The following is a 56,944-nucleotide window of genomic DNA, read 5'->3' as shown; positions in this document are numbered from 1 at the left end:
CTCAGGACTGGGACCGCATCAAGGAGTGGTCCGACAACATCTACATGCCCTATACGGTGACGCCGATCGGAAGTCGGTTGAAGCCGGCTTCGGACATGTACTCGGCGGCAGTCGGCAAGATCGACGTCACCAGATTCTGTTACGGGATTCCGGTCTCCGTCGGTGAATGTTCGCCTGAAGCCGGAAACATTCTGGTCTTGACGACGATCAGGGGCAACGGTCGACATGCTCTTGGCCGGGGCGTTGCGGCGAATACCGGAGTGGGGGAGACCTTTGTCGCAGACTGTAGCCGGACCGACTACTTCGTCGAATTCGATGAGGATCATCTGCAGCTGAATCTCACTGTGCCGCATCAGCTTGTCGCCGATCACGCCCAGCAGTGGTACGGGGTAGTTCCCGACGACCGCCTGTGGCGGCACAAGTGCACCATCGGCGGGCGGGGTTCGAGTTGGCTCGCATTGATGGACTACGTCGTTCGCGCAATTGCAGAGTCGCCCGACGCGATGTCGGGGGAAAGGCTGGGCGTCAGGGTTCAAGAACTGGTCACGGCTCAGCTTCTCGACGAGTGGGCGACGCAGGCCGGGTTGCAACTCGGCGTCGACGTCGCCTCCGCCGAACCGGCCTACGTGCGATCGGCAGAGGAGTACATCGATACCTTTGCGCGCTCGGTGCCGACGGCGTCGGAGATCGCGGCTGCGGTGGGCGTCAGCGTCCGAGCGCTCACTGCGGGATTTCGACGGTACCGAGACACCACGCCGGGGCAACGACTGCGCACTCGTCGACTGGAGGGAGTACGCAGCGAACTGTTGCGTTCCGATGGGAGAACCGTCTCCGAAATCGCCAACGCCTGGGGTTACGTCAATCTGGGTATGTTTGCGGCGGCATACCGGAAACGGTTCGGCGAGCTACCTTCCGAGACTCGGAACCGACTCTGAGGACAGCTGTTTGAACGGTCATGACGATCGGTTTACGCAGTGGATGAACTGCCTTGATCCGTTGTTTCGTGTCGGAGCGTTCTGCAAGGATTGAATTCGAACGTGACAGCAATCCCACGAGCTAGGAGTACGTCATGGCAACTCGACTCAATCCGTACATCAGCTTCAACGGCAATGCCCGTGAGGCGTTGGAGTTCTACAAAGAAATCTTCGGTGGCACACTGGCGCTGAGCACGTTCGGTGAATTCGGCAATCCCGGTGAAGGCGGCGACAAGATCATGCACGGAATGCTCGAAACCGACCAGGGATACACACTGATGGGTGCCGATACTCCGCCTGGCATGCCGTACAACCCAGGCGACAACATCACGGTCAGCCTCAGCGGCGACGACGGTGACGTGCTGCGCGGGTACTGGGAGCAGTTGTCGGGAACAGGAACGGTGAGCGTTCCACTCGAGAAGCAGATGTGGGGCGACGAATTCGGTTCCTGTACAGACAGATTCGGTATCTCCTGGCTGGTGAACATCGGAGCGCCTCAGAGCTGAAGCGAAGTTTTGCCCGGTTCTGCCGAAAAGAGACAGATCTTCTGCCGTTTCGAGGCAGAACCGGGTGTGTGATCGCCGTTACATTCTGTTCGACAAGACAAGTTGCGAGTCGGATGGAGAAATGCAGTGACGATCGAAGATATTGCGCGGAAACCTCTTTCGAAGGAGCGCCTCGACGACGTGCTGGCGCGAGCAACTCAGGGGGCTGACCGTGTCCCGGGTGTCGTCGCGATGATCACGGATCGAGAAGGCAACATCTACGAGGGTGCAGCCGGTGAGCGGACTCTCGGTCACGCCGAACCGATGACCCTTGATACAACTTTTGCGCTCTTCTCCACGACCAAGGCGATCACCGGTACCGCTGTCCTGCAGTGTGTGGAGGAGGGGTTGCTCGATCTCGATGCGCCCGCTGCGACCTATATTCCCGAAGTCGGTGAGCTGAAGGTCCTGGACGGTTTCGACGCCGGCGGAAACCCCGTTCTTCGGGAACCCAAGCGAGACATCACCACTCGCATGCTTCTTCTTCATACCGCGGGGTTCGGGTACGACTTCTTCAACGAGTCCTACAATCGGCTCTCGCAGGAGCACGGGCAGCCCAGCGTGATCACGTGTAGCAAAGCCGCGCTCACGACGCCGTTGCTCTTCGATCCGGGTGAGAAGTGGGAGTACGGCACCAATATCGACTGGGCAGGTCAGGTCGTCGAGTCGATTCGAGGTCAGCGGCTCGGCGATGTCATGCGCGAGCGCATCTTCGAACCTCTCGAGATGACGGATACGGCATTCACGATGAGCCCGTCGATGAAGGGTCGCCTTGCACCGATCCATCAGCGTGAGAGCGACGGAAGCCTCACTCCGCTCATAGGATTCGAGCTTCCGGCTGAGCCCGAGGTGCACATGGGTGGTCACGGTTTGCACGGCACTGTCGGCGACTACATGAAGTTCATCCGTATGTGGCTGAACGACGGCGCGGGTACTGCGGGCCGCGTGTTGGCGCCTGAGACGGTCGCTGCAGCCGTACGGAACGGACTCGAAGGCCAGCACGTCGGGTTGTTGCCCGGAGTACTTCCAACGCTGTCCAACGATGCGGAATTCTTCCCCGGCTTGCCAAAGGGATGGGCATACTCCTTCATGACAAATGAAGAGGTGGCACCCACCGGCCGGCCGGCCGGATCACTGGCTTGGGCGGGTCTTGCAAACCTCTACTACTGGATCGACCGGCAGACCGGCGTCGGCGGGTTCTGGGCAACACAGATTCTGCCGTTCGCGGACGCTGGATCCATCAACGGATACCTGGAATTCGAGACCTCCGTCTACCAGTGATCGGCTAGATTCCCGCTGTCCGGGATCGACTGTTTCTTTCGGGCGGGTTCGGAGTACGCATGCAGTACAGCGCATGCTGGCATACGACGAACTAGGAGACGGCATGAACAGCCTCGAAGGCAGCTTCGAAGGAAAAGTTGCACTGATCACCGGCGCCGCACGCGGTCAGGGGCGCGCCCACGCTGTCGCATTCGCGGAGCGTGGCGCGGACATCGTGATCTGCGATCGGTGCGAGAACAGTGATGTCGTCGCCTACCCCCTCGCAACTGAAGAAGACCTGAAGGAAACCGTTCGGTTGGTGGAAGCCGCGGGCCGCCGGTGTATTGCAGTCAAGGCTGACACAGCCGATCGGGAGGCGATGGATGCGCTGGTTGCCCACGCTGAAGCCGAGTTCGGCCGCGTCGACATCGCCGTCGCGAACGCCGGTGTGTCCGTGCCCGCTCCGATCACGTCGATGACGTCGGCACAGTGGAACGAGGTCATCTCGTCGAACCTGACCGGGGTGTTCAACACCGTGGCGGCCGTGTCAGGTGGAATGGCGGAACGTGGTTACGGTCGCATCATCACGATTTCCTCGATGATGGGTCGATCCGGTGGTACCCAGATGGCGGCGTACGGCGCCTCCAAGTGGGGCGTCATCGGTTTGACGAAGAGTGTGTCGCTCGAACTGGCCAACTCGGGTGTGACTGTGAATGCTATTGCACCGGGAAATATCTCGACGCCGATGATTCACAACGACATGATGTACGCAATGATGCGGCCGGACCTCGAATCGCCTACGGCAGACGACGTCGAACCTGTGTACGCGACCTTGCACGCGCAGCCGATCGGTTGGCTGGATCCCTTCGAGGTCACGCGAGTCGTCCTGTTCCTCGCCGCCGACGCTAGTGCCCACATGAGTGGCATCGTGGTTCCTGTCGACGCCGGAGTAGCCGCTCGCTCGAACGCTTGACGGACAAGACTGTTCGCGCGAAAGCGCGGACCGGGTGGGTCGTCGGCGTCCTGAGTCTGAGCGGTGTGGTGGTCGCGCTGCAACAGACCTTGGTGGTGCCGGTGTTGCCCGAGTTCGCGACGGCATCGGGAGTATCGTCGGCCACGGCTTCCTGGCTGGTGACCTCGACACTGCTGACCGGTGCCGTCGCGACCCCTCTCATCGGCCGACTTGCCGACATGTTCGGCAAGCGCGCGATGATGCTCGTCTGCCTCGCGGTGATGATCGTCGGCTGCGTGGTTGCTGCGCTCAGTCAGAGTTTCTGGCTACTGATCCTCGGTCGCTCGTTGCAGGGCTTCGCGACGGCGCTTCTGCCCGTCGGAATCAGCATCATGCGCGATGTCCTTCCCCCGGAAAAGCTCAGTGGTGCAGTTGCTCTCATGAGCGCAACGCTGGGTATCGGCGGAATGTTCGGTATGCCGATGGCGGGGGTGATCTCGGCGCATTGGGGATTACCCGCGCTTTTCTGGGTCACCGGCGGGTTCGGGGTTGTACTGGTAGTCATCTTGCCGCTGGTGGTGCCGGAATCGGCTGTGAAAAGTCGAGGACGCTTCGACTTTCTGGGAGCCGCAGTCCTCACTCTCGCCATGACTGGACTGCTGCTGGCCGTTTCGAAGGGAACCGAATGGGGTTGGGGAAGCCTCCCGGTTCTCGTTCTGGTCGCGTCCGGAGTGGTCTTGCTCTGTGGATGGATTCCGTGGGAACTGCACACGCCGGCACCGTTGGTGGATCTGCGGACTACCCTTCGCGCCCCGATTCTCGTCTCGAACGTCTGCGCGGTGTTACTCGGATTTGCCATGTTCATCAGCGCGTTGGCGGCAACGCAGGAACTTCAGTTGCCCCTCGCGTCGGTGAACGGTCTCGGACTCTCAGCCGCCGAAGCCGGATTGGCGATGATGCCGGGCGGAGTTCTGATGATCGGATTGGCGCCGGTTTCGTCGAAAGTGACGAGACGATGGGGAGCGAAGGCCACGTTGGCGTCAGGTGCGATCGTCATTGCAATCGGATACGTCTTGCGTGTGCTGTTGACGCCGACGTTGGTCAATATCGTGATCGGCGCCGCCGTGGTATCGGCCGGTGTGGCATTTGCTCTTGCTGCCATGCCGACGCTGATCACTGAATCTGCACCCATCCATCAGACTGCGTCGGCCAACGGATTCAACAGTTTGCTCCGCTCGATCGGTACCTCCACCGGAAGCGCTGTTGCGGCAGCGGTATTGGCCAGTTCGACGGTTGTGGTCGGTGCGACCGCTGTACCGACTCTGCATTCGTTTGCGGTTTTGTACTGGATCGGAGCGGGCGTATCGGCGCTGGCCGCAGCCGTGACATTGGCAGTGAGGGTGGATCGGGCGGGTGCGGTATCACTGCCCGAGTCACCAACTGCAGCTGAAATCGACGGCGCAACGAAGATCGGGTGAGTCGACGGACTCACTCGATCTTCGTTCCGTCATCGCCTGGAATCGCAGACACAGCAACTGGGGGAGTTCGTCGGCGATTCTGCGAGGTGAAGATTCTTGCAATCAGGGGCGGTGGGCCTGTTTTGCGGTGCAGGTTTCCGACTGCTGCGTGAAATTTCCTGGAATGTGTCGGCGCTCTAGGTCACACTGGGGAACGGACTACCGACGGATTACCGATGCGGGAGGGCTCATGACCGAAGCGATTATGGCCGAGGGGCTGGTCAAGAAGTACGGCGACGTCACGGCATTGGACGGCATCGACCTGGAAGTGCGCGAGGGTTCAGTGATGGCTCTGTTGGGTCCCAACGGTGCCGGAAAAACCACTGCGGTAAGGATATTCACGACGCTGCTCATTCCGGACGGTGGTCGCGCCGAGGTTGCCGGGCTGGACGTGGTCAAGGATGCGCGGGCGTTGCGATCCAAGATCGGAGCTTCGGGTCAGTACGCTGCGGTCGACGAGTACCTGACGGGCTACGAGAATCTGGACATGGTCGGGAGGCTTTATCACCTCGGCGCCCGAAGCAGTAAGGCCAGGGCACGAGAATTGCTCGAGCAGTTCGACCTGGTGGAGGCCGGCGATCGGCCGGTCAAGGGCTACTCCGGTGGAATGCGCCGCCGTCTCGATCTCGCCGGCGCATTGGTTGCTCGCCCGCAGGTGTTGTTTCTCGACGAGCCGACCACCGGCCTCGATCCTCGGGCGCGACTCGGTCTCTGGGATGTCATCGAAGGGTTGGTGGCGCAGGGAACCACGCTGTTGCTCACGACGCAATACATGGAAGAAGCAGAGAGGTTGGCCGACCAGATCGCGGTCATCGACCGCGGCTCGGTCATCGCGCGCGGTACTGCAGATCAGTTGAAAGCGCGGGTCGGGGGTGAGCGCATCGAACTGAGTGTGCACGAGGTCGAACATCTCGACATCGTCCGAGAGGAATTGCGCTCGCTTGCAGTGGGGGACATTCAGGTTCAAGAGAATGTCCGTCGCGTCACCGTTCCTGTCGACGACGGCACCGATGCGTTGGTCGCAGCGCTGAATCTCCTGTCGGCACGAGGCATCCGGGTGTTCGACGTCGGTCTGCGCCGGCCCACTCTCGACGATGTCTTTCTCACACTGACCGGGCACCAGGCTGAACTGGAGGATCAGAAATGACCGTGCAGATGGCGCTCGAAGACGGTTTGACCATCGCCAGGCGAAACTTGATCAAGATCAAGCGCGTTCCGGATCTGCTGGTGTTCACCACGTTGTCGCCGATCATGTTCGTGCTGTTGTTCGCCTACGTGTTCGGCAGCGCGATCTCCGTCCCGGGTACGTCGTATCGAGAGTTCCTGATCGCCGGAATTTTCACGCAGACAGTCATATTCGGTGCTACGTGGACTGGCTTGGGAATGGTCGAAGACATCCAGAAAGGAATCATCGACAGATTTCGATCGCTCCCTATGGCTCCGTCCGCCGTGCTGACCGGCCGAACGTCGAGTGACGTGCTGATCAACGTCATCAGTTTGGTCGTCATGTCGTTGACCGGTCTTCTGGTGGGGTGGCGCATTCATTCCAGCTTCCTCGAAGCGGTGGCGGGTTATGCGCTGCTTCTGTTCTTCGCGTACGCGTTGTCCTGGGTCATGGCTGTTGTCGGACTCTGGATCCGGACGCCGGAGGTCTTCAACAACGCGAGCTTCATCGTCATCTTTCCGCTGTCGTTCATCGCGAACACTTTTGTCGAGACCACTAATCTTCCCGGGCCGCTCAAAGTGATCGCCGAATGGAACCCGGTGTCGGCGGTGACTCAGGCGGTGCGTGAATTGTTCGGAAATACCAATCCTGCGATGACGGTTCCGGATGCGTGGCCACTGCAGAACCCGGTCATCGCGTCGTTGTTGTGGACTTTCGGTTTGCTGATCGTCTTCGTGCCGTTCGCTATTCGTCGGTATCAGAAGGCAGTCAGCCGCTGAACCGGCGGTTCCGGTCGGTAGGGTGAGTATGTGCCGGAGCCCGAACGCATCGACAAACGCAGCCTGAGATACGCCGGGCGACGTGAGGAGTTGCTCGACGCGCTGACCCGGTACGTCATCGACAACGGTGTCGGGGAAGTGACGGTGAGGCAGCTGGCCAAGGCTGTAGGTGTGTCGCATGCGTCGTTGCTCAACCATTTCGAGAGCAAGGAGAATCTGCTCTCCGAGGTAATCGAGAACATGCGTAGCGAGTCCATTCCGATTGCGGTCCCGATGGAACCGGGGATCGATCCGGCGACAGTGCTGACCGCGTGGTGGACCGAACGTACGACACCGGAGGTCCTGCCCCGATTCCGAGTGATGGTCGAGATCTACGCCCTCGCACTCGGCGATCGCAAACGCTACGGACGGTTCCTGGACCGTTTCGTGGGCGATTGGATCGAAGCTCTGGAAACCGGACTTCGGCATGCGGGCTGTCCCGAGGAGGATGTTTCGTCGGTCGCTACCTTACTGCTTTCGCAAATGCGGGGTTTGTCGATGGATCTTCTGGCCACTGGGGACCGGGCTCGCGTCGATCGCGCGTTCGGGCTTTTTGTCGACGACTTTGCCGCCCACGCTCGGAAATGGTCCGAGCCTTCATGATCCGATCGCCGTCAATACTGACCGATCACCACGGTTGACGCGGTCTCACTGTAGGTTGCCACACGAGTGAGAAACCCTCCCCGAGTAAATGTTTCGACGGTCATCTCGACCTGCTCCGTGCTCGTCTCGACGAGTAGATGGCCGCCCGGTCGTAGCCACGGCGCAGCATCCGCGATGATTCGACGCTGCAGGTCCAGGCCGTCGGCGCCGCCGTCCAACGAGACTCGCGGTTCGTGAAGTCGCGCTTCGGGCGGCATGAGTCGGATTGAATCGGTGGGGACGTAGGGCGCATTGGCGACGACGACGTCAACACGACCTCGTAACTTCGTCGGCAGTGGGCCGTACAGATCGCCTTCGAGTACACGCTCGGGCGGTGCGACGTTCTGACGAGCGCACCGAACCGCGGCCGGTTCGATGTCCACCGCGTAGAGATCGACAGTATCGGTCTTCGCCTGCACAACAGCCCCGACAGCTCCTGAACCACAACACATGTCGATGACGATGCTTCCCGAGTCGACGAGTGTGCAGGCCTGTCGAGCGAGGAGTTCGGTGCGTCGGCGGGGGACGAATACTCCAGGGTCGATGTGGATGCGCAATCCGCAAAATTCTGCCCACCCGATGACAGGCTCGAGTGGCTCGCCGGCAACTCGTCGATCGATCATCGCGTCGAGTTCGTCGCGCGAGCGTGCGGCATGAAGGAGCAAGCGAGCCTCGTCTTCGGCGAATACACAACCGGCTGCTCGGAGGATCGCGGCCACTGAATTCTGCTGCGACGGGGGGAACGTCGGGAGATCAGGCGCTGACATGAGAGAGCCCTACGGCCTCCTGATCTCGCGGGGGACCTGCATGTATAGAACACCGCCACCTTACCGGAGCAGGCGCGTGACGACGGGGAATGTGCAGCGGGAATCTAGGTTGGCCAATTGGTAAGGCTGTTCTAGGGTCTGAACTCGATCGGCTGATCACCACATACGGCACTGTCAACGCAATCGGTAGGAGAAGGCGCGTGAGCAAGCGGCTGTGTAAGACGCTCGTCGGATTGGGCGCGAGCGCATTGGTGGCGTTGACCGTCACAGCGCCGGCTGCGGCGGAAGATAACGATCTTCCGGGCTCCGTGGTGAGCCACGAGTCGCTCGGCCCCGATCGGGTGATCCCCAGCGCTGTGAGCGCAACAAAGGTGACGTACTGGTCGACGGGCCCGAAGGATGTGCCGATGACGAGTACCGGTGTGGTGTACCGCCCTGAGGGGGCTCCGCCCGAGGGTGGTTGGCCAGTCATTTCCTACGCGCACGGAACGGTGGGTGTCGCGGATCAGTGTGCGCCGAGCAGTAGCGTTCCGCTCGAGCGGAACGCGACGCATCTCGGGCATTGGCTGGAGCAGGGCTATGCGGTGGTGACCACCGACTACGTGGGGCTCGGAACGCCCGGTGTTCACCCGTATCTCGACGGTCGTTCCGCTGCGCACAGCGTTGTCGACATGGTGCGTGCCGTTCGTGCGGTCGACGACGACCTGTCGAGCGCTTGGGTAGCGATGGGGCAGTCGCAGGGTGGACAGGCGACTATGTTCACCGCTTCTCTTGCTGCCGATTACGCGCCGGAGTTGGACTACCGCTCGGTGGCCCCGCTTTCCTGGCTCTTCCACTCAAGGGTACGACGGTCTACATTGCGAACGTTCTTGACGGATTGCGTGCTTCGCGGCCGGACATCGACATCGACTCGTATCTGACCCCGCTCGGAATGACCATCCTCGACGACGTCGAGAACAACATGTGTTACACCGAGGCGCGCACCAAATACGGAACCGTCACGCTCGGTCAGGTGCTGTCGAAGTCGCTGGACAACCCAACGTTCATGGACGCTGCGCGCGAACTGCTCACGGTACCGACCTCGGGATACAACCGCCCGTTCTTCATCGGTCAGGGACTCTCGGACATCGATGTTCCGGCACCACTGACTTTGAAGTTTGCTGCTGACCTCGCTGTCAACGGCGTGGACTTTGCATTCCATACCTATCCCACGGATCACCTGGGAACCGTTCCGGCTTCGGTTCCGGACAGCGCCCCGTTTGTCGCGGCACTGTTCTCTGGTCGACAGCCCTACACCGGAAGCCTCTGCTGACCAGGGTCTTTCAGGTGGCGCCAACGCCGCGCAGGTAGATGTCGATCGGGATCCGAAGTTGCCGAACGGTTTCGGAGGAGCGAGGATCTCGGCTACGCGCTCCGAGGCAATAGTCGAAGATCAAGCCCTCCAGAAGGCTCAGGAAATTTGCGGCAGCGGCGTCAGGGTCGTCTACGCCAACGGTTTCGAAGACGGCTCTTGCCTTCTTCAGCGAAAACAGACTGCCTTCGAGGAGTTGGCGCAATGTCGAATCTCGAGGTATTTCCAGGAGCAGTGCATATCGCGCGATCAATTCGTGTCTGCGGTGCGAAAGAAGATCGTCGAGGTACTCGGCCGTCAGGGCGGCAGGATCGGTGGGCCTCTTGTGGAGTTCGTCGAAAGTCGAACGTGACCGATGCATGATGTGCAATGCGGTTGCTTCGAGAAGTGCCTTGCGAGTTCGGAAATAGTACGACGTCGAACCGGCAGGAAGTTCCAGGGACTGATCAACCGCCCGATGGGTGAGTGCACGCGGGCCCTGCTCGGCGATGATCGTGACGGAGGATGCCGCGATGAGGGCTCTGCGATCAGGCTTCATGTCGTTCCTTGCTGTCGATGTTGCATGCTGCTGATGGTGCGTCGTGAGGGTCACATTGACTCGATTTGCCTTCGATCTCTAGCCTCGACTCTACAGACGTAGAGGAGTCTCATGTTACTGGACGAAGAGCAGTTGGCGGCACGTGAAGCTCTCGATGGCCTGCGAACCCGGATCTCCGGCTGTGAGGTCAGCGGAGGGATCTACCTCTGGGGAAGCGTCGGTCGCGGTAAGACGATGCTCATGGACGAGTTCTACGGCAGCATCCCAGTCGGCAAGCGGCGCATTCACTTTCATCGGTTCTTTGCAGATCTGCACTCCCGGGCGCACGAACTCGGGTCGATGGGCGCGGCACTGGACCACGTGGTGGACGGAATCCGCGTGCTCTGTTTCGACGAGTTTCATATCGACGACGTCGCCGACGCGATGTTCATGGCAAGGGTTCTCGATACAATCGTCGCGAAAGGTGTGACTGTTGTTGTCACGTCCAACGTCCCGCCGACCGAGCTTCTTCCGAATCCGCTCTTTCACGAACAGTTCGTGCCGTCCATCGAGTTGATCGAGCAGACTCTCGAGGTGATCGAGTTGGGTGGCTCCGTCGACTATCGGACAACTGGACAACCAAGTGCCGGGGACTACCGGTTTGCGACAGGGGAATTCCTCGTCGACTCGGAAATCGTCAGGCCCTCGGGTGAGGGTGTCGAATTGACGATCGGCACACGCACATTGGCATGCTCGGCGATTCGAGACGATGTCGTCTGGTTCGACTTCGAGGTGCTGTGCGGCGGTCCGACCTCGGCTTCCGACTACCTCGAACTCGCCTCCCGCTTCGACGACTGGGTGATCTTCGGGGTGCTGGCGCTAGCCGAAGCTTCGGAATTTGCCGTCCGCCGCTTCGGTAACGTCGTCGATGTTCTGTACGACGCCGATGCACGACTGACCGTGTATGCCGCTGCCGGTGTGGAGGAAGTGGCGGGCAGTCTTCGGGACATTCCCGGATTGGCGCGCCTCTACAGCCGACTGTCGCTACTGGCGCGGTCGGAGCTGGACAGCGTCAGTTGAGGCGCAGCGTCAATTCCAGGTGAGATCACCGGTCGCGGCGCTGGGCGTGAGCCCGAACATACTGTGGCAGATACGGTTTAGATGGGCACTGTCGGTGAATCCGGCCTCGTGTGCGCTGGTTGTCAGGCTTGCGCCGCTGCTCAACACTTCCATGGCGCGTCGTAGCCGTAGCCAACGAATGTAGGTCGAAAAGCTCATCCGCAGTTGATCGTTGAAGATTCTCCCCAGCCTGCCGGGCGACATGGAGACCAGCGCAGCGGTGTCCGTCAGCGTTATCGGGCCCGAGATTCGCTCGGGCAGTAGCGTCAGAGCAAGCTCGAGAGCAGGGTGAAGCGTGTCGGTGTTCGACGGCTGTCTGCCCTCGGAGAGTGAATCGAGGAGCCTCGCTGCGTATTCCAGGTCCGAATCAACGCCACGGTCTGTTCTCGCTACTGCTGTCTGCCCGCGAGTCGACCATTCGGCCACGCCGCCGTGGTCGGATTCAGGCGGCCTGATGCGCCGGCCCATTCCGGTGGTGGAATCGACATAGATCGCCCGCCCTCGCGCGCGCTCGGAGGCGGACAACGAGTGCACCGCTCCGGAGGGAACGATCACGGCTCCCACGATTGCACTGTGACCTGTTCCGTCGGTGACCGTGACGGACCCGGCATCGACGATCATGATCTGAACAGCGGCGTGAGCATGCGTGTGCGCCGATCCGACGGCGCCGGAGAACATGAGAATTCCGGGCTGCATGTGGACGTCGCCGGACCAGGTCATGTCAGCGATGATAGTGACGACCCTGACAGACCTCGGGGTCCGGTCATCCTCCGGTAGGACCGAGGTGAGTTCGAAGATCGTGCGCTGGGCCGATGTGTATGTGACGGGTTCGCGAGAGGCTGTACCCATGAACAACGCACAATCACCCGCAGTCCTGTCGGTCCACTCGCTGGGCAAGTCGTACGGCGACGTTCCGGTGCTCCGCGGTGTGTCTCTGGAAGTTCGTGCGGGCACTGCCACGGCGATCATGGGTCCTTCAGGGTCGGGCAAGTCGACTCTGCTGCACTGCATGTCGGGAATCGTGAAGCCTGATTCGGGCGCGATCCTGTTGAGCGGTAGGCATATCGAGAACCTCGGTGAGAACGATCGGAGTCGTCTTCGGCGAGAATCCTACGGTTTCGTCTTTCAATCGGGTCAGCTGTTGCCGGAGCTTCCGGCGATCGAGAACGTTGCTTTGCCCTTGGTACTCAACGGGTTGTCCATCGCGGAAGCCAAGCGGACGGCGCACGGTTTCTTCGCGCCTTTGGGGCTGGAGGGATTGCAGGACCGTCGCCCGGGTCAGATGTCGGGTGGGCAGTCGCAACGTGTCGCGATTGCGCGAGCGTTGGTGACCAAACCCGCCGTTCTCTTCGCAGACGAGCCGACCGGTGCCCTCGACGCGCAGACGAGTTGGGAAGTGATGAGGGTGTTGCGTGATTCGGCTCAACAGATCGGTTCTGCGTTGGTCGTCGTCACTCACGATGCCGAAGTCGCTCGCTGGTGTGATCGCACGATGATGATGCAGGCAGGCTCGCTCGTCGGGACACAGGTGGCGGCATGAAAGCCACAGCGCGTGTCGCCCTGATGACGGTGCGAGGTGAAGGCAGAAAGGCGTTGAGTACCTTCGCGCTCCCCGTATCAGCCTTCGCCGCGTCAACCACCCTGTTGCTCACGGTTCTCGGTGGCTACGGTGCCTTTGCGGGCCGATCGAGCGAACCTGAGTCAGAGGCATATCTCGCGCTCGCCGGGGTTGCCTCAGTGTTGATGATCGTCCCGGCAATCACTCTCGGTCTGGCGGCGGCCCGCTTGGGTGCCCGTCGTCGAGATGAACGTCTGGCAGCGCTGCGACTCATCGGATCCACGCCCCGTCAGATTGTTGCGCTGTGCGCTGCCGAATCGGGTGTCCAGGGCTTGGTCGGTGCGTTGATCGGCGCACTGGGGTACTTCCTCGCGTTGCCGCTCGTGGCGCTCTTGCGATTTCAAGGTCGCACTTTCGACTGGGGTGAGCTGTGGGTCGGTGCACTTCCTCTGGTGGGCATCGTATTCGGAATGACCGTACTGGCGGCTTTGACGTCGATGCTCGGGATGCGTCAGGTGTTCGTGAGTCCGTTGGGGGTCACGGCGGGCAATCCGAGTGCCGCGCCGAAGATGATCTTCGCTGTTGCGGGCGTCGGGGTTCTGTTGGGATGGAGTGCATTCGGTGGTGCCGCGGCGAGCATCGCGGCAATTCTGGTGGGACTTGGCCTCTGCTTCGGCGTGGTTGCGCTGCTCGGTCCGTTCGTCATCTCGTTGCTCGGACGGATCATGCTCCGATTCGCGAGGGACGGTGCTTCGTTGATTGCGGCACGTCGGGTCTTGGACAACCCGAAGGCCGTGTGGCGCACGGTCAGCGGTGTGACGATGGCAAGTTTTGTTGCCGCCGGCACGTCTTTGCTCGCCGCAATCGGCAACGGAGAGGGTCAGGAACTGCAACCGGGACAGGAATTCTTGTTCGCCGACATGAGAACCGGTGTGTTGTTCACGCTCGGAGCAACGTTCACGTTGGCAGCTGTCTCGTCTGCACTCACCCAGGTATCCGGGATCCTCGACAACCGCGAGCTCTATCGGAGTCTGGCTCTGGCCGGTACACCTGTCGAGGTGATGGACAGTGCCCGCATGCGCCACGTTCGCACTCCCGTGATCGTAATGGCGCTGGCCGGCGCCGGCGCCGCACTGCTGTTCCTCTTCCCGCTGGCAGGGGCAGTCGTACTGACCACCCCGATGGCACTCGTTCAGTTAGGCCTCACCCTGGCAGCGGGGATTGCGTTGGTGTTGGCCAGTGCATTCGCAGCCAGGCCCGTCATGCGTCGGGTACTCGCCGGCTGAATCTCAACCCGTCGTCCGTCAGGTCTGTCTCCGGAACGGTTCCGCCAACTGGCCGAGATAGCCGTCCGGGTAGTCGGGCTTGGCCGCCATACCGAGATCGTCACTGCTGAATCGCTTTTCCGGATCGAAGGAATAGGTACGGAACAGGTGGTCCCAGATGAGAGTGAACAATCCGAAGTTGACGTCACCGATTCCAGCCCACTTCAGGTGATGGAATCGGTGACCGGCGTTGAGCGCGAGGATCGGACGCAGAGGACCGATTCGGTAGTCGGCATTCGAATGCTGAAGCAAGAGTTGGACAGCGACACAAACGGCGAGTGCCGACGCAACCGGGACGGGCATCCCGAGAAGGATCAGCGGCAGGACGCCGCCTGCGGTTTCGAAAGTCTGATGCACGGGATGTTTCATGAGTCCGTTCATGCCGTAGAACCGCTCGAGGCTGTGATGGACCGCGTGAAAACGCCACAACCATCCAACCTTGTGGCTGATCAGATGCACGACGGTGATACCGAAATCCGCAATCAGTACTGCGAACACAACCTGAACGACAAACGGAAGTCTGCTCGGCCACAACCCGTCGAACGGAATCACCGCTGCCATCAACGGAATGACGGCGACACTCACCAGGATGAGTGATTCGTTGACAAACGCGTGGATTGCGTCGCGAAACCTGTCCGTTCCCGGGGCATTCCACGAAGATTCGTAAGGAAGTGCGCGTTCGGCCGCGAAAGAGCAGACCACGGCGAAGAGAATCAGAGTCACCAGCGACCATTTCGGTGCACCGGATGCCGCGAGCGCAATTGCCGCCCCGTTGATTCCCAAGAGCATGAACGGGACGTACCCGTATCTGACGATGAACGTGAGCATGTATTCGATGGTGCACGGCGCGGGTGGTCCTCGACTTGTACGAATCGGTCGACTTTCAGTCAGTCGAAAACTGCCAGACGTACGTTTGACATGGACATCTGCTGCAGTGCGATCTTCGCGGTGAGCGCACACGCACCGTGGTTCCGGTCGATCCGTACAAACGGCGTGCACTGACGGGGCTGGCAGGCGGAGTCGATCTTTGCCTGTTGCAAAGTGTTCGTTGGTGCAGCTGGTCGTCCAGAATTAGAAGCTTGTTGAGGGGAAGCGGTTCTGAGGCTGCCCCTCAACAGCAGCTAGTGGGCGAAAGCAGTCCTTTGGGGTCGATCGGCGGTGCTCTTACGAAGTTGCTCGACGACTTCGTTGATGGCGGTGGCGAGTTTGTACGCGAGATCCTGGCTGAAACCTTCTCGTAGCACGATCCGCAGGACCGCGACATCTTCGGCGTCGGCGGGCATGGTGTACGCGGGCACTTGGAATCCGCGTGCCCGGAGTTCGTGGGAGATGTCGAAGACCGTGAAGCCTGGGTCGTCGACGACTTCGAAGGACAAGACCGGTATAGCGGTGCCGTCGGTGATGATCGCCATGTTGTCGATCTTGGAGATTGCGGCGGAGAGCATAAGCGCGGTGTCGCGCAGCGATTCCATGATCTGGGTGTATCCGGCGACGCCGAGGCGGATGAAGTTGTAATACTGCCCGACGACCTGGTTGCCAGATCGAGAGAAGTTGAGGGTGAAGGTCGGCATGTCGCCGCCGAGGTAGTTGACCCGGAACACCAAGTCTTCCGGTAGGTGTTCTTTCGAGCGCCAGACGACGAAACCGATGCCAGGATATGTCATGCCGTACTTGTGGCCACTGACGTTGATCGAGACCACACGCGGAACCTTGAAGTCCCACATCAGCTCCGGGTGCAGGAACGGGACGACGAAACCTCCACTGGCAGCGTCGACGTGGAGGGGGACGTCGGGACCACCGTTTGCGGCGATATCGTCGAGGGCTTCGGCGATCTCGGCGACGGGTTCGAGCTCGCCGGTGAATGTAGTGCCCAGGATGGCGACCACGCCGATGGTGTTCTCGTCGACGGCGTCACGGACCTGTTCGGGAGTGATGACGTAGCGGCCCTTTTCCATGGGGAGGTATTTCGGTTCGACGTCGAAGTAGCGGCAAAACTTTTCCCAGACGACCTGGACGTTGCTGCCGAGGATGAGATTGGGCTTCGTGGTGTCTTTACCTTCTTGTTCGCGGCGCTGGCGCCAGCGCCATTTGAGTGCGAGTCCGCCGAGCATCACAGCTTCGGAGGACCCTACCGTCGAGACCCCCGTTGCGGACGCAGGGTCGGAGGTCAGCCCTTCTGCGTGGAAGAGGTCGGCAACCATGTTGACGCAACGAGTTTCGATCTCCGCTGTCGCGGGATACTCGTCTTTGTCGATCATGTTCTTGTCGAATGTCTCGGCCATCAGCTTGTCGGCCTGAGGATCCATCCAGGTGGTGACGAAGGTTGCCAGGTTCAGTCGGGAACTGCCGTCGAGCATCAGTTCGTCGTGGATGAATCGGTACGCCGCTTCGGGATCCGACTCGGCCTTGGGCATTTTGAGAGCTGGAATCGGATCGGTGCCGAGCCGTCCTGTGTACGCCGGTGCGAGGGTTTCGGTGGGAGCTGCGAAGCTGTCTGACATTTTTTTCTCCTCCAGTATGCGAGCGTGCGGGGTACGACTCGGACAGTGATTCAAATGTGGTCGACTGTGAAGATGTTGCTGTGCAGTGCTTTACACCTCGATGGACGGGTACAGGCGTTCCATGGTGTAACGCCGGTTGCGGCGTACGGAGAGTGCGCTGATAGTCATCGAGACGAGCAGAATGCCGGTCAGGACGGCGATTGCTGTCCAGAGTCGAGAGTCGACGTGTTCGGCGGTGATGAGTTGCCGGAGGCCATTGACGGTGTATGTCATCGGGTCGAACGGATGAATGTATTGGAAGGGCGTCGCTGTCGTGGGCACTGGGTAGATGCCGCCGGCGGAGACCAGTTGCAGCATCAGGAAGGCCAATGTCACCACTCGGCCGACTGCGACGCCGAAGAGAGCATTGAACATCTGGATCATCGCCAAATACGTCGCCGAGACCAGCATCAGGAACAGGATCGTTCCGGGAACGTGTTTGACGTCCAGGCCGACCCCGATGTGTACCACGGCGTACATCGTGATCACTTGGAGGATGCCGATGAGCAGTGCCGGCCAGTAGGAAGCCAGAACTGTTCGATAGAGGCCGAGGTTACTGACAGTTGCGCGGGATTGTAGCGGGGTCAGCAGCATCCAGGTGATGATGCAGCCGACGAACAGGGCCAAGGAGAGGAAGAACGGCGCGAATCCGGTACCGAAGGTGGGTGCCTCGTTGGTGTAGTCCTGCTTGAGTGCGACTGGGGTGGACAGGGTGTCTGCGGTAGCGGTGCGTTGCGCGTCGGTCCAGCTGGGTACTTGCCCAGCGCCCTGTGCGAGTGCGTCTGCCAGTTCGCCCGAGCCTGATTGCAGCTCGACCATCCCCGAAGCTAACTGATCGGCTCCGCTCGCGAGCTGGGTGCTGCCGTCGGTCAACTGGATCAGTCCGGAGTTCAAAGTCGTGGCTCCGGAACTGAGCTGGTCGGCGCCGTCGCGTAGTTGCCGGACGTCGGAGGCGAGCCCGCCGTTTTGCAGCAGTGCGAGTCCGGATTGCAGGGGACTGGATGGATCCGTCAACTGGTATTCGAGCGCGCGCGCATCACCGCTGAGGCGTGCTATCTCCGCTTGTAGTGCGGCAGTGTCACTTTGGGGTTGTGCTGCCACGAGAGGTGTGAGAGCTGCAACGGCCTGTTGTGCGAGCGGATCGGTGCTGGGTCCGAGAAGGTCGAGCACCCGCTGGATTGCCGGGGAGACGGTAACCTGTGGCGGCTGGGGGAGGCGATCCCCGAGGGTGGTGAGGGATTGCCGCAGTTGCGCAGCTTGCGCACCGACGTCGGAGACGGCAGTGGAGTCGAGGGCGTTGAGTAGTGGGTCGGCGACGCCGTCGATGGCTGTGGCGAGTTGCCCGGCGCCGGCCGCGAGCTGCGCGGAACCATCGCGTGCGGTGACCATGTTGGTGGCGAGTTCGCCTGCACCGGAGCTCAGTTGATCGGCCCCACCTTTGGCGGTGTCGATCCCGGCCGCGAGGGTCTTCGCTCCGTCGGCAGCCTGGCCCAGGCCCGAACCGGCGGTCTGTAGGCCCGTCAGCACTTGGCCGACGCCTTGGGCGCCGATGGTCGAGTTGACCTGATTGATGACCTGTTCGGACGCGTCCTGCCCGATGATGGTGGCTAGATAATTATTGGCGTCGTTGAAGGTGAAGGTGAGATCGGCCTTCTCGGGGTTGTCACCGTTGGGTGACTCGACAGCGTCGCTGAAGTTCTCCGGCAAGGTGATGGTGAAATAGTACTTGCCGCTCGAGAGTCCGGCTTGGGCTTCTTGATCCGAGACCTCCGCCAAATCAAGTTGCCCGGAGGCGATGAGCGACTTGACGACCTGATCGCCGGCATCGACTTGTTGGCCTGTCGACGTTCGCCCCGAGTCGTTATTGACAATCGCTGCGGGGATCTTGTTCACCTCGCCGAACGGGTTCCAGAAAGCCCACAAGTACATGGCTCCGTAGAGCAACGGCAACAAGATGATGGTGACGATCGCGATTCGTGGCAGGGTGCCGCGGGAGTAGCGTTTGATATCACTGCCCAGAGATATACCTGCGAGCATCGCTCACCGTCCTTCGGTCATGACGCCGATGTCACCGGCGCCCAGCAGGCCGTGCATGTTCACCACGGCATGGACGCCGCTGTCGGGCGGAAGGTCGTTGACATCGGCGGTGATCACCGACTGGTGCTCTCCCAATTCGACCAGTCGGCGTAACAAGGTTGCCCGCTCGTCGTCGTCGGCGATCTTGTCGACTCGACCCACCACCAGTAGCGGTGGTCTTTTGGTGTTCGCGACGGCGATCCGCAGCAACATTTGCTGGATCTCCGGGAGATCGTCGACGAAGGCATTGAGCGGCGGAAGATCGACCTCACCAAATGTGTGCGCACACATATCTGCCACTTCGGCCTCGTTCACGCGGGGCACGAATTTGTACCACGGTGAGTTCCATCGCAACTGTTCGGTCACCATGTCCCGCACCGTCACCGATGGGCGAACTTCGTCGAGTTCGTTCAGACATGCGATCGCCGAGACAGCCAGAATTCTCGTGGGTTTCTCGTAGCCCAGCACAGTCAATGACCCGGACGATAATCGCATCCGTCCGCATAGTGCCATCAGCAGGGCTGTGCGCGCGGCACCCGACTGCGCAGCCAGGACGGTCACACCGCCAGCCTCGATGTCGATGTCGAGTGGACCGAACACATGCCCCCACGGCCCGTGGAGTTCGATACCGCGGGCGGACACCAACGACCCCTCGACTCGGTCCTCCGGTAATTCCCAACGCTCGAAACGTGTTTCAACCAACTTGGACTCCCGACTCAGTGGAGCACTAGGACACATCGACCCCCTCAGATGTTCAGCTCGAATTGGCTGCACGTCTGACGGATCAACGCGATGAAGACGTTGTCACAGTATGTTTTTGACGACCTGACCATTTTTGACAATGACGGAGAGATGTTTGGCCGGATCAGCGAGCAGGCTCAGATCCTCGAGTGGATTGCCGTCGACGAGAAGCACATCTGCCCACGCATCCTTGGTGATCACTCCGAGAGGTGCTTGCCGGTACGGATCGCGTTCGCCGGCAAGACGGAAGAGTTCGGCATTTCCCGACGTGAGCATCCGGAGTGCTTCGGCATTGCTGTAGTGATCACCGAGTCGCGCCGCCATTTCACTCTGCCGCGGCGCAAGCTGCGGCTCGAGCAAAAGATCTGTACCCCACGCTGTTTTGACACCGTGCTTGCGCGCCCAGCTGTACACATCGTCAGTGCCGGTGCAGATTTCGCGATCCTTTTCTGCGCGGCCCGGATCCGGATAGTGGTGATCGCCCAGCGCGAAGGGCTGCATCGAAAGCCAGATGTCCTTCTCAGCCATCAGAGCGATCGTCGCCTCGTCAGCGAGATGACCGTGCTCGATGGATTTCACGCCGGCTTCGATGGCGCGGCGAATGCCGGTGACGTTGTAAACGTGGGTGGCGACGTAGGTGCCGTAGTCGGTGGCCGCGTGCACTGCTGCACGAAGTTCGGGATCGGTGAACTGGACCGTGTAGAGCGGGTCGTACATCGACGCAGCGCCGCCGCCGACCATCATCTTGATCTGAGATGCGCCCTTCTTCAGCTGTTCGCGAACGGCCGCCAGTACCCGGTCAGGGCCATCTGCGACGCGCATGAAACCAATTTCTTCGGCGCGAGACTGTTTGCCTCCCAACGCGGTCGGGCATTCGTAGACAAACCCGAAGTCGCCGTGTCCGCTGGTTTGGGAGATGGCAGCCTGCGAAGGGTAGATGCGCGGCCCCTCGAACAGGCCTCGATCGATCACGGACTTGATGCTGCTTGTGTCACCGGCCATGTCCCGGACCGTGGTGAACCCGCGGTGCAGCATGTTCTTTGCTTCAGCGAGGCCGTTGAGTGCGATGTGTGCTTCACTGCCGGTCACCATGTCGACGTACGAATTCGCGTTACCGACCAGGTGAACGTGGGCATCGCTCATGCCGGGCATGAGTACTCGGTTCCCACCGTCCACGACAGTGGTCTCGCGGCTCGGATCGTCCCCGACAGGCGACTCCGACACCGCGGCGATCGTGGTGCCGTCGATCAGCACATCCCCGGCAACAAGGGACGAGGAGGTGCCGTCGAAGACGCGGACATTGCGAAACAGCAAACGATTTCCAACTCGAGGATTGGCTGTCATAAATCGGACATTAGCACCCAAAACGGGTTCATGTCTTGGTAAGTAGAAAAACATTCAAATAGTTCAATCGGCTTGCCATGTACCCGCCGTGGATGGATCCAAACCCTTGCGTGATGACCTAGGTCCCGATTGGGCTGCGTTTCTTGGCGTATCGAACTACAGTGCAGCGCATGTTGATTCATCCGACCATCAGAATGCAATCCTGGGGATTCGTGATCGGCTCCGCCCTCTTCGCGCTCGGCTCGGCCCCCTTCCTTTCGGTCTTCTTCGGTGCCGCACTCGCCAACACTTTCTTCTTCGCAGGATCCTGGTTCTTCACCGGCGCAGCGTTCATTCAGCTAGTACTCAGTCAACCGGCAACCACAACCGACTCTGGCCGCCCCGCGATCCGAGCAATCTGGCTCTCCGCGGCCGTGCAGTTACTCGGAACGATCTTGTTCAACGTCAGCACGGGTGCCGCTATGCGAGAGCTGACCGTTCGAGGAGAGATGCACCTTGTCTGGAATCCGAACGCCGAAGGGTCCATCGCCTTTCTCGTATCGAGCGCCCTGGCTGTTCTCATCCTCTTCCGAGCGCGAACATACTGGGCGCCGCGATCGAAGGAATGGCAGAGCGTATGGCTCAACACGCTGGGATCCATCGCATTCGGAGTCTCCGCGATCGGCTCGTTCGTACTACAGGACGGGAACACCCTCGATCCGAACATGGCCAACATTGGAACCTTTGTCGGCGCAGTATTCTTCCTGCTGGCATCCGCTGTATTCCTCGGAAAAAGCAGCCGACCAGCTTTGGCGATGGCAGAAGCAGTCTGAACGCGCCACGTCGCGCGCGCAATATCGAGGAATTCGATGAAGCGGGGGATTTGCCGACCTGCGCTGGCTCTGCATCGCTGATCTTACTCGATCAAGTTGTCAAACTGCCAGATATTTTCTGAAGAATTCGGTAAGGGTATGGGATGCGTTCACTCTGGAGTTGACGTTTCGCTCGCGCGTTCTGCGTAGTACGCGTAGATTATCCGCTGATGAACGGGCAGCAGTCGGATGCTGACGCATTATTTTCACTTGTTTATCATTTTTTACGAGGTGGCAAGCTTATTGATCGGGTGTTAGGACCAAAGTCGCATGCGACATTCGGCGGAGTTCAGCCCCCCCTCGTCCGGCCACTTGGCGCCGCCAGCAGATACCAGCCGATCCTCTTCGGCCTCCCTCTTCTGTCTCGCCGGCCAGTGCATGGATGCCCCCACCTTCCGTGCGGGCCAGGCGGTTGAGAACGCCCAGTTCGTACCAGGTGACGAGGCTGATACAGGTGGCTACTGCCGGTAGGTTCCACAGGTAGGCGAGCTGGACGGCGAGAGTGACCAGCAATAGAACATGACAGAGGGCCCGGCGAGGCTGACTGAACGGAAGTGCGCAGCCGCTGAAGTTGGGGCGAGGCGGTACGCGCGGTCAGAAGCACAGGATTGGTGTGACACGCAGTAACGCATCTGAACGGCATAAGAATGCCTGAGGTTGAAGCGAAATTACCAGGACGGCAGTGCGTGAAGGTCCATTCTTTAGAATGCTAAAGCCGACCATTTCGGCGCCACGCATGTTAAGTTTCGGTTAGTCACGTAATCCCAGTTGGTGCCGCTCCAGGTTTCAGACATCACCGTAATTGCGGGTACGAAACCGCGACCCGCCGAGACACGAAATCTCAGATCCTCGCCGCCTGACGTGAGCAGAACTGGATTGTTGAGGGAGAGCCCGGAATCTCCTCGAACGCAGCACTAGATCGATATCACTCGACAGGGAATGGGGTACCTCCCATGAGTTCGGAAACCCGGAATACAACCGCGCGATCAGTACTCACATCACGTAACACCCTCGCTCTGCTGTTGGTGGTGCTGGCGGTGATCTTCATCCTCCAGAACCGCGCCGCGACCACGATCCAACTGTTCTGGGTCTCCGTGCAGTCCCCACTCTGGCTCGTCCTCGTCGTGATACTCGTTCTCGGATGGATCGCAGGCTTGCTGACCAACCGCCGCGCGAAAACCGCTACCTGAATCTCGAGGACGAAGAAAATGATCGCAATCCGGAAAGTCAAGGTCCGGAGTATATGCGCTCGGGGATCACCGATCGCGATCCAGACGGCGTTCGAGAGGTTCGACGTCACGGCGTACGTAGACGGGACACCGAATTATCCGAGAGGTGCACACGCGGTGTCTCCGGGCGGCCAACAGTTCAGTCGCTTTTGCAGCCGAAAGATTTTAGCTCACAGCATATCTCGTCTTCGCTGCCACAGGCGTGCGCCTGTCGCCCGGATGGCCTTTGTGTTCCGTGCAACATCTTGGTTCGCGGTGTCGCTGTAACGCAGATACTTTCGGCGTGACCGAAGGAAAACTACATCACCAAGAGAAAGCTCGGCGTCTATTCCGGTGAATAGTCCTATCGCCGCACCTCTGAATGAGATGGGGAACAATGTATTACAGCAGTGGAAACTACGAAGCGTTCGCGCGGCCACGCAAGCCTGACGGGGTGGACGGCAAGACTGCATGGTTCGTCGGTTCGGGGCTTGCATCGCTTGCCGGTGCGGCATTCATGATCCGCGACGGCCGGATGGCGGGAAACAACATCACCGTCCTGGAGCGGTTGAAATTGCCCGGCGGTGCACTCGACGGAATCAAGGAACCGGAGAAGGGCTTCGTCATTCGCGGTGGACGCGAGATGGAAGATCACTTCGAATGTCTCTGGGACCTGTTCCGCTCTGTCCCCTCGATCGAGGTCGAAGACGCCAGCGTGCTCGACGAATTCTACTGGCTCAACAAAGACGACCCGAACTATTCGCTGCAGCGCGTCACAGAACGTCAGGGTGAGGATGCGCACACAGACTTCAAGTTCAATCTGAACTCGAAGGCGCAGAAGGACATCATGAAGGTCTTTCTCGCTCCGCGTAGCGAACTCGAGAACAAGCGCATCAACGAGGTGTTCGGCAAGGAATTCCTCGCAAGCAATTTCTGGCTGTACTGGCGCACGATGTTCGCGTTCGAGGAATGGCACAGTGCTCTCGAAATCAAGCTGTACCTGCATCGATTCATCCACCACATCAAAGGCCTGCCGGACCTGAGTACCCTCAAGTTCACCAAATACAACCAGTACGAGTCTCTCGTGCTGCCGCTGTACACGTGGCTGCTCGATCAGGGAGTGAATTTTCGGTTCGATACCGAAGTCACCGACATCGACTTCGATATCGAAGGTGAAGTCAAGCGGGCCAAACGCATTCACTGGAAATCCGAGGGTGTTATGGGTGGGGTCGACCTCGATGACGGCGACCTGGTGTTGACTACCATCGGCTCGCTCACCGAGAACTCGAACAACGGAGACCATCACACGCCGGCGAAACTCGACGAGGGCCCCGCTCCAGCGTGGGATTTGTGGCGTCGTATAGCAACGAAAGACCCCGCATTCGGACGACCAGACGTCTTCGGTGGGCACGTCGCAGAAACCAAGTGGGAATCAGCGACAGTGACCACATTGGATGCCCGAATCCCAGAATACATCGAAAAGATATGCAAGCGTGACCCATTCAGTGGACGCGTAGTCACCGGCGGCATCGTGACAGCACGAGATTCGAAGTGGTTGATGAGCTGGACCGTAAACCGGCAACCGCACTTCAAACAACAACCCAAGGATCAGATCGTCGTCTGGGTCTACTCACTATTCGTCGACGTTCCCGGTGACTACGTCGACAAGCCGATGCAGGAATGCACCGGCGAGGAAATCACCCAAGAGTGGCTCTATCACATGGGCGTTCCAGTCGAGGACATCCCGGAACTTGCGGCCAATGCGGCGAAGACCGTTCCAGTGATGATGCCCTATGTCACTTCCTTTTTCATGCCCCGTCAGGCCGGTGACCGGCCTGCGGTTGTACCGGATGGTGCCGTCAACTTCGCCTTCCTCGGCCAGTTCGCGGAAACAACGCGCGACTGTATCTTCACGACGGAGTACTCGGTCCGCACCGGGATGGAGGCCGCGTACAGCCTGCTGGGGATCGAGCGAGGAGTCCCGGAGGTTTTCGGCTCCACCTACGACATCCGCAAACTTCTCCAAGCAACCTACTTCCTCAATGACAAGAAGGAGGAGAGCGTGCCGTTGCCGAAGATGCTTCGCCGCCGACTGGACAAGAAGCTCGACGAGAACGAGATCGGACAGCTGCTGCACGAATACCACATTCTCCCCCGAGAATGACGCTGGTTTCTGAATGTCTTTGTCAATGAGGGCTTCTGAGAGGAAATGCCCGTTCGGGTGCGGTCGAAGGGGCGTCTCGGAGCTGAACCTCGGTCTGGACCTCGGGGCTGAACATCGGGCAACTATGAAGCTCTCGAAAAACTACGGAAGGCAAAATCAATGTGTACCAGGGTGATGTGGCCTGATGCGGCCGGATCTGTTCTTGTCGGACGAAATATGGATTACCATCGGGACACCGGTACGAACCTGTGGTCGCTTCCGCGTGGGATCAAACGCGACGACGGCGTAGGCGGTTCTCTGAGTTGGACTGCCGAATACGGCAGTGTCGTGGCCGGCGCTTTCGACATGATGTCGGTCGACGGTATGAACGAAGCGGGATTAGCAGGTCATATTCTGTGGCTAGCGGAATCGGATTACGGTACCCACGACACGTCGAGACCGGCTCTGAGCATGGCGGTCTGGCTGCAGTACTTCCTGGACAACTTCTCCACCGTTGCCGATGCCGCCGCGTGGATCAGCGACGTCGACGTTCAGGTTGTCCCACTGGGCGATCCGGCGACCGGCGAAGTGCCTGCAGTTCATCTCGCGTTGGACGATGCGACCGGTGATTCGGCGATCATCGAATACCTGGATGGCAAGGCCACCGTCTGGCACAGCCGCGAACACCTCGTGATGACCAATTCCCCGGCCTACGACAAGCAGATCGAACTTCTCAAAGAGGTCGACGGCTTCGGGGGCGCCAATCCTCTGCCCGGCACCACACTCGCCGCCGACCGGTTCGCCCGCGCCGCATACTACGTAGGCCGACTGCCCCAACCCAAGAGTGAAGTCGAGGCTGTCGCGGGAATGTTCAGTGTCATCCGCAATGCGGCGCAACCTTTCCGCATCCCCGACCCGGACAAACCCTATGCATCGCAGACGATCTGGCAGACGGTGGCAGACTTGACCAACAAGCGGTACGTCTTCGACTCGACCACGCGACCCAATGTCGTCTGGGTGGATCTGGACAAGTTGAACTTCAATGAAGGTGCGCCTGCGGGCAAACTCGATCTGATGGGCGATACATCCCTCGAAGGAGGGCTTGCCGGCAACGTCTCTCGCCGATTCGAGAAGACAGCCGCGATGCAATTCCTGACCCTACCGACCTGATCGAAGCCAGCAGTTCGCAGGGAGGGGGGGCCACCCAGACAGGTGGCCGCCCTCGGCGTCGCTGCTCGTGACCGATATGCCACCGCCGAGACAACTCCGATCCTCCTAGGGGCGCATCATGGATACCGCGGACCCGTTGCCTTCCGCTCCCGTTACAAAAGCGCTTACGAGTGACGCCCGCCCGAGGGTGAGTTGGCTACCGCTGGTACTCGTGTGTTTCACAGGGTTGGTCTCTGTGTTCAACGTGACGGCGCTGCCGATGGCGATCAGCGGCATCGTCGACGGCCTGGACACCACCATCTCGAACGTGCAATTGGCGATCGTCGCTTACGGGGTATTCGTCGCTGCCTTCACGATCACGGGCGGCAAGATCAGCGGCGTGCTCGGTGCCAAGAACGCTCAGCTGCTCGGGCTGGGCATCTATGCGTTCGGCATGCTGTGTTGCGCTCTGGCACAGAATATTTCAATGCTGATTGCCGGCGAGGCGATCGCTGGACTCGGGGGCGCGCTTCTCGTGCCCAACGCGTTGGCGATTCTGGGGCAGGCGTATTCCGGTCCACAGCGAACCGTTGCGGTATCGGTCCTGGCGGGTACGACCGGTATCGGTGCCGCGTTTGCTTTGTTGGTTGGTGGTCTGCTCGTCCAAGCCTGGGGATGGAGGGCGCCCTTCGCGCTCTTGCTCGCTATCACGGCAGGAACAATCGTCATCGCATCACGTGTGGCCCTTATCCGGATTCCATTCCGTGGGTCCGTCGACAAGACGAGTATCGTGCTGTCCGCCGTCGGGGTGCTGTTGTTGGTCGCCGCCATCAATCAGATCGGATCATGGGGGCTCGTTCTCGCCGCCGAGTCCGCACCGGTGAGTGTGCTCGGACTCTCGCCTGTGCTCGCATTGCTGGTGATCGGCGGCCTCGTCCTGCATACGTTCGTCGCCCGCCAGCACTTGTTGCTCCGGGGAGAAAGAACACCGCTACTCGAACCTTCGGTGTTCGAGTCTGGTCTCAACCGAGCGTGTTTGAGTGGGTTGGTCGCGATAAACCTGTTGATGGCCGGTGTGAGCTACCTGCTACCGCTGTACACCCAGATGGTATTGGGCAAGAGCCCTCTGGGCACGGCAATGATACTGATACCTATCTCTTTGGCCGCACTCGTCTCCGCGGCTGCAACACCTGCACTGATGCGACTGCTTGCGTGCCGATGGCTCCTGACAGGGGCGCATGTACTCGCCGCGGCGTCGGCGATTCTGTTGGCACTGACGATCTCGAACCAATGGTCCGGTGCATGGACATTGATCAGCGAAGTTTGCCTGGGTCTCGGCATCGGAGTCGGATTGAGTACGGGCAGTGCGCTTCTCATGGAGACCAATCCTCCTGCTATCGCGGGTGAGATCGGCAGCGCTCGAGGAATGGCGAACTTTCTCGGCCTGTGTACCGGCACCGCCGTTGCCGGGGCGGTCCTGATGTCCGTGCTCGCGCAGTCTGCCTCGGTCCGTATCACGAACAGCCCAGATCTACTGTCCAGCGGCAGTATCGAGGTAACGGCCAGTTCGGTCAGTTTCGTCGCCAACGATGACCTCCGCGCCAGTCTCACTGGGATGGAACTGACCTCGGCGCAACTCGATCAGGCGGTGGGGATCAACGTCGAATCCAGGCTGATTGCGCTGCGGGCGAGCCTCTGTGTACTCGGGTTAGCGGCGCTCCTCCCGATCGTGACGTTCCGCCACCTGCCGACTCGCCGGAAGGAAGCGGGTTGATGCGATGGCACTCGTCTGTGGCGCCACGCCGATGTTCGGCCTAATAGAGCTTCCAGGCGTCACGATTTCGAATAGTGTTGTAGAGCAATAGATGTAACGCGGGCGTAGTGCACCATGGCCCGCCGCAGGATTCACTACACCTTTTCGACGTCTGCATCATCGTCGTCGTGTAGAGGGAGTCCCACCCGGGTGGTTCCGGCGGAGGTGGTTGCGATGCGTCGACCATGCCCGAGTCGCCCGTGCAGACCTACTTCGTCAGCACGGTGGCGAGCGCAGCGCTCACATACGGAGTGATGTTCTCGACGACCCGCGTCACGATCGCGGTGGCAACGTCAGTGGGTTGCAGTGGAACCGAAGGTGCCTCCGGCAATGCTGGGGGAGCAGGCGGAGCGGGCTGAGACATCATCGGCGTATAGGTGTTGTGCTTCGTGAAGTATCCGAATACCGAGTCGACGAACACCTCGGGGGCATCACGGGGCTTGGGCATGTTGCAGATGCCGTCACCCTCGATGCAGACTTCCTGCACTGCGATGTCACCGAATCCGCCGCGAGCTCCGGACATCGTCGCTCCTGGAACGACATTGGGTACTACGGTTTCGATGCCTCCGGCCGAGTTGCGGGGGTCGGCGTAGAGCACACCTTCGACTTGCGACTGTGGAATGGATCCGTCGCGCGCGATGTCGCCGAGCACGTCGCCGGCAATCCGAGCACCCTGTGAGTACCCGGTGACGACGATCTCGCTGCCGGGGCACTGAGCGTGAAAAGCATTGACTTCGCTGCGCAGCGTCTGGGCGCCCGCCGCAACGCTCTGGTCGTACGTCTGATCGCCGAGCGGCCAGAAGCTCGCCGGGTAGGTCACCGGTTTGGAGGTGTAACCCTGGGCTACGTAGCGGTCGGTGACGGGTTGGGTCGTTTGTCCCGTCGGATCCCACGTCCCCCCAACTGCGAATACCGCACCGGCCGGGCACGACCCACCGTCATTCGGAGCCGCTCCGGCAGGTACCGACATCACTAGAGTCACCCCCGCTGTGACTGCAACCGTGCATGCCACTGACATCGCGTATTTCCTCATCGGGCCTGTCCCCATCTATCTACGTTCTCGTTCATTGGCGAGACAACCCGCGGTCCGACGCGTTTCGTTCGGTACTGAAGAGAATGGTGATGGGGCGATAAGTCCTGGAGGTAATCCGTGCGTAAACAGGAAGTTGCAGGCCGACGCTGTTTTCTACCAGCGTGTGGGGCGTGTCACGGCGTCGGCACCTGCGGTGGGTGATCGGGCTCGAGGAGTGTGCCGATCGCCTTGCCCATCGGCACGGCGTTGTTGAGATCCGCGTTGGTTGTCGGCCCGAGTGTCGCGTAGACGACGATCGTCGTCTTCGAGTCGGGGTAGTAGAGCGCAAGGCCGTTGTAGCCGCCGTACGACGGGTTCATCACCAGCCAACCGTCGAGGTGACCGGTCCCGAAGGAAAAGAACTTGTCGGCCGTCATATTTCCCAGGCCCGCGGTCGTCGGCGCCATCTGTTCTTCGAAAGCCTTGTCGGAGAGTAACTCTCCCGTGCCGAGTGCGCGCACCCACTTTCCGATGTCGGCGACAGGCGCGTTCATGTTTCCGCTGTGCAGGAAAGCCGTCGGATCCCAGAAAGTGGAGTCTTCGAACACTCCGCGTTCATTGGTGTAGCCGTGCAGGATCGGCTCGTCCATCTGCGACGTGAGCACAACGCCGCTGTGATCCATCCCGAGCGGATCGAAGACGCGTTGCTGAAGTAGTTCGCCCAGCGGCTTTCCGGTCGCCTTCTCCATGACGTCGCCGAGCAGCGTCAGGTCGCTGTGCGCATACGCCCAACTGGTGCCGGGTTCGAATAGCGGTGGGCGGGAGTTGGCTAGATCGAGGATCTCCTGAGCAGTCCAGCCCTTCATCGGGTTGTCCGTGAAGAGTTTCAGGAACTGCGGATCGGTCACGTAATCGGAGATACCCGACGTGCTGTTGGCCAGCATTCGCGGAGTGATCGTATCTGCGCGCGGAAAGTTCGGTTCCCACTCCGCGATCGGTTGATCGAGTGGCAGTGTGCCCTCTTCGTCGAGTTGCAGCAGGACGGTCGAGAGCATCGGCTCCATCGGCTGACCTACGCGCAACTGCATGTCGGTTGTCGCCGGAACTCCGATCGGGGACTCTCCGACGGCACCGAGAGCAATCTCGTCGTCGCCCCGCCACACTCCGAACACGGCGGCACTGAGGCCCAAGTCGGCCACCTGACGGCGGACGAGGTCCGCGATCTCGGTGGATTCCTGACTGCTCGCGGTGCTGGGGGATGTGCTGCTCGTGTTTGGTGCCGGGTCCTCGTCGGAACTGCACGCAGCGGTTGCAATGGCAACGGTCAAGGCGATCGACAGAGCAACTAGCCGCACCCGAGTGCGGTGGTGGGAGGAATTCACGCCTGCGATCCCTTCGACCTGGAAATCGAGCAACCGACGCCTAGCAATGTCCCAATTGGCCGAATTTACCGCAGTTGGAAGAAGGAGGGATCAGATCGACCATATAGGCGCAACTGCTATTTCCAGCGCAGCCCTCATTCGGGTGCTGCGTCCGGTTCCTCCCGCAGGTCCTGCGCTTGCTGAAGCTCGGCGTTGATGCGACGGGCTTCGGTGAGTTGGTCTTCGAGGATGATGATGCGGCAAGCCGCGTCGAGCGCCGTGCCGTTGGCTACAAGGTCGTGCGCGCGAGCTGCGATGCGAAGCTGGTAGCGGGAGTAGCGGCGGTGCCCGCCCTCGGAGCGTTGCGGGGTGAGCAGTTTCGCGGCGTCGAGGCTGCGAAGAAAAGCTTGTCTGACGCCGAGGATCTCGGCGGCATGTCCCATGCTGTATGCCGGGTAGTTCTCGTCGTCGAATCTGCCGGACGGGTCCCCCGGGGGTGTATCTGCCGAAATGGCTCGCTTCTTTCGCTGAACGGACGGGGCCCCCGGCGCGAGGTGCGCCGGGGGCCGGATGGGGTTGAACTTACTTACATAACTGCATTCTTTCGAACTTCCGGACTCGCACAAGACATCCGGTAGCCGCTTTGAAGGGGGGTGCCGGGTCCGACTACACACTCACACACGAATTCGGCCCCGGCACGTCCCTGCCCTGCGGTACTGCTTGCGGGTAGTTCATCTCTCCCGCATCTCTTGACTCGTTCCTTGCTGCGAGAAAAAAGATACAACACCATCGCGAGAATGTCTACCCTGCCCGCTGTAGATATTTTATTGCGAGCTTTCTAGGTATTGCTGTTCGGGAACGGCCTGGTCATCGGGGGTGAGAGCGCTCGGTGTGAGTCGTACGAGGTGGATCTGGGACAATGTTCCGATGCGAAATACCCCGAAGTCCGAGTCGTTGTTGCGTGCCCGCGCGGAGAGGGAGGAACAAAGCAACACCTCCGAGCACCCCGCAGGAGTTACCTCGAACCACGGAGAGGACTCGGCGTCGTCCGAGCAGGGCGCACGCAGCAGTAGTGCCTCGATTCGGTCTGCTCGGTCAGAGCTCTCAACCCACGCCCGGGCGGTGGAAAGCATGCACGAGGCGATGCATCCAGATCGCGATTGAGTCAGTTCCTTGGTCGAGATGCGGAGGACTCCCTCATGTCCGCCGCTACAACGCACGACGGCCGCCGCACTCCCGAAAGTAAGGGAGTGGCGACGACCGTCGAGTTGTCAGAGTGTGCGCTCAGTACTTGAACCTCAAGGCAGCAACTGGTCCAGGAAGGTGTTGCTGAAGACCTTGTGCGGATCCAACGCGTTGTAGGCGGCGTTGGCGGTGTCCCAGTTGTCGCTCGATGGAACGCCGTCGCGGTAGGTCTGGGGGAGGCCCTGATTGATGATCGGGGTGTCGGTGTACGGCTTGTCTGGGCCGAACGCCCAGCCCTTGGACCACTCGGGGCGGAAGGTGGCGTCGTTGTTGTTGTAGTGATTGCGCATCCACTGTTCCATTTCGCGGTAGAACGCGAACATACCGGGGGTTCCGGGGACGCCGAGGACGTTGAGCCAGATGGCGGTGTCCCATTCCGGATGGTCAGGGCGTGGGCGCATGGCCGAGATGGTGGGGGCGCCTGCCGAGTCGACCTCGACGTCCGATGGTTGATCGAGGCCGCAGCAGCGGATTTCGACGGGGCCGTTGAGGGGGAACTGTCCGATGGAGCGGTAGTACTCCATGCGGCCGTTGAACCACTGGGTGAAGTCGTGGATGACCTGGCCGATGTTGGCGCGAGAGGTGATAACGGCTCCGCCGCCCTCGGTCAGGCGCAGGGTAGTGGCGCGGATGTAGAACTGGACGTCCTTGGACCATCCCCACAGGTCGTTGGAGAAGGTCGCGGCGAGTCCGGCAACGGTGGTGGCGTACATGATCTGCCCGAATGCCGGTGCAATGCCCGGGTTTCCGGCGTTGATCTGGCCGATCATATCGGTCACGGGTTCGGGAAGGTTGTCGGAGAAGATGTAGTTGTACGGCCCGGTCACCTCACGCGCGAACGGCGGCTTGGTGGGGGCAAGTGACCACACCTTCATCCAAGGACGTTCGGTGAAGGGGTACCAGATTGCTTCTGCCCGACCGTTTTCGCGGACGAACTTCTCGAAGGTGCGTCCGGAAGCGCCGCGGGCACCGAAGAGTTCCTGCCAACCGATGTCGGTGTGGCTGACGCAGCGCATGCGGTAGTTGGGGGCGGCCTGCAAGGTGACGGAGGTGAGGAAGGTGCGTCCGAGGTGAGTCAGCAGCGGCTTGATCGCCGCGTCGCTGCGTGCATACGTCTTCAGCGCGTATTCACTACCGTTCCAGACCACTGCGGTCAGGGACGTGACGAGGTTGGAGAGTGAGCCGAAAGTCTGTCCGGGAACATGCGCTTCGCCTTCGGCGGGGAGAGCTGCGCCGTGAGCGTCGACGGCGAGGCAACCGGCGATGGTCAACACACCAGGTGCCGGCAGGTTCGCGAACCCGAGGCCCTGTGCCTGCAACGCCGTCGTGATGGCGTCGAGGGTCGCGCCGGGTCCTGCGGTGACGGTGGCCGGGCTACCACCCGCATTGACGGAGACGCCGGTGAGATGGACCGTGGTGTCGGCGAGAATGACCTTGTCGATCGGCGCACCGTTGACGATGGTCAGCGGCGTCCAGCCGTGCATGGCACCGCGGGGGCGGATGGTGTAGCCGTTGGCATGGCCCCAGTTGGCGAGGCGGACTACGTCTTCGGGCGTCTTGGGCGAACAGGTCCAGATCGCGTCGAGCATGATCTCTTTGGACCAGTTCTGATACGCCTGCTGGTAGAGGGCGATGCCTTCGGGGAAGGCAGGCGGCGGGGTGAGGGTGGAGACGGGACCACCCGCGGAGCCGGAGGAGCCGGCGGGGACGGCATAGGCCGGCGTCCAGCCGGCGAATGCGGTCGCTGCCACGGCGCCTGCTCCAGCGGCCATGAAACCTCGTCGGGACAGTCGGAACTTTTCGTCTTGTGCCGTCATCTTCGGGCTACTCCATCGGGTTCGAGAACTACGGTGAGTTCTAACAGGTGGGTATCAGACAGGTTGGTATTAGACAAGAGTGAGAACTACGTCAGCCAGGGCAGGAGCTTCACGCTCGAGTACAGAAGCTGAGATCAGGAGTCGCCCATTGTCTTTCCAGATCTGGATACTCAAGTTCTCGCCGGGAAACACGACCCCGGCAAAGCGGGCCCGAAATCCGGCTACCCGACTGCTGTCGCCGTCGAGCATGGTATCCACTGCGGTCTTGCAGACCATTCCGTAAGTACACAGTCCATGCAGGATAGGCGCTGGAAAGCCTGCCGCGGAGGCGAATTGCGGATCCGAGTGCAACGGATTCCGATCACCGCACATCCGGTACAGCAAAGCCTGCTGTGGAAGCACAGGCGTCACCACTGTCTCATCTGGTTCTCGATCCGGAAGCGTAATCGACTCCGACGGACCACGTTCACCCCCGAAACCACCCTCGCCGCGGGCGAAAATGGACGAGCGAGCGGTCCACAGCGGGTTGCCGTCGGCGTCGACCGTGACGGATTCCTGCACGATCACCGCGGCCTTGCCCTTGTCCCAGACCTCGGCGATTCGAGTTGTGGTGCGGCCACTTCCACTTGCTGGGATCGGCTGATGGACAGTGACTTCCTGGCTTCCGTGCACCACCTTCGCCAGATCGATTTCGACGCCGGGGAACGACACCTTCGGTGCTTCGGTGGCGTGGAAATTGGCGGCGACGGTGGCAAAGGTGGGTAGTACCTGAGGCTTTTCGTCGTCGAGGTACCGCAGCTCGTTCGGATCCAGCGGACGAGCACCTGCTCCTAGTGCCAAGTGGTAGTGCTGCACGTCCGACGGGGTCCACGAGAATTCTTGTGGCGCAAGCTCGGCGCCGAGTGCGATCTTCGGATCAATTGGCATGGTCGACCGCCGTCTTTTCAGCTGCAGGTGCCTTGGTGGTCTCGGCCTTCTTTGCACGCTCGACGATGTCGAGTACGGCCAGGTAACCGAAAGTCATTGCGGGACCGATGGTCGCGCCTGGTCCGGCGTAGGTGTGGCCCATGACCGGAGCGCTCGCGTTGCCAGCGGCGTAGAGGCCGTCGATGACGCTTCCGTCTTCGCGTAGTGCTCGGCCGTTGACGTCGGTGCAGATACCTCCCTTGGTGCCGAGATCGCCCGGAACCATCTTGATGGCGTAGAACGGAGCCTTGCTGATTTCGGCGAGGCTGGGGTTCTTCAGTCGGGGATCGCCGTAGTACGCGTCGTAACCACTGTCGCCGCGTCCGAAGTCCTCGTCCTTGCCGTTGCGCGCGAAGCCGTTGAACCGATCGACGGTTTCGGTCAGCGATGCGACGGGAAGCCCTGTCTTCTCGGCCAATTCGGCGATGGTTCCCGCCTTGACCACGATGCCGGCCTTGAGCCAGCGGCCGGGGAAGGGGGAGCGGGGAGTGATACCGGCAAACGTGTAGCGGTTGCGGTAGCGCTGATCGAGAATCATCCAGGTCGGGATGTTCTCGCCGGGGCCCTCGCCCTGACCGTACTCACCGCCGTACATCGCATGGGTTGCCTCGACGTACGGAGCAGCCTCGTTGCCGAAGCGCTTGCCCGACATGTTGACCATCATGCAGCCCGGGAGGGTGCGCTCGGAGAGAGCGAACCACGGTCCGCCGGTCAGCGGAATGGACGGGCCCCACCAGGCGTCGTCCATGAAATCGACTGCAGCGCCCACTTCTTGGCCTGCGCGGATGCCGTCGCCGGTGTTTGCCTTCGCACCGACGGTCCATTCGGTACCGATGGGTGCGCGCTGGTACTTCTCACGCATTTCCTTGTTGTGCTCGAATCCGCCCGATCCCAACACGACTCCGTGGCGAGCGCGGATGACCTGCTCCTCGCCGTCGATGAGGACGTTGACGCCGCGAACCGCGCCGTCTTCGGTGTATAGGGAGGTCAGCGGGGTGTTCAGCAGGATAGGCACTCCGGCGGACTGAAGTCCGAGTCGAATACCGGCGACCAGTGCCTGGCCGCGAACCAGCAGATCCTTCTTGGTGGCCTTGGCTGCGAGGAATCGCATGCCGACCTTCATTGCGCGCAGGGGTCCGCGAGGATTGCGCATCAGCAGGTTGAGCCACTTGTAGTCGGCCTGGGTGATGACGAAGTTCTTGGGGGCCTTGACGTAGTCGGGCTCGAGGTTTTTGCGGTCGGCGCCCAACTTGTTGCCGTCGAACGGGGTGGGCTCGACACTGCGGCCACCGAGGCGTCCGCCGGGTGCTTCCGGGTAGTAGTCGGAGTAGCCGGGAACCCACTGCAGTTCGAGAGGGCTGTTCTTCAACACGAACGAGAGCATCTCGGGGCCGCGCTCGAGATAGGTGTCGATGCGTTCGGGAGCGACGACGTCGCCGATGATGCTGTGCAGGTAGGAACGTGCAGCCTCCGGCGTGTCGGTGACACCGTCCGCTTGAAGTGCCTCGTTGTTGGGGATCCAGACCCCACCACCGGAACGGGCGGTAGATCCGCCGTAGTGGGCGGCTTTCTCCACGATGACCACACTCAAGCCCTGGTGGGCTGCGGTCAAGGCCGCTGTCATACCTGCGGCACCACTGCCGACGACGACGATGTCGTATTCCTGCTTGCTCATGTAGAACACGTTATAGAATGATGGGGGTGTCAGTCCATGCTTTCTGCCAGGAAGTATTTCCGGACGTTGTCATTGATAACGAAACACGTTGCAGTGAGATTGAGGATGGTGCGGTGTGACCTGGGATACTTCGGTTGACGTCCTTGTGGTCGGGTTCGGTGTGGCGGGCGCCAGTGCGGCGCTCGAAGCGGTAGCGGCCGGTTCGTCGGTTTTGGCGATCGACCGAGCGCTCGGTGGTGGAGCCAGCACGATTTCCGGAGGAATCTACTACGCCGGCGGCGGCACCGTGATTCAAAAAGAAGCCGGTGTCGAGGACAGTCCCGAAGCCATGCTTGCCTACCTGAACCGCGAGGTCGGTGACGCGGTGACGCCGCAGACCCTGCGCCGGTTCGTCGACGAGAGTCCGGCGTCGATCGATTGGCTGCGCAGTCACGGCGTTCCGTTCGAGGCCTCACTGTGTCCGTACAAGACGTCGTATCCGAGCAACAAGCACTACCTCTACTTCTCGGGTAGTGAATCTGCCGGCGGGTTCCGTGACATCGCGAAACCTGCTCCGCGCGGTCATCGCGCCAAGGGGCGTGGCACGTCGGGAAAGATGCTCTACGGCCCGCTCGCGAAGTCCGCGGAGGCCAAGGGCGTCCAGTTGCTCGGCCAGACGCGAGCTGACCGGCTGATCATCCAGGACGGCCGGGTGATCGGCGTCGAAGCGCTGACGCTTCGTGACGCACCTGCCGGAGTTCGACGCCGGCACGCGACGCTCGGATCCCTGTCCTCCAAGCCCGGCGTCTACGCGCCGCAGTTGCGCACGATTCTCGACGCACTCATCGCGAAGATCGAGAAGAAGCACGCCAAGCGGATTCGCATCCAGGCACGCGGCGGCGTGATCCTCAGCGCCGGCGGCTTCGTATCCAATCGCGAGATGATGCGCACCCATGCCCCCGCCTACAAGGGCGGTATCCCGCTCGGCACCTCCGGGGACGACGGCAAAGGCATCAACCTCGGTATCGAAGCCGGGGGAGCCACCGACAAGCTCGGCAATGTTTCCGCCTGGCGATTCATCGTCCCGCCGAGTGCTTTTCTCGGTTCCGTCCTGGTGGGTGAATCCGGCGAGCGGATCGTCGACGAGTCCCGGTACGGTGCCGCTCTCGGTCAGGCGATGGCAGAGAAGAGCCGCGGAATCGGTTGGCTGCTGGCAGATTCCGAACTCGTTCGCGAAGCGAAATCGCAGATCAGTGACCAGTCGATGTGGTTCCAGCGGGTGCAGACCACCGGAATGATGCGTACGGCAGTGCGTGGCAACACCATTGCCGAGGTCGCCCGCAAAGCGGGGATAGACATCGCCGGCCTTCAAGCCACCGTCGACGCGCACAACTCCGCTGCCGCTGCCGGACAACCTGATCCGATGGGCAAACCGTCGGACTTCGTCAGGCCTGTACTGTCAGCGCCGTTCACAATGTACGACGTCTCGATCAAGCCCAACATGATGAATCCGTGCCCGATGCTCACGCTCGGTGGATTGGTGGTCGACGAATCGTCCGGCATGGTGAAAAACGAGTCCGGGGAGGGTATCCCAGGTCTGTATGCCGCTGGCCGTACCGCCGTCGGTATCTGTTCCAACTCGTATGTGAGCGGATTGTCGCTCGCCGACTGCGTGTTCTCCGGCCGTCGTGCCGGCCAGCATGCAGCCACATTCGCAACAGTCGGAAAGGCCTGAACGATGCTCTCGACGCAGATCCGCGGCGAACTTGCCGACCATCTCGATTCGGCGGAACGGGACCGCGCTCCGATCAGTCCGCTGATTGCCGCGTATCCGGACATCGACGTCGTCGACGCTTACGAGATCCAGCTCATCAACATCCGGCGTCGTGTTGCCGGTGGCGCAAAGGTGGTCGGACACAAGGTCGGGCTCTCGTCACTGGCCATGCAGCAGATGATGGGCGTCGACGAGCCCGATTACGGTCACCTGCTCGCCGAGATGGAAGAGTTCGAGAACCGTCCGGTCGACACGTCGCGCTTCTGCTTTCCACGCGTCGAGGTGGAGGTTGCCTTCATTCTGGGAGCAGATCTGCCGGGCGCCGGGTGCACCGAACAGGACGTCATCGACGCCACTGTCGCCTACGCGCCGTCCATCGAATTGATCGACAGCCGGATCAAGGACTGGAAGATCGGCCTCTCGGACACCATCGCGGACAACGCCTCCTCTGCGGGGTTCATCCTCGGCAAGGAACGAGTTCGCCCGTCGGACATCGACATCAAAGCGATCGACGCGGTGCTGACCTGCAACGGCGAGCGGATTGCGGAGGGGCGCAGCGATGCGGTTCTCGGGAACCCGGTCACCGCTGTCGCGTGGTTGGCGCAGAAGGTCGACACGTTCGGAGTTCGGCTCAAGGCCGGCGACATCGTTCTGCCGGGTTCGTGCACGCGAGCGATCGACGCTCATCCAGGCGACAACTTCCGAGCCGAGTTCAGCGGCCTCGGCTCCGTCTCTCTTCAGTTCACCTAGGAGTAGTCATGACCAAGGCAAGTGTGGCGATCGTCGGATCGGGAAACATCAGCACCGATCTGTTGTACAAACTGCAGCGCTCCGAGTGGCTCGAGCCGCGATGGATGATCGGAATCGATCCCGAGAGTGAAGGATTGGCTCGCGCTCGCAAGATGGGACTCGAGACCTCCGCCGAGGGCGTCGACTGGTTGCTCAGCCAGGCGGAGAAACCGGACCTGGTCTTCGAGGCGACGTCGGCATACGTGCACCGCGAGGCAGCACCCCGCTACGAGGCCGCCGGTATCCGTGCCGTCGACCTGACTCCGGCCGCGGTCGGCCCGGCTGTGGTTCCGCCCGCGAACCTGCGTGAGCACCTGGACGCGCCCAACGTCAACATGATCACTTGCGGTGGGCAGGCAACCATTCCGATCGTCTACGCGGTGTCGCGTGTCGTCGACGTGGCGTACGCCGAGATCGTCGCCTCTGTTGCATCGTTGTCCGCCGGCCCGGGAACTCGCGCGAACATCGACGAGTTCACCAAGACCACCAGCCGCGGTATCGAGACCATCGGCGGTGCCCAGCGCGGTAAGGCGATCATCATCCTCAACCCCGCAGACCCGCCGATGATCATGCGCGACACCATCTTCTGCGCCATTCCCGAGGACGCCGATCGAGCCGCGATCACCGACTCCATTCACCGCGTCGTCAAGGACATCCAGCAGTACGTGCCGGGTTACCGATTGCTCAACGAACCGCAGTTCGACGAACCGAGTGTCGTTTCCGGTGGCTATGCCACAGTCACCACGTTCGTCGAGGTCGAAGGCGCAGGCGACTTCCTGCCCCCGTACGCGGGCAACCTCGACATCATGACGGCAGCAGCCACCAAGGTGGGCGAGGAAATCGCCCAGAAGCTTCTGAGTGTGAAGGCATGAGCGACATGATTCATTTCGATTCGAGCTGGGACATCCGCGTCACCGACACGTCGCTGCGCGACGGCTCCCACCACAAGCGTCATCAGTTCACCGTCGAAGAAGTACGGGCCATCGTCGGTGCCCTCGACGGAGCCGGAGTGCCGGTCATCGAGGTCACTCACGGCGACGGCCTCGGCGGGTCCTCCTTCAACTACGGCTTCTCGAAGACTCCCGAGCAGGAACTGATCAAAGCTGCAGTCGAGACGGTGACCAACGCGAAGATCGCCTTCCTGATGCTGCCCGGGTTGGGCATCAAGGACGACATCGTCATCGCGCAGGACAACGGTGCGTCCATCTGCCGCATCGCAACTCACTGCACCGAGGCAGACGTATCCATTCAGCACTTCGGCCTCGCGCGTGAGCGTGGACTCGAAACAGTCGGATTCCTCATGATGGCTCACTCGATTCCGCCGGAGAAGCTGGCCAAGCAGGCTCGCATCATGGCCGACGCGGGTTGCCAGTGTGTGTACGTGGTCGACTCGGCAGGCGCGCTGGTACTCGAGCAGGTATCCGATCGCGTCGAGGCACTGGTTCAGGAACTCGGCAGCGATGCTCAGGTCGGCTTCCACGGCCACGAGAACCTGGGCCTGGGCGTCGCCAATTCTATTGCGGCAGTTCGTGCGGGCGCCAAGCAGATCGACGGTAGCACCCGACGTTTCGGTGCGGGTGCCGGCAACGCCCCGGTCGAGGCCTTTGTCGGTGTTTGCGACAAGATCGGAGTCAAGACCGGTATCGACTTCTTCGCGATCGCCGATGCTGCCGAAGACGTTGTGCGCCCGGCAATGCCGCAGGAGTGCCTGCTCGATCGTCAGGCACTGATGATGGGCTACGCCGGCGTGTACTCGAGCTTCCTCAAGCATGCCGAGCGTCAGGCCGAGCGGTACGGAGTGTCGTCCGCGGAGCTGTTGGTGCGCGCAGGCAAGCGCAAGTTGGTCGGCGGCCAGGAAGATCAGTTGATCGACATCGCGCTGGAACTCCAGCGCGAAGCAGCGGCTTCCTAGGCCATGGCAGACGTACTGGCCGGAAAAGTGGCATTGGTGACCGGCGCGTCCTCAGGGTTGGGCCGCGCCGTCACCGAGATCCTCCACCGCAGGGGCGCAAAGGTTTTCGGTGTCGCCCGTGACAAGGAAAAGCTGCGGCAGTCGATGGTCGAGGTGGTCGGCACGGACGGTGAGCGTCGTTACGCAGCGACGGACGTCTCGGATTCTGCTCAGTGTGATGCGGCCGTGCAAGCGTGCGTCGACGAACTCGGTGGTATCGACATCCTCGTCAACGTGGCGGGATCGCACTCGCTTCGTCATACGGCGGATATTGCGGATTCCGAATGGGCACATGACCTTGCGGTCAATCTGAACGGACCGTTCTTCCTTTCCCGCGCAGCACTGCCGCACTTGCTGGAACGAGGCGGCAACATCGTCAACGTCTCCTCGATCGCGGGGCTGGAAGGACAGGCGTACTCGGCTGGATACTGCGCTGCCAAGCACGGACTCATCGGACTGACCCGAGCGATGGCGATGGAGTTCACCGGAAAATCTCTGCGTGTCAACGCAATCTGCCCCGGTGGCATGATGACTCCTCAAGTCACCGGATTCACCTTCCCCGACGGAGTCGACTTCGATCTCGTCATGAAAGTTGCGTCGCCGCGTGGCTTGATGGAAGCCGAGGACGTTGCGAAGATGGTGGCTTTCGTGGCCTCCGACGACGCCTCGGCGATACACGGGGCCGTCTACTCGGTCGACAACGGAAAAATGGCATGAACCCGTTGGTCTCGGGACCGATCTTCCAGATCTGCTGGGTGGTCGAGGACATCGAGGCTGCCGAACAGGAGTTCACTCGGCAGTGGGGAGTGGAGCGGTGGCTGCGTATGCCAGGCATCGTCTTTGGCCCCGAGACCACAACGTATCGCGGGGAGCCCGCGGACTATGTCGTGCACGTGTCGATCGGATATGCGGGCAGCCAACAGCTCGAGCTGATCCAACCAGTGTCCGGACGCAACCTGTACACGGAGTTCCTGGAGACTCGCGGCGTCGGAGTTCATCACATGGCCTGGGTTCCAAGCGATTACGAGGCGACGTTGCTCGAGGCCGAGCGTCGCGGAATGTCGGTGGTGCAACAAGGTCGGGTAGAGGGCGCCGGCATGGAGTTCTCCTACCTCGATGCCGGGCCGTTGGGTGGATACGTCGAGTTGATGAAGCTCTCACCGGAGATCCGGTTGATGTTCGCTTCGCTCATTCCTGTTTGACGGCAAACACTTTCGTGAAGTAGTCGGAAACGTTCTCCGGGTGACCACGGAATCCGAGGTAGCCGTCGGGGCGAATGACCAGCGCCGCCGTACCTTCGACCCCGTACGCGGCGCACAGTTGCGAGTCGTTGTCCTCGATGATCGGCACCAACGAATCGACGGTCACGGTTCCCGGTGGCACTATCGCGTAGACGTCCAACATGCGGTGCGCTGATCGAATGGCGGCGTCGGCGACCTTCTCGAGGCTGTTGATGCTCTCTGCGGATCCGTCCGAAGTCAGCAGTAACGTGTGATCGACTCCGGACAGCAAGTCGAACAACCGAATTGGATACTGCACACCGTCTCGGCGCATTCCGCGGGCATTGGGTGCGCGCTCGCCCGGTTGGACGTGTGGACTCGAAGAATCACGCCCGGTGTTCAGCGGACTCTCCGAGTAGTCGATCAACAATTGAGCCTGGCGCCGCATTGCCGTGTCGATGGAGGACTCTCCCGAACCGATTCCTTCTCGAGCATTTCGGACGGTCATCCCGACGACTTCTTCACCGACCGGCCGCCTTTCGGTGTCGTAGGTCTCGAGAAGATCTGCTGTTGCAACGCCTTTGACGGCGAGCGCTATCTTCCATGCGAGATTGTGGGCGTCCTGGATCCCGGTGTTCATGCCTTGCGCGCCAGTCGGGGGATGGATGTGCGCGGCATCGCCGGCGACAAAAACCCGTCCGCGACCGTAAGCGTCGACGATGCGGTGGCTGATGCGGAAGACCGAGGACCATCGCAGCATCGAGGCGGTTGTCGGTTGTGGGGAGAGTCTGTCGAGAACGGCTTGGACGTGATGGAGTTCAGGTGTTTTGCCTGTTGAAAAGCCGTGTTGTACAGAGGCTTTGTTCGACGATTCGTCCGGCATCAAATCGTCCGGAACGAGCATCGACATGCGGTACCGCTTGTGTCCGGGGAGCGGGATGCACACGAGTAGGTCGTCGGTGGTTCCGTCGTCGGCGGTGTGGTTGGCGCGGACGGAGTAGCCGCTGGGGATCGACCAGTCGACTTCGACGTCGCCGAGCATGTAGCTTTCGGCAAACGCGCCGCCCTCGAAGCTCAGGCCAAGCCCTTTGCGGACCACGCTGTGCGCGCCGTCGGAACCCACCAGGTACTGGGTCGTCACGGCGCTGCTGTCGCTGAGGGTGCAGGTGACGGCGTCGTCGGATTGTTCGAATGAGGAGAGGCCGACTCCGCGTTCGACGGTTGTCCCCAGCTCGGCGAGGCGCTCGGTGAGGATGCGCTCCGTCGAGTACTGGGGCAGGCAGAGGAACCAGTAAGGAACGTCCTCGGGGAGGGTGAGGTCGACGCGGCCGACCTCGACGCCGTTCGTGTACATGATTTGACCGCGCATCACTGTCGAGGCGTCGAGTGCCTGGCGGAGCACCCCCATGTTCTCGAAGAGTTCGAGAGTGCGTGGCTGAATCCCGACGGCTTTCGCGTATTGCCGCGGTTCGTCCAGGGGGTCGATTATTCGACATGAGATACCGCGTCTGCGCAGCTCGATCGCGGTGGTCAAACCGATCGGGCCGGCGCCCGCTACCAATACGTCGGTATCCATGAGGACCCACTCACGTCGGGGACAGTCGGTCATTTCAGTATGGGTAAGCGAACTTTTGTTTTGGGGAAATTGACCCAAATCGGAGATCTGGGGGGGTTTTCTGCATGGATCGAAGACGTTGGGATCGTGGGAAGATCGCGAGGTGAGGGCAGACGAGTTGCATCATGAGCCGCCGGGGTACCGCTGCCCGTTCTGTCGCTACGCGCTCGGCGAGTTCGACGAGCACAACGCGTCGACCGACCTCGTCGCCCGAACCGACAACGTAATTGCTCGGATTTCCCCGAAGTGGTGGCCGGGCAACCCTGGCCACGTACTTGTGTCACCGATCGAACACTTCGAGAATCTCTACACTTTGCCCACGAGCGTCGGGCACTCGGTGTTCGACCTGGTTCAGGCTGTGGCTGTTGCAATTCGTGAAGAATACGGCTGTGACGGTGTCTCGACCAGGCAGCACAACGAACCGGCGGGCAACCAGGACGTCTGGCACCACCACGTCCACGTGTTTCCGCGGTACGAAGCCGATCGCCTGTATTCCCGGCACGGCGAAGCGTCGTACGTTTCGCGTGAGGCGCGGGCGCCTTTCGGTGCACTTTTGCGCCCTCGGTTCCTCGAATTCTGATCTGCTTCCACACCTGCTTGATGTACAAATCGGCATATTTGTAAAAGTTTTACCTTGAAATTCGTTGACAAAACACCATAATTTGTCCACTCTCTATACATAGATGTTGTTCGTGTCGCGGGTTGCCGCGCAGGACGCACTCACTGATCCGAACGAGAACTGGAGAATTCGATGGCGGCGTTGGTGTACACGGAGCCAGATGGTCGGCTCGCAACTTGGAGAGACCGGAAACGCTACTTATGGCTGTTGGCGCTGATTCCGTCGTCGGCAACTTTCATCGCCGTGGGGCTTGTTACCGCCACCGGATGGAATGTCTTCTGGTGGACCGGCCCACTGATTGCGTTTGCTCTCATTCCCGTCATCGACATTCTGGCGGGTGAGGACGGGAAGAATCCGCCCGACGAGGTGATCGACGAACTCGAGAACGACCGCTTCTACCGGTGGTGCACCTACGCCTATCTACCGCTGCAGTACACGGCCTTCTTCCTGTCCTGCTACATCTGGGCGCGTTGGGATTTGAGCGTTCTCTCCAATATCGGACTCGCAGTGACGATCGGTGTGACGGCCGGAATCGGCATCAACACCGCCCATGAACTCGGGCACAAGAAGGAGAGCGTCGAGCGCTGGTTGTCCAAAATCGTTCTCGCGCAAAGTGCTTACGGCCACTTTTACCTCGAACACAACCGTGGCCACCATGTGCGGGTCTCGACTCCGGAAGATCCGGCGACCTCGCGCTTCGGTGAGACCCTCTACGGATTCTGGCCGCGCAGCGTCGGTGGGGGATTGAAGTCGGCCTGGCATCTCGAGAAGACCCGCTTCGAGCGTTTGGGCACCACACACTGGAGCATCAAGAACGACGTGCTCAATGCCTGGCTCATGTCTGTAGTCCTGTTCGGTGTCGCGCTTGCAGTATTCGGGATCGGCATTGCGCCGTACCTCGTGATCCAGGCCTTCATCGGGTTCTCGTTACTCGAAGCGATCAACTACCTCGAGCACTACGGACTCCTGCGTCAGAAAACCGCAAGCGGACGGTACGAGCGATGCACGCCGGCACACAGCTGGAACAGTGATCGCATCTGCACCAACGTCTTTCTCTATCACCTGCAGCGACACAGCGATCATCATGCGAATCCGACACGTCGCTACCAGGCGCTTCGCAGTATGGAAGAGGCCCCTCAGCTCCCGAGCGGCTACGCCAGCATGATCATGCTCGCAACAGTCCCGCCCCTGTGGCGCAAGGTGATGGACCACCGCGTTCTCGAGCACTACCGAGGTGACATCACTCAGGTCAACATCGCGCCGAAGAAGCGCGCCAAGATCCTCGCGGCCTACGGGGTGAATGCATGAACGCCTATATCTGCCCGATCTGCGACTACACGTACACCGAATCGACAGGCGCTGCGCGAGAGGGCTTTCCGCCTGGCACGCCGTGGTCGAGTATCCCGGACGATTGGTGTTGTCCCGACTGCGGCGTCCGCGAGAAGATCGACTTCACTCTCGTCACACAATCCTGATCGAAATACCCACCGGCGAAGGGAAAACCGATGTCCGAGACTGCCACTACATACAAATTGTTCCGCTGCCTCCAGTGCGGGTTCGAATACGACGAAGCGATCGGCTGGCCCGATGACGGTATCGAGCCGGGTACTCGCTGGGACGAGATTCCCGAAGACTGGTCCTGCCCTGATTGTGGTGCTGCCAAAGTCGATTTCGAAATGGTGGAGGTGGACCGCTGATGACAGCGGTCAGCGAGCCCGACACACGCACCGTCGTGATCGTGGGCATGGGCATCGCCGGTTCCGGTGCGGCGCAGGCCCTGCGCAAGGAAGGGTTCGGTGGCAGCATCATTCTGATCGGCAGCGAACCCGAGGAGCCGTACCGACGCCCGGCGTTGTCGAAGGAACTACTGTCCGGGAAAGCGTCGATCGATCGGGTTCGGTTGCGGCCGTCGACGTTCTGGGCCGAACAGGGTATCGACCTTCGGATCGGCGCGACTGTTACCGCAATCGACACAGATGCCCGCACAGTACTTTCAGCCGACGGGGACAGCGTCGCCTACGACGTTCTGATTCTTGCCACGGGTGGACGGTCCCGACGATTGGCCGCTGAAGATTCCGAGCGCGTTCACTATCTTCGGGATATCGCAGACATGCGACGCTTGCAATCCCAGCTGATCGAAGGATCCTCGCTACTGGTGGTCGGCGGTGGCTTGATCGGATCGGAGGTGGCATCAACGGCACGAGACTTGGGTTGCAGTGTGCAGGTTCTCGAAGCGCAACCGCTGCCCCTGTCCAGGCTGCTTCCACCGTCGATAGCGGAGAAGATCGCCGAGCTGCACAACTTGGCCGGCGTCGACTTGCAGACGGGAGTCGACCTCGAGACGCTGACGACAGGTGCCGACGGTGTCACCGCACGCGCGCGTGACGGACGCGAGTGGACAGCGGACTTGGCCGTGGTTGCAATCGGATCCTTGCCCGATACCGATATGGCTGCTGCTGCGGGTATTGGAGTGGACAACGGGATTTCGGTAGACGGATACCTCAGGACGTCTGTCGATAATGTGTACGCGATCGGCGATGTGGCCAACGTGCCCAACGGTTTCCTCGGCGGCATGCACCGCGGTGAGCACTGGAACACCGCGCAGGACCACGCCGTCGCAGTTGCCAAGACCATCGTCGGGAAGGAAGAACCCTTCGAATCTGTCCCATGGAGTTGGTCGAACCAATTCGGCCGAAACATTCAGGTAGCAGGTTGGCCAGGCGCGGACGACACCGTGATTGTGCGAGGAGACGTGGACTCCTACGACTTCACTGCGATCTGCATGCGCGACGGAGGTATCGTCGGTGCTGTGAGCGTGGGGCGGCCGAAGGACATTCGCGCCGTTCGAACCCTGATCGAACGCTCCGCGGACTTCAGTGTCGACGTACTCGCCGATTCGAACAGTGATCTGACCGAACTTGCAGCGGGCCTTCTCCCCGCACCTGTGCGTTGAGTGGGCTCGTGACTTCTGTGGCTTGCGCGTGCACCGTTTTGACACCGAGCACGGGCGATGGAAATCTTCCCGATATGTCCACCGCTCGTGCCCGTGTCCCGTACCACGAGGCAGCTCGTCAACTTCTCCGTGCGTCAGCGCTCGACGCCACACGCGAACTCTTGACCGAGAAATCGTGGAGCGACATCACGATGGCGCATATCGCAGAAGCCGCGGGCATGAGCAGGCAGACGTTGTACAAGGAGTTCACGTCTCGCCAAGGATTGGCGTCCGGATACCTCATCCGGTTTGTCGACGAGTTTCTTGAAGAGGTGGAACGCGAAGTAACGCTGCATCATTCGGATCCGCGGGGCGCGGTCTCGGCAGCCTTCCGGGCCTTCTTCGACGCCGGTGCCCGGGATCCGATGGTGGTCAGTATTGTCGGCCCCCGTCCGCAACATGACCTGCTGAGCCTGGTCACCACCGACGGGACTCCGCTGCTCGAACATGCGAGCGCGAGGTTGGCCGAGATCTTCATGACCAGTTGGGCGAACGTCGACCGCATCCATGCCGAGATGTTCGGCGGCACGATAGTGCGTCTGGCGATCAGTCACGTGACGTTGTCCTTCGGTGCTCCCGATCAGATCGCCGAGAACCTGGGGGAGATGTTCGGGCCGTTTCTCGATCAGGTCATCGGTTCGGGAGCAGCCTGAAACGGATACCGGATGCAAAACGAGGGCCGACCCAGTGCGGATCGGCCCTCGTTGGTTGGTTTCGGTCAGCTGACCTCGGGGTCACGCACTGTGATGGTGCCGTCCCTGACCGCGTCGGCGATGCTGTCGTGCAGCTTCGGGCATCCGTCTTTCAATGCCGTCGACTGACCGGAAGCAATTGCTTCTTTAAAGGTGTGGCAACGCAGCGCCGGGTCGGAAGTCCACTGAACGCTGGTGTGCTTGTACGTGTTCTTGCGAACCAGTACGCAGGCACCGCATGCCTTGCAGTCGACTTCCTGCAGACCCGAGTCGAGGTATTCGTGCTTGTCCTCGATCGTCTGGGCCGCGATCGCCTCGAGCCGTGCCGTTTGCCCGGCAAAATCCGGTGCCTTGGCCCAACGAGCCCACCGTGCGTCGGTTCCGATCGAGGCGCTCACGACTAGACCTCTGCTTCCTTCTTTGCCGCTTCTGCTGCAGCTTCCTTCTCGGCCTTCTGGCGTGCGAGGTTTTCCTCGACCTCGGCGTGCCAGGCTTCGTTTGCCTTGGTGGTGTCCACCTCGAACTCGAAGCGCTGCGTCATCTTCTCGGTGACGTCGGCCTTGTCCACGTAGAACTGCTCGTACCAGCGTCGTAGCTGGTAGACGGGGCCGTCTTCTTCGCAGAGAAGGGGATTCTCGATCTTGGTCTTGTTCTTCCAGATCGCGACGTCCTGCAGGAATCCCTCGCTGATGCCCTCGGTGAACTTGCCGGCCAACTTGTCGGCCATCTCGTCCGAGACGCCCGTCGGCTTCTTCACCGTCACGCCCCACTGCAGCACGAACGAATCCGGGCTGATCGGGTAGTGGCAGTTGATCAGCACACTCTCGACCTCGTATCCGCTGTAGCTGTTCCACAGGGGATTGACCATGTACGACGGTCCGTAATACGCAGCTTCGGAGCGAAGCAGCGTGTCGCCGCCGTACTGGGAGGCCATTCCGATGTCGGGACGGCCCGTGGTGTTGAGGTACTGAGTGGCGATCTCACCTTCGAAGACGTTCTTGAAGTACGTCGGGAAGGCGTAGTGGATGTAGTAGAAGTGCGCCATGTCGACCACGTTGTCGATGATCTCGCGGCAGTTGGAACCCTCGATGACCATGGAGTTCCAGGTCCAGTCGGTCCATTCGTCGCTGTACGCGCCCTCGATACGAGGAATCACGATCTCCTCGGGCGGTGGGTTGCCCTCGGGGTCGTTCCAGACGAAGAGCTGACCGTTCTGCTCGAGGGTCGTCCACGCGCGGGTACGTGCGAGCGGAGGCACGCGGCGGGCATAAGGAATGCCGGTGCACTTTCCGTTGCCGCCCCAACGCCAGTCGTGGAAGGGGCAGGCGATGGAATCGCCCTTGACCTCGCCTTGTGTGAGGTCACCGCCCATGTGACGGCAGTATCCGTCGAGAACTTTGATGTCGCCCTTGCTGTCGGCGAACACCACGAGCTTCGTACCGAAAGCCTCGATCGCGTGCGGTTTGCCGTCCTTGAAGGTCTTCAGTAGACCCAGGCAGTGCCAACCGCGGGCGAAACGAGTCTGCACCGTTCCGACGTCGATCTCGCGAATCTGCGCCATTGTGACCTCACATCCCTTCTAGCTGTTAGTAGAACACGTTATAGAACTCGATCCGGTTCCGCCAGATTTTGGGGGCACTTGTTACAGCATTGCGGCCACAAACGGGACCTTTGTCAGCGTCTCGACAGAAAAGAGAACGTGTTCTAGTCTCAAGTGTAAGTGAACCAACCGATCGAGGAAGACGGGAGCGTCGAAGTGGGTAACCATGACAGCCACGAGGTGATGCAGAGGCTCGACGCACTACTGCCGGCACTGCGCGAGCGCGCACAGGAGACCGAGGATCTGCGTCGTATCCCCGACGAGTCCATCAAGGCTCTTCAGGAAACAGGCTTCTTCCGCTTGCTGCAGCCGAAGCAGTGGGGCGGATACGAAGCCGATCCGGTGCTGTTCTACTCCGCGGTCAAGAAGATCGCCAGCGCGTGCGGTTCCACAGGGTGGGTCTCCTCGATTATCGGGGTACACAACTGGCACCTCGCCCTCTTCTCTCAGCAGGCGCAGGAAGACGTGTGGGGCAACGACACTGACGTTCGAATCTCGTCCTCTTACGCCCCGATGGGTATGGGTGAAGTAGTCGAGGGTGGATACAAGGTCAACGGCGCTTGGGCTTGGTCCTCGGGTTGTGACCATGCCAGCTGGGCTGTTCTCGGTGGCCCGGTGTTCAAGGATGGCCGCGCAGTCGATTTCGTGAGCTACCTGATTCCTCGCGAGGACTACCAGATCGACGACGTGTGGAATGTGGTCGGCCTGCGTGGAACCGGCTCCAATACCGTTGTGGTCAAGGATGTTTTTGTTCCTACGCATCGCGTGCTGAGCTTCCGGGCGATGAGCGAACTGACCGCCCCGGGCCTCGAGAAGAACACCGCACCGGTCTACAAGATGCCGTGGGGAACCATTCACCCCACCACGATCTCGGCACCGATCGTCGGAATGGCATACGGCGCTTACGAAGCGCACGTCGAGCACCAGGGCAAGCGCGTTCGCGCTGCGTTCGCCGGCGAGAAGTCGAAGGACGATCCGTTCGCCAAGGTGCGCATCGCCGAGGCGTCCAGCGACATCGACGCCGCGTGGCGTCAGCTCTCCGGCAACGTCGCCGACGAGTACGCGTTGATCCTTGCGGGCGAAGAGGTTCCGATGGAACTGCGCCTGCGCGCTCGACGTGACCAGGTGCGCGCCACTGGCCGTGCGATCGCTTCGATCGACAAGCTCTTCGAGAACTCCGGCGCCACGGCGCTGCAGAACGGCACTCCGATTCAGCGTTTCTGGCGTGACGCTCACGCTGGTCGCGTCCACGCCGCGAACGATCCCGAACGCGCTTACGTCATGTTCGGAACCGGCGAATTCGGTCTGCCGATCACCGACACGATGGTCTAGAGGAGGCTCAGTGACAACCACCGAAGAAGCTCTCACCTACGAGTCCACTTCACGGTTCGCGCAAGTGCGCCCCGATCTGAAACTGCATTTTCACGAGGCAGGCGTCGGAAACGACAAGACCATCGTGCTGCTGCACGGCGGTGGCCCAGGCGCGTCGTCGTGGTCTAACTTTGCCCGCAACATTCCGGTGTTGGCGAAGAGCTTTCACGTCATCGCGGTCGATCAGCCCGGTTACGGGCAGTCCGACAAGCCGACGGAGCATCCGCAGTACTTCGTTCACAGTGCTTCGGCGCTCAACGATCTCCTGGACACGCTCGAGATCACCGGTCGCGTTGATCTGCTGGGCAATTCGCTCGGTGGTGGCGCTGCTGTTCGCTTTGCGCTCGACTACCCGGACCGTGCCGGTCGCCTCGTTCTGATGGGCCCCGGCGGTCTCAGTGTCAACCTGTTTGCGCCGGACCCCACCGAGGGCGTCAAGAACCTCGGGAAGTTCAGCTACCAGCCCACACGTGAGAACCTCGAAGCATTCCTGCGGATCATGGTCTTCGATCAGAAGCTGATCACGCCGGAACTCGTCGACGAACGTTTTGCTGCGGCCAGCACTCCCGAGTCGCTGGCTGCGGCCAAGGCGATGGGTAAGTCCTTCTCCAGCGGCGACTTCGAGCTCGGCATGCTCTGGCGCGAGGCGTACAAGCTTCGTCAGCGCGTGTTGCTGATCTGGGGCCGTGAGGATCGGGTCAACCCCCTCGACGGCGCACTGGTCGCGCTCAAGATGATCCCGCGCGCGCAGCTCCACGTCTTCGGCGGTTGCGGTCACTGGGCGCAGCTCGAGAAGTTCGACGAATTCAACCGGCTCGCAACCGACTTCCTGCTCGACGGAGGTAAATGATGGGTATTCGATCTCTGGCGTACATGCGCATTGGTGCCACCGACATGGCTGCGTGGCGCGAGTACGGACTCAAGATCCTCGGAATGATCGAGGGCAAGGGCGTCGACGCGGAATCGCTGTATCTGCGGATGGACGACTTCCCGGCGCGTCTTGTCATCGTTCCGAACGAGACGGACCGTCTGCTCGTCTCGGGTTGGGAAACCGCGAATGCGGCTGAGCTGCAGGATATCCGTGACAGGTTGTCGGCAGCCGGTGTTCCGTTCAAGGAAGGCACGGCGGAGCAGCTCAAGGACCGTCGCGTCGTCGAGATGATCGCGTTCGAGGACACCTCGGGCAACTCCCTCGAGGTGTTCCACGGCGCTGCTCTCGAACACCGCCGGATCGTGAGCCCGTACGGGCACAGGTTCGTGACGGGCGAGCAGGGGCTCGGCCACGTTGTGCTCACCACCGACGACGACGACGCTTCGCTGCGGTTCTATCGCGACGTACTCGGATTCAAACTTCGCGATTCGATGCGTCTGCCTCCGCAGATGGTCGGCCGGCCCGCGGACGGCGACCCGGCGTGGCTGAGGTTCCTCGGCTGCAACCCGCGTCACCACAGCTTGGCGTTCCTGCCGTTGCCCAACCCGACGGGCATCGTGCATTTGATGCTCGAGGTGGAGAACTCCGACGACGTCGGACTGTGCCTCGACCGAGCACTGCGCAAGAAGGTCAAGATGTCGGCGACGCTCGGTCGCCACGTCAACGACGAGATGCTCTCGTTCTATATGAAGACTCCGGGCGGGTTCGACATCGAATTCGGTTGTGAGGGGCTCGAGGTCGAGGACGAAAACTGGATCGCGAGGGAAAGTACGGCCGTGAGCCTGTGGGGTCACGACTTCACGGTGGGAATGAAGCCGTGAGTTCGCCCGACGCGTCGGTGAGTGCGGAGCAGGCGATCGATCCGCGCCAGTTCCGCACGGTTCTCGGGCAGTTCTGCACGGGTATCACCATCATCACGACAGTCGACGAAGGTGAGCCCGTCGGGTTCGCGTGCCAGTCTTTTGCCGCCCTGTCACTCGACCCGCCTTTGGTGTTGTTCTGCCCCACCAAGGGCTCTCGGTCGTGGGCGGCGATCGAGCGGACCGGGAAGTTCGCCGTCAACGTGTTGGCGGAGGAACAGCAGGCGGTGTGTGCTCGTTTCGGGTCGCGTGAGCCGGACAAGTTCGCCGGCATCGATTGGACGCCATCACCGCTGGGGTCACCGATCATCGACAAGTCGCTTGCCCACATCGACTGCACAGTGGAAACCGTCCACGACGGCGGTGATCACTACGTCGTCTTCGGACGTGTGTCGTCGATGAGTGAGATCAAGACCGAACGCCCGCTGCTCTTCTATCGCGGGCAGTACACGGGCATCGAGCCGGACAAGACTGTTCCGGCTACCTGGCGTGACGATCTGGAAGCGTTCCTGACGACCACGACAGAAGATACCTGGCTTTAGGGGCACCCCCCCTGTGCGCCTTTTTGGTAGTTACCACTACCAAAAAGGCGCACAGGGCCGGAGGCCCTACAGTGAAAAACAGGTATGACAGAAGTCGTCACCGAACGGCGTCAACAGGATGCTACGACGCACAATCCTGTTGGATCTTCCTGCACGTTTGACCGCTTCGATCACCGACGGCTGCACCTCGACCACCTGGTACCGGTCGGCCTCGACGGGCTCGCGTGAGAACGCCACCAAACCGAGCCGATGCAGGTTGTTCAGGTAAGCGCTGATGCGGTCCAGATGTCGACATCCCGCCAGTTCTCCGATCATCGACAGACCCTCGTCGATCATCTCCGAGCCGACTCCGAACGGCCGGGCCGTGCGCACATCGACGCTCGGTTGCGCACCGGAGGTGGCCAACAGCCGAAGAATTCGGGCTTCGTCGGGTGCGATCTCGTCGAGGATCCGGTCGTAGGCCGGGTGCAGATCGTCGCGATCGGTCACGTCCGCGGAACGGTCCAGCAACCTGTCGCCGCGTGCCCGCAGCGCCGCGAGAGTGGCCTCGACGCTCTGTTTGCGATTGGTACGAGTTGCCATCGCTGCCCGCAGATTCTCCGTCCGCGAGCCGTCTCCGTTGGAGTTCTCGGCCCGACGTTCGGAATTCACGTTGGCGGATTCCGCAGCCTCTGCCGCGGCTTCGGCGGCGGCCTGAACGATCTGCCGCGTCGCCTCCTTCGCCGTTCCGAAAGCCCATCCTGTCAGCTTGATCGACGTGAGCGTCGTCGTGGCGGTCAGCCCGACAAGGCTACGGATCAGACGCTTTTCGACGGATTCGACCGGCGTGATGTCCGCAGCCCAGTCGTACGATTCCGCTTCGACGATCATGCGATGGTCGTGCTCACTCATGCTCATACTCCGAATATTGCGAGGTGTAGGAAACCGGCAAACGAGCCCAGCACGGCCCCGTGTACGAACAACAACCACTCGTCCTGCTTGACGGCTGAGCGTAGTAGTTCGCTGAAATCTTCCGGTGAAAGGATGCTCATGCGTTCGGTGACGAAGACACGAATCTTCTCCGACTGGTTCTCGGCGAACTCCGCGTCCTCGAAGACCCTTGGGTACAGGTCGAGCACTTCGGTGGTGGCCAGGCCGGGCAGACGCTTGTAGCTCTGCGAACCGACCGTCATCTTGACCACCGACTTTGCCCAGCCGGCTGCGTCGTCGACGGATTCGCGCAGTACCTGATCGAGCATCCGCCGCGTTCGGTCCGAACGGGGACCTTCGAGGAGTTCGGTGCCGATGTTCTCGAGCGTCACCACGTGATCGGCGAGGGTTTTTGCGTACCCGGCGATGATCTCGGTGCGTCGCTTCAGGAAGAGTCCCTGCCTCCACGGCACCCAACGGCTGGGGGTGATCGGTTCGAAGATCATCGTGATGCCGAGGTAGTTCACGATGTATCCGATGATCACGCCACCGATGGGAAGCACCCACCACTGCGGAACCAGGTGGAGGATCCCGACAAGCACGAAGCCCATCGGGAAGCCGAAGTAGAAGCCGAAGTTCTGCATGAACCGAAGCTCTTTGTTGCCCATCGTGCGGAAGATGTCGTTGAGCAGTTTGGGATGCGAGGAGAGGTAGCGGATCACCATCAGCTTCGCGTCGATGAACTCGTCGATGTCTTCTTCGATGCGGTCGGTGATCATGCGCACGCTGGCAGGCAGATCGTCCTCTACCTTGCGGAAGACGGCTTCCTTCACCGACGTCGGAAGGTTGTGCCACAGCTGAGGATTCTCGGCCGTCATGATTCTGGTGACCACGCCGCGCACTTCACTGCGCGAGATGTTCACCAAATGCTCGGCGATGCTGTCCGGGTCCAGGACGCGGTAGAAGTCGGCGATGCTGCCGACTTTCGCGAGGGATTTGTCGACGGCGATCGACGCCATCTTCTCCGCACGGGAGGGGACGATGCCTTGCCATCCGAATCGGCCGTCGCTCGTGATCGCGGGGATCACCTGGACGCGCCGGGGGAGGAATGGGAAGAGCAGTTTGAGGCCGGGCACTTTGATCCCGTGGAAGTTGATCGGCGCAAAGAGCATCAGGACGCCCGACCAATTGGTGATGTACCCGATGATTCCTGTGAACAAAGGAATGGTGATCAACTGTTCGAGCAAGTGGTCCGGCACCGTCGCACATCCTCCTCATATCCGAGAACCTCACGTTCGGACATGATTGCCGAAACTTCGCTCTTCGTGGGTGTTTCGTTGGCTACTGCTGCGCCTTCCCAGTTGCGTCAGCATAGAGGCCCGACAATTCGGGCTGTAGGTGGGTCGGAAGTTGATGTAACCTCGCGTACATGGTCAGTATTGCGCACAGCACGACGACGCCGGTTCTCTTCCGGCGCTTCGTTTAGCAACTGCTGACCGAACCCTTTCAGCCCCGTGAGTTTTCGCCCCGGGTGTTTTCTTGATTCTTCGCTCCGTGTGTCTCCCCTTGAACGATTTGGAGAGCTCTCATGAGCGTTGACCTCCGCGAACTCGGGTGCGAGCTGGAGTTTTTCGCCACCACCCCCATCGTCGGAGCGGGCTTCCCACTCTGGTTGCCGGACGGCGCGATCATCAGGAGCGAAGTCGAAAAGTTCGCCGCCGAGCAAGCAGCGCGATCCGGTTGCCGGGGTGTCTATACCCCCGTTATGGCGAAGAAAGAGTTGTACGAGAGATCTGGGCATTGGTCCAAGTTCTCGGACGACATGTTCCCTGAAATGAAGATAGGCGGAGAGTCATTTCTCCTTCGTCCGGCTAACTGTCCTCATCGCGCTCAGGTATTCGCCGCTCGCGGTCGTAGTTATCGCGAGCTACCTTTCCGCGTTCGTGAACTCGGCTCGATGTTTCGCAGTGAACTCTCCGGAGTTCTCAGTGGGCTGAACCGCGTCAGACAGATCAATCTCGAGCGCTGCTACTCGACTCTGGGGATTGCCGAACGGAAGTACCGCCTCTCGATCAGAGGGGAGAGGGACAGTACCTCGGCACCGACGAGCAGTGAGCGGACGCCGAGGATCAACTTCGCCGAGCACCGAATGCACGCTCGATCGAGTACGTGGAAGCATACGTGGAAGCAAAGGGGGAGGCAGCGTTCTACGGTCCCAAGATCGACGTCCAAGTACGAGACGCGCACGGCCGCGAGGAAACACTCTCGACCGTGCAACTCGACTTCAACCAACCGGAGCGGTTCGAACTCGGGTACACCGCCGAGGACGGATCCAAGGCTCGCCCCGTCATGATCCATCGGGGCTTGCTCGGGTCGATGGAACGTATGACTGCGCTTTTGATCGAAAGGTTCGAAGGGCGGATCGTTGGGACGTCGCATCCGCGAGACCCGCACCCACCGGGATCCGTATATCGCGGTGATCGGGGACAACGAGGTGCACGGCGGCACCGTCGACGTTCTGGTCCCCGCGCGTGGTGGGCGGGCAGTCGTCGACGCGGGTGTGTTTGTCGATCAGGTGGTCTCGGGCATCAAAGAGCGTGCCCTGCTTCCGGCGGACTTCTAGCCGACAGGGAGTTCGTGGAGGGCGCG

53 protein-coding genes and 3 pseudogenes (2 of these 56 running past the window's edge) are annotated in these 56,944 nt (G+C 61.0%); 36 read left to right on the top strand and 20 right to left on the bottom strand.

Annotation, left to right across the window (positions count from 1 at the left end; translation table 11 throughout):
- From R4P65_RS17740 to R4P65_RS17705, 8 genes are all read left to right on the top strand, one after another.
- Positions 1-935, top strand: partial view of an AraC family transcriptional regulator gene (locus R4P65_RS17740; protein ID WP_230814757.1) — the 3' portion only. 67 nt of this gene lie to the left of the window's left edge; only the last 935 of its 1,002 coding nucleotides appear in the window; its start codon lies off the left edge, out of view; the stop codon is at positions 933-935.
- Between the two features lie 134 nt (positions 936-1,069).
- Positions 1,070-1,480 carry a VOC family protein gene (locus R4P65_RS17735; RefSeq protein ID WP_230814758.1) on the top strand — a complete coding sequence of 137 codons (411 nt, stop codon included), beginning with the start codon at positions 1,070-1,072 and terminating at the stop codon, positions 1,478-1,480.
- Between the two features lie 180 nt (positions 1,481-1,660).
- A complete protein-coding gene (locus R4P65_RS17730) occupies positions 1,661-2,800 on the top strand; it encodes a serine hydrolase domain-containing protein (RefSeq protein ID WP_317827683.1) in 1,140 nt (379 codons plus the stop codon).
- Between the two features lie 103 nt (positions 2,801-2,903).
- Entirely contained in the window at positions 2,904-3,752 is an 849-nt protein-coding gene (locus R4P65_RS17725; protein WP_317827495.1) for a mycofactocin-coupled SDR family oxidoreductase, read from the top strand.
- Entirely contained in the window at positions 3,749-5,209 is a 1,461-nt protein-coding gene (locus R4P65_RS17720; RefSeq protein ID WP_317827494.1) for an MFS transporter, read from the top strand. The genes R4P65_RS17725 and R4P65_RS17720 overlap by 4 nt, the downstream gene beginning before the upstream one ends.
- Positions 5,210-5,438: 229 nt before the next feature.
- Positions 5,439-6,395, top strand: a complete 957-nt coding sequence (locus R4P65_RS17715) for an ATP-binding cassette domain-containing protein (protein ID WP_317827493.1) — start codon at positions 5,439-5,441, stop codon at positions 6,393-6,395.
- Positions 6,392-7,192: an ABC transporter permease gene (locus R4P65_RS17710; protein ID WP_003945537.1), complete on the top strand. Its 801-nt coding sequence runs from the start codon at positions 6,392-6,394 to the stop codon at positions 7,190-7,192. The genes R4P65_RS17715 and R4P65_RS17710 overlap by 4 nt, the downstream gene beginning before the upstream one ends.
- A 30-nt stretch (positions 7,193-7,222) precedes the next feature.
- A complete protein-coding gene (locus R4P65_RS17705; protein WP_317827492.1) occupies positions 7,223-7,834 on the top strand; it encodes a TetR/AcrR family transcriptional regulator in 612 nt (203 codons plus the stop codon).
- Positions 7,835-7,845: 11 nt separating this feature from the next.
- On the opposite strand, the gene R4P65_RS17700 is transcribed toward R4P65_RS17705, so the two are convergent.
- Positions 7,846-8,640, bottom strand: a complete 795-nt coding sequence (locus R4P65_RS17700) for a putative protein N(5)-glutamine methyltransferase (protein ID WP_230814764.1) — start codon at positions 8,638-8,640, stop codon at positions 7,846-7,848.
- Between the two features lie 200 nt (positions 8,641-8,840).
- On the opposite strand from R4P65_RS17700, the pseudogene R4P65_RS17695 reads away from it, so the two are divergent.
- A pseudogene (locus R4P65_RS17695) lies at positions 8,841-9,952 on the top strand (lipase family protein).
- 10 nt (positions 9,953-9,962) lie between these two features.
- Here R4P65_RS17695 and R4P65_RS17690 read toward each other — a convergent pair.
- A complete protein-coding gene (locus tag R4P65_RS17690; RefSeq protein WP_317827491.1) occupies positions 9,963-10,529 on the bottom strand; it encodes a TetR family transcriptional regulator in 567 nt (188 codons plus the stop codon).
- Positions 10,530-10,640: 111 nt separating this feature from the next.
- On the opposite strand from R4P65_RS17690, the gene zapE reads away from it, so the two are divergent.
- On the top strand, positions 10,641-11,588 hold the full coding sequence (gene zapE, locus R4P65_RS17685; RefSeq protein ID WP_317827490.1) for a cell division protein ZapE: 948 nt from the start codon (positions 10,641-10,643) through the stop codon (positions 11,586-11,588).
- Positions 11,589-11,597: 9 nt separating this feature from the next.
- On the opposite strand, the gene R4P65_RS17680 is transcribed toward zapE, so the two are convergent.
- The gene (locus R4P65_RS17680; RefSeq protein WP_317827489.1) at positions 11,598-12,347 is read right to left on the bottom strand and encodes an AraC family transcriptional regulator; all 750 of its coding nucleotides are present in this window, start codon (positions 12,345-12,347) and stop codon (positions 11,598-11,600) included.
- Between R4P65_RS17680 and R4P65_RS17675 the strand changes: the two genes are divergently transcribed.
- Together R4P65_RS17675 and R4P65_RS17670 are read left to right on the top strand one after the other, a co-directional pair.
- Positions 12,322-13,167: an ABC transporter ATP-binding protein gene (locus R4P65_RS17675; protein WP_317827488.1), complete on the top strand. Its 846-nt coding sequence runs from the start codon at positions 12,322-12,324 to the stop codon at positions 13,165-13,167. The genes R4P65_RS17680 and R4P65_RS17675 overlap by 26 nt on opposite strands.
- Positions 13,164-14,471: an FtsX-like permease family protein gene (locus R4P65_RS17670; protein WP_317827487.1), complete on the top strand. Its 1,308-nt coding sequence runs from the start codon at positions 13,164-13,166 to the stop codon at positions 14,469-14,471. Before R4P65_RS17675 ends, R4P65_RS17670 begins: the two co-directional genes overlap by 4 nt.
- 18 nt (positions 14,472-14,489) lie before the next feature.
- Here the strand turns inward: R4P65_RS17670 and R4P65_RS17665 are convergent, their stop codons facing one another.
- From R4P65_RS17665 to R4P65_RS17645, 5 genes are all read right to left on the bottom strand, one after another.
- Positions 14,490-15,338 carry a sterol desaturase family protein gene (locus R4P65_RS17665; RefSeq protein ID WP_317827486.1) on the bottom strand — a complete coding sequence of 283 codons (849 nt, stop codon included), beginning with the start codon at positions 15,336-15,338 and terminating at the stop codon, positions 14,490-14,492.
- Between the two features lie 293 nt (positions 15,339-15,631).
- Positions 15,632-17,011, bottom strand: coding sequence for a glutamate decarboxylase (locus R4P65_RS17660; protein ID WP_317827485.1), 1,380 nt, complete (start codon positions 17,009-17,011; stop codon positions 15,632-15,634).
- A 90-nt stretch (positions 17,012-17,101) separates the two neighbouring features.
- Positions 17,102-19,087: a YhgE/Pip domain-containing protein gene (locus tag R4P65_RS17655; protein WP_317827483.1), complete on the bottom strand. Its 1,986-nt coding sequence runs from the start codon at positions 19,085-19,087 to the stop codon at positions 17,102-17,104.
- A gap of 3 nt (positions 19,088-19,090) precedes the next feature.
- Entirely contained in the window at positions 19,091-19,726 is a 636-nt protein-coding gene (locus R4P65_RS17650) for a hypothetical protein (protein WP_411742555.1), read from the bottom strand.
- Positions 19,727-19,930: 204 nt separating this feature from the next.
- Positions 19,931-21,211, bottom strand: coding sequence for a metal-dependent hydrolase family protein (locus tag R4P65_RS17645; RefSeq protein WP_317827480.1), 1,281 nt, complete (start codon positions 21,209-21,211; stop codon positions 19,931-19,933).
- A gap of 170 nt (positions 21,212-21,381) precedes the next feature.
- Here R4P65_RS17645 and R4P65_RS17640 point away from each other — a divergent pair, with 170 nt between their 5' ends.
- The 5 genes from R4P65_RS17640 (at position 21,382) to R4P65_RS17620 (ending at position 28,336) form a co-directional block, all read left to right on the top strand.
- The gene (locus R4P65_RS17640) at positions 21,382-22,023 is read left to right on the top strand and encodes a hypothetical protein (RefSeq protein ID WP_317827479.1); all 642 of its coding nucleotides are present in this window, start codon (positions 21,382-21,384) and stop codon (positions 22,021-22,023) included.
- A gap of 992 nt (positions 22,024-23,015) precedes the next feature.
- A complete protein-coding gene (locus R4P65_RS17635) occupies positions 23,016-23,252 on the top strand; it encodes a DUF1049 domain-containing protein (protein WP_317827478.1) in 237 nt (78 codons plus the stop codon).
- A gap of 415 nt (positions 23,253-23,667) precedes the next feature.
- Positions 23,668-25,434 (top strand): oleate hydratase, encoded by a 1,767-nt coding sequence (locus R4P65_RS17630; protein ID WP_317827477.1) that lies wholly within the window; start codon positions 23,668-23,670, stop codon positions 25,432-25,434.
- 159 nt (positions 25,435-25,593) lie between these two features.
- The gene (locus tag R4P65_RS17625; protein WP_230814779.1) at positions 25,594-26,583 is read left to right on the top strand and encodes a linear amide C-N hydrolase; all 990 of its coding nucleotides are present in this window, start codon (positions 25,594-25,596) and stop codon (positions 26,581-26,583) included.
- Between the two features lie 118 nt (positions 26,584-26,701).
- Complete coding sequence (locus R4P65_RS17620; protein WP_317827476.1) at positions 26,702-28,336, top strand: MFS transporter; 1,635 nt, start codon at positions 26,702-26,704, stop codon at positions 28,334-28,336.
- A gap of 247 nt (positions 28,337-28,583) precedes the next feature.
- Here R4P65_RS17620 and R4P65_RS17615 read toward each other — a convergent pair whose 3' ends face one another.
- The 6 genes from R4P65_RS17615 to kstD form a co-directional block, all read right to left on the bottom strand.
- Positions 28,584-29,345: a PE-PPE domain-containing protein gene (locus R4P65_RS17615; protein WP_317827475.1), complete on the bottom strand. Its 762-nt coding sequence runs from the start codon at positions 29,343-29,345 to the stop codon at positions 28,584-28,586.
- 236 nt (positions 29,346-29,581) lie between these two features.
- Entirely contained in the window at positions 29,582-30,802 is a 1,221-nt protein-coding gene (locus R4P65_RS17610; protein ID WP_317827473.1) for a serine hydrolase domain-containing protein, read from the bottom strand.
- 101 nt (positions 30,803-30,903) lie between these two features.
- Positions 30,904-31,191 carry a MerR family transcriptional regulator gene (locus R4P65_RS17605; protein ID WP_230814783.1) on the bottom strand — a complete coding sequence of 96 codons (288 nt, stop codon included), beginning with the start codon at positions 31,189-31,191 and terminating at the stop codon, positions 30,904-30,906.
- Between the two features lie 855 nt (positions 31,192-32,046).
- Positions 32,047-33,810 (bottom strand): cholesterol oxidase substrate-binding domain-containing protein, encoded by a 1,764-nt coding sequence (locus tag R4P65_RS17600; protein ID WP_317827472.1) that lies wholly within the window; start codon positions 33,808-33,810, stop codon positions 32,047-32,049.
- A gap of 69 nt (positions 33,811-33,879) precedes the next feature.
- A complete protein-coding gene (locus tag R4P65_RS17595) occupies positions 33,880-34,737 on the bottom strand; it encodes a MaoC/PaaZ C-terminal domain-containing protein (RefSeq protein ID WP_019746891.1) in 858 nt (285 codons plus the stop codon).
- Entirely contained in the window at positions 34,727-36,451 is a 1,725-nt protein-coding gene (gene kstD / locus R4P65_RS17590) for a 3-oxosteroid 1-dehydrogenase (RefSeq protein WP_317827470.1), read from the bottom strand. Before kstD ends, R4P65_RS17595 begins: the two co-directional genes overlap by 11 nt.
- A gap of 115 nt (positions 36,452-36,566) precedes the next feature.
- Here kstD and R4P65_RS17585 point away from each other — a divergent pair, with 115 nt between their 5' ends.
- The 6 genes from R4P65_RS17585 to R4P65_RS17560 are packed head-to-tail and all read left to right on the top strand — an operon-like array spanning position 36,567 to position 42,146.
- The gene (locus R4P65_RS17585) at positions 36,567-38,165 is read left to right on the top strand and encodes an FAD-binding protein (RefSeq protein ID WP_317827469.1); all 1,599 of its coding nucleotides are present in this window, start codon (positions 36,567-36,569) and stop codon (positions 38,163-38,165) included.
- Between the two features lie 3 nt (positions 38,166-38,168).
- Entirely contained in the window at positions 38,169-38,954 is a 786-nt protein-coding gene (locus tag R4P65_RS17580; RefSeq protein WP_230814787.1) for a 2-keto-4-pentenoate hydratase, read from the top strand.
- Positions 38,955-38,962: 8 nt separating this feature from the next.
- On the top strand, positions 38,963-39,865 hold the full coding sequence (locus tag R4P65_RS17575; protein ID WP_124568885.1) for an acetaldehyde dehydrogenase (acetylating): 903 nt from the start codon (positions 38,963-38,965) through the stop codon (positions 39,863-39,865).
- Positions 39,862-40,905 (top strand): 4-hydroxy-2-oxovalerate aldolase, encoded by a 1,044-nt coding sequence (gene dmpG / locus R4P65_RS17570; RefSeq protein ID WP_317827468.1) that lies wholly within the window; start codon positions 39,862-39,864, stop codon positions 40,903-40,905. Before R4P65_RS17575 ends, dmpG begins: the two co-directional genes overlap by 4 nt.
- Positions 40,906-40,908: 3 nt before the next feature.
- Positions 40,909-41,661, top strand: coding sequence for an SDR family oxidoreductase (locus R4P65_RS17565; RefSeq protein ID WP_317827467.1), 753 nt, complete (start codon positions 40,909-40,911; stop codon positions 41,659-41,661).
- Complete coding sequence (locus tag R4P65_RS17560; RefSeq protein ID WP_317827466.1) at positions 41,658-42,146, top strand: VOC family protein; 489 nt, start codon at positions 41,658-41,660, stop codon at positions 42,144-42,146. Before R4P65_RS17565 ends, R4P65_RS17560 begins: the two co-directional genes overlap by 4 nt.
- On the opposite strand, the gene R4P65_RS17555 is transcribed toward R4P65_RS17560, so the two are convergent.
- Positions 42,133-43,740 (bottom strand): FAD-dependent monooxygenase, encoded by a 1,608-nt coding sequence (locus tag R4P65_RS17555; RefSeq protein WP_317827682.1) that lies wholly within the window; start codon positions 43,738-43,740, stop codon positions 42,133-42,135. The genes R4P65_RS17560 and R4P65_RS17555 overlap by 14 nt on opposite strands.
- A 142-nt stretch (positions 43,741-43,882) precedes the next feature.
- On the opposite strand from R4P65_RS17555, the gene R4P65_RS17550 reads away from it, so the two are divergent.
- From R4P65_RS17550 to R4P65_RS17525, 6 genes are all read left to right on the top strand, one after another.
- A complete protein-coding gene (locus R4P65_RS17550; protein ID WP_031332834.1) occupies positions 43,883-44,359 on the top strand; it encodes an HIT family protein in 477 nt (158 codons plus the stop codon).
- 171 nt (positions 44,360-44,530) lie between these two features.
- A complete protein-coding gene (locus tag R4P65_RS17545) occupies positions 44,531-45,706 on the top strand; it encodes an alkane 1-monooxygenase (protein WP_003945652.1) in 1,176 nt (391 codons plus the stop codon).
- Positions 45,703-45,873 carry a rubredoxin gene (locus tag R4P65_RS17540; protein ID WP_081098331.1) on the top strand — a complete coding sequence of 57 codons (171 nt, stop codon included), beginning with the start codon at positions 45,703-45,705 and terminating at the stop codon, positions 45,871-45,873. The genes R4P65_RS17545 and R4P65_RS17540 overlap by 4 nt, the downstream gene beginning before the upstream one ends.
- A gap of 30 nt (positions 45,874-45,903) precedes the next feature.
- Positions 45,904-46,095, top strand: a complete 192-nt coding sequence (locus R4P65_RS17535; RefSeq protein ID WP_060938438.1) for a rubredoxin — start codon at positions 45,904-45,906, stop codon at positions 46,093-46,095.
- Positions 46,095-47,351, top strand: coding sequence for an NAD(P)/FAD-dependent oxidoreductase (locus R4P65_RS17530; protein WP_317827465.1), 1,257 nt, complete (start codon positions 46,095-46,097; stop codon positions 47,349-47,351). Before R4P65_RS17535 ends, R4P65_RS17530 begins: the two co-directional genes overlap by 1 nt.
- A 74-nt stretch (positions 47,352-47,425) precedes the next feature.
- Positions 47,426-48,043 (top strand): TetR/AcrR family transcriptional regulator, encoded by a 618-nt coding sequence (locus R4P65_RS17525; RefSeq protein WP_317827464.1) that lies wholly within the window; start codon positions 47,426-47,428, stop codon positions 48,041-48,043.
- Positions 48,044-48,108: 65 nt separating this feature from the next.
- Here R4P65_RS17525 and R4P65_RS17520 read toward each other — a convergent pair whose 3' ends face one another.
- Together R4P65_RS17520 and R4P65_RS17515 are read right to left on the bottom strand one after the other, a co-directional pair.
- Positions 48,109-48,480, bottom strand: a complete 372-nt coding sequence (locus tag R4P65_RS17520) for a hypothetical protein (RefSeq protein WP_317827463.1) — start codon at positions 48,478-48,480, stop codon at positions 48,109-48,111.
- 2 nt (positions 48,481-48,482) lie between these two features.
- Positions 48,483-49,643 carry a Rieske 2Fe-2S domain-containing protein gene (locus R4P65_RS17515; RefSeq protein WP_003945847.1) on the bottom strand — a complete coding sequence of 387 codons (1,161 nt, stop codon included), beginning with the start codon at positions 49,641-49,643 and terminating at the stop codon, positions 48,483-48,485.
- A gap of 195 nt (positions 49,644-49,838) precedes the next feature.
- Here R4P65_RS17515 and hsaA point away from each other — a divergent pair, with 195 nt between their 5' ends.
- From hsaA to hsaB, 4 genes are read left to right on the top strand one after another with little or no spacing between them, the layout of a single operon-like run.
- Positions 49,839-51,014 (top strand): 3-hydroxy-9,10-secoandrosta-1,3,5(10)-triene-9,17-dione monooxygenase oxygenase subunit, encoded by a 1,176-nt coding sequence (hsaA, locus tag R4P65_RS17510; RefSeq protein WP_269590724.1) that lies wholly within the window; start codon positions 49,839-49,841, stop codon positions 51,012-51,014.
- Positions 51,015-51,024: 10 nt separating this feature from the next.
- Entirely contained in the window at positions 51,025-51,903 is an 879-nt protein-coding gene (gene hsaD / locus R4P65_RS17505) for a 4,5:9,10-diseco-3-hydroxy-5,9,17-trioxoandrosta-1(10),2-diene-4-oate hydrolase (protein WP_003945808.1), read from the top strand.
- Complete coding sequence (gene hsaC / locus R4P65_RS17500) at positions 51,903-52,805, top strand: iron-dependent extradiol dioxygenase HsaC (RefSeq protein ID WP_317827462.1); 903 nt, start codon at positions 51,903-51,905, stop codon at positions 52,803-52,805. The genes hsaD and hsaC overlap by 1 nt, the downstream gene beginning before the upstream one ends.
- Complete coding sequence (gene hsaB / locus R4P65_RS17495) at positions 52,802-53,386, top strand: 3-hydroxy-9,10-secoandrosta-1,3,5(10)-triene-9,17-dione monooxygenase reductase subunit (RefSeq protein ID WP_317827461.1); 585 nt, start codon at positions 52,802-52,804, stop codon at positions 53,384-53,386. The genes hsaC and hsaB overlap by 4 nt, the downstream gene beginning before the upstream one ends.
- Before the next feature lie 66 nt (positions 53,387-53,452).
- Here hsaB and R4P65_RS17490 read toward each other — a convergent pair whose 3' ends face one another.
- Both R4P65_RS17490 and R4P65_RS17485 read right to left on the bottom strand, forming a co-directional pair.
- Complete coding sequence (locus tag R4P65_RS17490; RefSeq protein ID WP_230814796.1) at positions 53,453-54,277, bottom strand: Abi-alpha family protein; 825 nt, start codon at positions 54,275-54,277, stop codon at positions 53,453-53,455.
- 2 nt (positions 54,278-54,279) lie between these two features.
- Positions 54,280-55,554 carry a DUF445 domain-containing protein gene (locus R4P65_RS17485; protein ID WP_007734105.1) on the bottom strand — a complete coding sequence of 425 codons (1,275 nt, stop codon included), beginning with the start codon at positions 55,552-55,554 and terminating at the stop codon, positions 54,280-54,282.
- A 329-nt stretch (positions 55,555-55,883) separates the two neighbouring features.
- Between R4P65_RS17485 and R4P65_RS17480 the strand changes: the two are divergent.
- The 3 genes and pseudogenes from R4P65_RS17480 to R4P65_RS17470 form a co-directional block, all read left to right on the top strand.
- Positions 55,884-56,315 (top strand): annotated as a pseudogene (locus tag R4P65_RS17480) (aminoacyl--tRNA ligase-related protein); the annotation flags it as partial.
- A gap of 149 nt (positions 56,316-56,464) precedes the next feature.
- Positions 56,465-56,644: pseudogene (locus tag R4P65_RS17475) on the top strand (threonine--tRNA ligase); the annotation flags it as partial.
- A gap of 76 nt (positions 56,645-56,720) precedes the next feature.
- Positions 56,721-56,918: a hypothetical protein gene (locus tag R4P65_RS17470; RefSeq protein WP_317827460.1), complete on the top strand. Its 198-nt coding sequence runs from the start codon at positions 56,721-56,723 to the stop codon at positions 56,916-56,918.
- Here the strand turns inward: R4P65_RS17470 and R4P65_RS17465 are convergent.
- Positions 56,915-56,944, bottom strand: partial view of a MarR family winged helix-turn-helix transcriptional regulator gene (locus R4P65_RS17465; RefSeq protein WP_317827459.1) — the 3' end only. It continues 417 nt past the right edge of the window; the window shows 30 of its 447 coding nt (coding positions 418-447); its start codon lies off the right edge, out of view; its stop codon occupies positions 56,915-56,917. The genes R4P65_RS17470 and R4P65_RS17465 overlap by 4 nt on opposite strands.

The sequence above is a fragment of the Rhodococcus sp. IEGM 1318 genome, from assembly GCF_033142465.1.
GTDB classification, from domain to species: Bacteria; Actinomycetota; Actinomycetes; order Mycobacteriales; family Mycobacteriaceae; genus Rhodococcus_F; species Rhodococcus_F qingshengii_B.
This window is presented reverse-complemented; position numbering and strand designations above follow the sequence as displayed.

What these genes read in the sequence shown, in the direction of transcription:
- R4P65_RS17735 (WP_230814758.1), top strand. Translation starts at nt 1,070, where the DNA reads ATGGCAACTCGACTCAATCCGTACATCAGCTTCAACGGCAATGCCCGT.
- R4P65_RS17725 (WP_317827495.1), top strand. Translation starts at nt 2,904, where the DNA reads ATGAACAGCCTCGAAGGCAGCTTCGAAGGAAAAGTTGCACTGATCACC.
- R4P65_RS17715 (WP_317827493.1), top strand. Translation starts at nt 5,439, where the DNA reads ATGACCGAAGCGATTATGGCCGAGGGGCTGGTCAAGAAGTACGGCGAC.
- R4P65_RS17710 (WP_003945537.1), top strand. Translation starts at nt 6,392, where the DNA reads ATGACCGTGCAGATGGCGCTCGAAGACGGTTTGACCATCGCCAGGCGA.
- R4P65_RS17700 (WP_230814764.1), bottom strand. Translation starts at nt 8,640, where the DNA reads ATGTCAGCGCCTGATCTCCCGACGTTCCCCCCGTCGCAGCAGAATTCA.
- R4P65_RS17690 (WP_317827491.1), bottom strand. Translation starts at nt 10,529, where the DNA reads ATGAAGCCTGATCGCAGAGCCCTCATCGCGGCATCCTCCGTCACGATC.
- zapE (WP_317827490.1), top strand. Translation starts at nt 10,641, where the DNA reads ATGTTACTGGACGAAGAGCAGTTGGCGGCACGTGAAGCTCTCGATGGC.
- R4P65_RS17675 (WP_317827488.1), top strand. Translation starts at nt 12,322, where the DNA reads ATGTGGACGTCGCCGGACCAGGTCATGTCAGCGATGATAGTGACGACC.
- R4P65_RS17680 (WP_317827489.1), bottom strand. Translation starts at nt 12,347, where the DNA reads ATGACCTGGTCCGGCGACGTCCACATGCAGCCCGGAATTCTCATGTTC.
- R4P65_RS17670 (WP_317827487.1), top strand. Translation starts at nt 13,164, where the DNA reads ATGAAAGCCACAGCGCGTGTCGCCCTGATGACGGTGCGAGGTGAAGGC.
- R4P65_RS17665 (WP_317827486.1), bottom strand. Translation starts at nt 15,338, where the DNA reads ATGCTCACGTTCATCGTCAGATACGGGTACGTCCCGTTCATGCTCTTG.
- R4P65_RS17660 (WP_317827485.1), bottom strand. Translation starts at nt 17,011, where the DNA reads ATGTCAGACAGCTTCGCAGCTCCCACCGAAACCCTCGCACCGGCGTAC.
- R4P65_RS17655 (WP_317827483.1), bottom strand. Translation starts at nt 19,087, where the DNA reads ATGCTCGCAGGTATATCTCTGGGCAGTGATATCAAACGCTACTCCCGC.
- R4P65_RS17645 (WP_317827480.1), bottom strand. Translation starts at nt 21,211, where the DNA reads ATGACAGCCAATCCTCGAGTTGGAAATCGTTTGCTGTTTCGCAATGTC.
- R4P65_RS17640 (WP_317827479.1), top strand. Translation starts at nt 21,382, where the DNA reads ATGTTGATTCATCCGACCATCAGAATGCAATCCTGGGGATTCGTGATC.
- R4P65_RS17635 (WP_317827478.1), top strand. Translation starts at nt 23,016, where the DNA reads ATGAGTTCGGAAACCCGGAATACAACCGCGCGATCAGTACTCACATCA.
- R4P65_RS17630 (WP_317827477.1), top strand. Translation starts at nt 23,668, where the DNA reads ATGTATTACAGCAGTGGAAACTACGAAGCGTTCGCGCGGCCACGCAAG.
- R4P65_RS17625 (WP_230814779.1), top strand. Translation starts at nt 25,594, where the DNA reads ATGTGTACCAGGGTGATGTGGCCTGATGCGGCCGGATCTGTTCTTGTC.
- R4P65_RS17620 (WP_317827476.1), top strand. Translation starts at nt 26,702, where the DNA reads ATGGATACCGCGGACCCGTTGCCTTCCGCTCCCGTTACAAAAGCGCTT.
- R4P65_RS17615 (WP_317827475.1), bottom strand. Translation starts at nt 29,345, where the DNA reads ATGTCGGTACCTGCCGGAGCGGCTCCGAATGACGGTGGGTCGTGCCCG.
- R4P65_RS17605 (WP_230814783.1), bottom strand. Translation starts at nt 31,191, where the DNA reads ATGGGACATGCCGCCGAGATCCTCGGCGTCAGACAAGCTTTTCTTCGC.
- R4P65_RS17600 (WP_317827472.1), bottom strand. Translation starts at nt 33,810, where the DNA reads ATGACGGCACAAGACGAAAAGTTCCGACTGTCCCGACGAGGTTTCATG.
- R4P65_RS17595 (WP_019746891.1), bottom strand. Translation starts at nt 34,737, where the DNA reads ATGCCAATTGATCCGAAGATCGCACTCGGCGCCGAGCTTGCGCCACAA.
- kstD (WP_317827470.1), bottom strand. Translation starts at nt 36,451, where the DNA reads ATGAGCAAGCAGGAATACGACATCGTCGTCGTCGGCAGTGGTGCCGCA.
- R4P65_RS17580 (WP_230814787.1), top strand. Translation starts at nt 38,169, where the DNA reads ATGCTCTCGACGCAGATCCGCGGCGAACTTGCCGACCATCTCGATTCG.
- R4P65_RS17575 (WP_124568885.1), top strand. Translation starts at nt 38,963, where the DNA reads ATGACCAAGGCAAGTGTGGCGATCGTCGGATCGGGAAACATCAGCACC.
- dmpG (WP_317827468.1), top strand. Translation starts at nt 39,862, where the DNA reads ATGAGCGACATGATTCATTTCGATTCGAGCTGGGACATCCGCGTCACC.
- R4P65_RS17565 (WP_317827467.1), top strand. Translation starts at nt 40,909, where the DNA reads ATGGCAGACGTACTGGCCGGAAAAGTGGCATTGGTGACCGGCGCGTCC.
- R4P65_RS17560 (WP_317827466.1), top strand. Translation starts at nt 41,658, where the DNA reads ATGAACCCGTTGGTCTCGGGACCGATCTTCCAGATCTGCTGGGTGGTC.
- R4P65_RS17555 (WP_317827682.1), bottom strand. Translation starts at nt 43,740, where the DNA reads ATGGATACCGACGTATTGGTAGCGGGCGCCGGCCCGATCGGTTTGACC.
- R4P65_RS17545 (WP_003945652.1), top strand. Translation starts at nt 44,531, where the DNA reads ATGGCGGCGTTGGTGTACACGGAGCCAGATGGTCGGCTCGCAACTTGG.
- R4P65_RS17540 (WP_081098331.1), top strand. Translation starts at nt 45,703, where the DNA reads ATGAACGCCTATATCTGCCCGATCTGCGACTACACGTACACCGAATCG.
- R4P65_RS17535 (WP_060938438.1), top strand. Translation starts at nt 45,904, where the DNA reads ATGTCCGAGACTGCCACTACATACAAATTGTTCCGCTGCCTCCAGTGC.
- R4P65_RS17530 (WP_317827465.1), top strand. Translation starts at nt 46,095, where the DNA reads ATGACAGCGGTCAGCGAGCCCGACACACGCACCGTCGTGATCGTGGGC.
- R4P65_RS17525 (WP_317827464.1), top strand. Translation starts at nt 47,426, where the DNA reads ATGTCCACCGCTCGTGCCCGTGTCCCGTACCACGAGGCAGCTCGTCAA.
- R4P65_RS17515 (WP_003945847.1), bottom strand. Translation starts at nt 49,643, where the DNA reads ATGGCGCAGATTCGCGAGATCGACGTCGGAACGGTGCAGACTCGTTTC.
- hsaC (WP_317827462.1), top strand. Translation starts at nt 51,903, where the DNA reads ATGGGTATTCGATCTCTGGCGTACATGCGCATTGGTGCCACCGACATG.
- R4P65_RS17490 (WP_230814796.1), bottom strand. Translation starts at nt 54,277, where the DNA reads ATGAGTGAGCACGACCATCGCATGATCGTCGAAGCGGAATCGTACGAC.